This window comes from Pseudanabaena sp. FACHB-2040 (assembly GCF_014696715.1).
Lineage (GTDB): Bacteria > Cyanobacteriota > Cyanobacteriia > Phormidesmidales > Phormidesmidaceae > JACVSF01.
The window spans coordinates 56,250-113,920 of sequence record NZ_JACJQO010000022.1; the positions used below are offsets into that span (position 1 = coordinate 56,250).

49 protein-coding genes and 1 tRNA gene (2 of these 50 cut by a window edge) are annotated in these 57,671 nt (G+C 53.5%); 19 read left to right on the forward strand and 31 right to left on the reverse strand.

The genetic code is table 11. From position 1 onward, the window contains the following. Positions 1–134, reverse strand: partial view of an apolipoprotein N-acyltransferase gene (gene lnt, locus H6G13_RS23295; protein WP_190487382.1) — the 5' portion only. The gene continues 1,498 nt to the left of window position 1, outside the view; the window shows 134 of its 1,632 coding nt (coding positions 1–134); the start codon lies at positions 132–134; its stop codon lies off the left edge, out of view. Between the two features lie 143 nt (positions 135–277). On the opposite strand from lnt, the gene H6G13_RS23300 reads away from it, so the two are divergent. Both H6G13_RS23300 and ftsH read left to right on the forward strand, forming a co-directional pair. Then, on the forward strand, positions 278–568 hold the full coding sequence (locus tag H6G13_RS23300) for a YkvA family protein (protein WP_190487384.1): 291 nt from the start codon (positions 278–280) through the stop codon (positions 566–568). 194 nt (positions 569–762) lie between these two features. Next, positions 763–2,628, forward strand: a complete 1,866-nt coding sequence (gene ftsH, locus H6G13_RS23305) for an ATP-dependent zinc metalloprotease FtsH (protein WP_190487386.1) — start codon at positions 763–765, stop codon at positions 2,626–2,628. A 113-nt stretch (positions 2,629–2,741) separates the two neighbouring features. On the opposite strand, the gene H6G13_RS23310 is transcribed toward ftsH, so the two are convergent. The 11 genes from H6G13_RS23310 to bchL form a co-directional block, all read right to left on the reverse strand. Continuing rightward, positions 2,742–3,128 carry a Rid family detoxifying hydrolase gene (locus H6G13_RS23310; RefSeq protein WP_190487387.1) on the reverse strand — a complete coding sequence of 129 codons (387 nt, stop codon included), beginning with the start codon at positions 3,126–3,128 and terminating at the stop codon, positions 2,742–2,744. A 75-nt stretch (positions 3,129–3,203) separates the two neighbouring features. Then, complete coding sequence (locus tag H6G13_RS23315) at positions 3,204–5,033, reverse strand: protein kinase (protein ID WP_190487388.1); 1,830 nt, start codon at positions 5,031–5,033, stop codon at positions 3,204–3,206. An 8-nt stretch (positions 5,034–5,041) separates the two neighbouring features. After that, positions 5,042–5,704 (reverse strand): V4R domain-containing protein, encoded by a 663-nt coding sequence (locus H6G13_RS23320; protein WP_190487389.1) that lies wholly within the window; start codon positions 5,702–5,704, stop codon positions 5,042–5,044. A gap of 42 nt (positions 5,705–5,746) precedes the next feature. After that, positions 5,747–6,253: a hypothetical protein gene (locus H6G13_RS23325; protein ID WP_190487390.1), complete on the reverse strand. Its 507-nt coding sequence runs from the start codon at positions 6,251–6,253 to the stop codon at positions 5,747–5,749. Positions 6,254–6,433: 180 nt separating this feature from the next. Next, positions 6,434–6,745: a hypothetical protein gene (locus tag H6G13_RS23330; RefSeq protein ID WP_190487391.1), complete on the reverse strand. Its 312-nt coding sequence runs from the start codon at positions 6,743–6,745 to the stop codon at positions 6,434–6,436. Then, a complete protein-coding gene (locus tag H6G13_RS23335) occupies positions 6,742–7,425 on the reverse strand; it encodes a V4R domain-containing protein (RefSeq protein ID WP_190487392.1) in 684 nt (227 codons plus the stop codon). The genes H6G13_RS23330 and H6G13_RS23335 overlap by 4 nt, the downstream gene beginning before the upstream one ends. Positions 7,426–7,671: 246 nt before the next feature. Beyond that, the gene (locus H6G13_RS23340) at positions 7,672–8,028 is read right to left on the reverse strand and encodes a rhodanese-like domain-containing protein (RefSeq protein WP_190487393.1); all 357 of its coding nucleotides are present in this window, start codon (positions 8,026–8,028) and stop codon (positions 7,672–7,674) included. A 246-nt stretch (positions 8,029–8,274) separates the two neighbouring features. Then, positions 8,275–9,702 carry a ferredoxin:protochlorophyllide reductase (ATP-dependent) subunit N gene (locus H6G13_RS23345; RefSeq protein WP_190487395.1) on the reverse strand — a complete coding sequence of 476 codons (1,428 nt, stop codon included), beginning with the start codon at positions 9,700–9,702 and terminating at the stop codon, positions 8,275–8,277. 103 nt (positions 9,703–9,805) lie between these two features. Next, positions 9,806–10,255 (reverse strand): DUF5331 domain-containing protein, encoded by a 450-nt coding sequence (locus H6G13_RS23350; RefSeq protein ID WP_190487396.1) that lies wholly within the window; start codon positions 10,253–10,255, stop codon positions 9,806–9,808. 82 nt (positions 10,256–10,337) lie between these two features. Then, complete coding sequence (locus tag H6G13_RS23355) at positions 10,338–10,685, reverse strand: DUF5331 domain-containing protein (protein WP_190487397.1); 348 nt, start codon at positions 10,683–10,685, stop codon at positions 10,338–10,340. Between the two features lie 217 nt (positions 10,686–10,902). Beyond that, positions 10,903–11,769: a ferredoxin:protochlorophyllide reductase (ATP-dependent) iron-sulfur ATP-binding protein gene (bchL, locus tag H6G13_RS23360; RefSeq protein ID WP_190487398.1), complete on the reverse strand. Its 867-nt coding sequence runs from the start codon at positions 11,767–11,769 to the stop codon at positions 10,903–10,905. Positions 11,770–12,428: 659 nt separating this feature from the next. Between bchL and H6G13_RS23365 the strand changes: the two genes are divergently transcribed. After that, positions 12,429–12,716 carry a hypothetical protein gene (locus tag H6G13_RS23365; RefSeq protein WP_190487399.1) on the forward strand — a complete coding sequence of 96 codons (288 nt, stop codon included), beginning with the start codon at positions 12,429–12,431 and terminating at the stop codon, positions 12,714–12,716. 147 nt (positions 12,717–12,863) lie between these two features. On the opposite strand, the gene H6G13_RS23370 is transcribed toward H6G13_RS23365, so the two are convergent. Next, a complete protein-coding gene (locus H6G13_RS23370; protein WP_190487400.1) occupies positions 12,864–13,874 on the reverse strand; it encodes a protochlorophyllide reductase in 1,011 nt (336 codons plus the stop codon). Positions 13,875–14,534: 660 nt separating this feature from the next. Here H6G13_RS23370 and H6G13_RS23375 point away from each other — a divergent pair. After that, positions 14,535–14,756 carry a helix-turn-helix transcriptional regulator gene (locus H6G13_RS23375; protein ID WP_190487401.1) on the forward strand — a complete coding sequence of 74 codons (222 nt, stop codon included), beginning with the start codon at positions 14,535–14,537 and terminating at the stop codon, positions 14,754–14,756. Positions 14,757–14,769: 13 nt separating this feature from the next. On the opposite strand, the gene H6G13_RS23380 is transcribed toward H6G13_RS23375, so the two are convergent. Further along, positions 14,770–16,023, reverse strand: a complete 1,254-nt coding sequence (locus H6G13_RS23380) for a DUF3095 domain-containing protein (RefSeq protein WP_190487403.1) — start codon at positions 16,021–16,023, stop codon at positions 14,770–14,772. Positions 16,024–16,311: 288 nt separating this feature from the next. Here H6G13_RS23380 and H6G13_RS23385 point away from each other — a divergent pair, with 288 nt between their 5' ends. After that, the gene (locus H6G13_RS23385; RefSeq protein WP_190487423.1) at positions 16,312–16,662 is read left to right on the forward strand and encodes a DUF2500 domain-containing protein; all 351 of its coding nucleotides are present in this window, start codon (positions 16,312–16,314) and stop codon (positions 16,660–16,662) included. Positions 16,663–16,673: 11 nt separating this feature from the next. Here H6G13_RS23385 and H6G13_RS23390 read toward each other — a convergent pair whose 3' ends face one another. The 5 genes from H6G13_RS23390 to gyrA form a co-directional block, all read right to left on the reverse strand. Further along, positions 16,674–18,113, reverse strand: a complete 1,440-nt coding sequence (locus H6G13_RS23390; protein ID WP_190487426.1) for an NAD(P)/FAD-dependent oxidoreductase — start codon at positions 18,111–18,113, stop codon at positions 16,674–16,676. A 50-nt stretch (positions 18,114–18,163) separates the two neighbouring features. Beyond that, positions 18,164–19,069, reverse strand: coding sequence for a glycosyltransferase family 2 protein (locus tag H6G13_RS23395; RefSeq protein ID WP_190487428.1), 906 nt, complete (start codon positions 19,067–19,069; stop codon positions 18,164–18,166). 163 nt (positions 19,070–19,232) lie between these two features. Beyond that, complete coding sequence (locus H6G13_RS23400; protein WP_190487430.1) at positions 19,233–19,661, reverse strand: DUF86 domain-containing protein; 429 nt, start codon at positions 19,659–19,661, stop codon at positions 19,233–19,235. After that, a complete protein-coding gene (locus tag H6G13_RS23405; protein WP_190487432.1) occupies positions 19,658–20,068 on the reverse strand; it encodes a nucleotidyltransferase domain-containing protein in 411 nt (136 codons plus the stop codon). Before H6G13_RS23405 ends, H6G13_RS23400 begins: the two co-directional genes overlap by 4 nt. A 10-nt stretch (positions 20,069–20,078) precedes the next feature. Further along, entirely contained in the window at positions 20,079–22,721 is a 2,643-nt protein-coding gene (gyrA, locus tag H6G13_RS23410; RefSeq protein ID WP_190487434.1) for a DNA topoisomerase (ATP-hydrolyzing) subunit A, read from the reverse strand. Between the two features lie 603 nt (positions 22,722–23,324). Between gyrA and H6G13_RS23415 the strand changes: the two genes are divergently transcribed. The 5 genes from H6G13_RS23415 (at position 23,325) to H6G13_RS23435 (ending at position 29,953) form a co-directional block, all read left to right on the forward strand. Further along, the gene (locus tag H6G13_RS23415; RefSeq protein ID WP_190487437.1) at positions 23,325–23,540 is read left to right on the forward strand and encodes a hypothetical protein; all 216 of its coding nucleotides are present in this window, start codon (positions 23,325–23,327) and stop codon (positions 23,538–23,540) included. Positions 23,541–23,631: 91 nt separating this feature from the next. Beyond that, positions 23,632–23,838 (forward strand): hypothetical protein, encoded by a 207-nt coding sequence (locus H6G13_RS23420; RefSeq protein ID WP_190487439.1) that lies wholly within the window; start codon positions 23,632–23,634, stop codon positions 23,836–23,838. A 359-nt stretch (positions 23,839–24,197) separates the two neighbouring features. Next, on the forward strand, positions 24,198–25,127 hold the full coding sequence (locus H6G13_RS23425) for a histone deacetylase (RefSeq protein WP_190487441.1): 930 nt from the start codon (positions 24,198–24,200) through the stop codon (positions 25,125–25,127). A 174-nt stretch (positions 25,128–25,301) separates the two neighbouring features. Next, positions 25,302–25,961, forward strand: a complete 660-nt coding sequence (locus tag H6G13_RS23430; RefSeq protein WP_190487443.1) for a hypothetical protein — start codon at positions 25,302–25,304, stop codon at positions 25,959–25,961. A 185-nt stretch (positions 25,962–26,146) separates the two neighbouring features. Continuing rightward, a complete protein-coding gene (locus H6G13_RS23435) occupies positions 26,147–29,953 on the forward strand; it encodes a PAS domain S-box protein (RefSeq protein ID WP_190487445.1) in 3,807 nt (1,268 codons plus the stop codon). Positions 29,954–29,998: 45 nt separating this feature from the next. Here H6G13_RS23435 and H6G13_RS23440 read toward each other — a convergent pair whose 3' ends face one another. From H6G13_RS23440 to H6G13_RS23455, 4 genes are all read right to left on the reverse strand, one after another. Beyond that, positions 29,999–31,075, reverse strand: a complete 1,077-nt coding sequence (locus H6G13_RS23440; RefSeq protein ID WP_190487447.1) for a hypothetical protein — start codon at positions 31,073–31,075, stop codon at positions 29,999–30,001. A gap of 510 nt (positions 31,076–31,585) precedes the next feature. Next, a complete protein-coding gene (locus H6G13_RS23445) occupies positions 31,586–31,900 on the reverse strand; it encodes a hypothetical protein (protein WP_190487449.1) in 315 nt (104 codons plus the stop codon). Positions 31,901–32,408: 508 nt separating this feature from the next. After that, positions 32,409–33,008 (reverse strand): dCTP deaminase, encoded by a 600-nt coding sequence (gene dcd / locus H6G13_RS23450; RefSeq protein WP_190487451.1) that lies wholly within the window; start codon positions 33,006–33,008, stop codon positions 32,409–32,411. Between the two features lie 106 nt (positions 33,009–33,114). Then, positions 33,115–33,672, reverse strand: coding sequence for a P-loop NTPase family protein (locus H6G13_RS23455; protein WP_190487453.1), 558 nt, complete (start codon positions 33,670–33,672; stop codon positions 33,115–33,117). A gap of 203 nt (positions 33,673–33,875) precedes the next feature. Between H6G13_RS23455 and rph the strand changes: the two genes are divergently transcribed. Next, the gene (gene rph, locus H6G13_RS23460; protein ID WP_190487455.1) at positions 33,876–34,595 is read left to right on the forward strand and encodes a ribonuclease PH; all 720 of its coding nucleotides are present in this window, start codon (positions 33,876–33,878) and stop codon (positions 34,593–34,595) included. Between the two features lie 223 nt (positions 34,596–34,818). Further along, positions 34,819–36,345 (forward strand): ferredoxin:protochlorophyllide reductase (ATP-dependent) subunit B, encoded by a 1,527-nt coding sequence (gene bchB, locus H6G13_RS23465; RefSeq protein WP_190487457.1) that lies wholly within the window; start codon positions 34,819–34,821, stop codon positions 36,343–36,345. Between the two features lie 81 nt (positions 36,346–36,426). Here bchB and H6G13_RS23470 read toward each other — a convergent pair whose 3' ends face one another. Both H6G13_RS23470 and H6G13_RS23475 read right to left on the reverse strand, forming a co-directional pair. After that, complete coding sequence (locus H6G13_RS23470; RefSeq protein WP_206756542.1) at positions 36,427–37,239, reverse strand: pentapeptide repeat-containing protein; 813 nt, start codon at positions 37,237–37,239, stop codon at positions 36,427–36,429. 60 nt (positions 37,240–37,299) lie between these two features. Then, positions 37,300–38,757, reverse strand: coding sequence for a hypothetical protein (locus H6G13_RS23475; RefSeq protein ID WP_190487461.1), 1,458 nt, complete (start codon positions 38,755–38,757; stop codon positions 37,300–37,302). A gap of 603 nt (positions 38,758–39,360) precedes the next feature. Here H6G13_RS23475 and H6G13_RS23480 point away from each other — a divergent pair. Further along, positions 39,361–43,479, forward strand: coding sequence for a choice-of-anchor I family protein (locus H6G13_RS23480; protein WP_190487463.1), 4,119 nt, complete (start codon positions 39,361–39,363; stop codon positions 43,477–43,479). Between the two features lie 123 nt (positions 43,480–43,602). Here the strand turns inward: H6G13_RS23480 and H6G13_RS23485 are convergent, their stop codons facing one another. The 3 genes from H6G13_RS23485 to hetZ all read right to left on the reverse strand — a co-directional run bounded on the left by H6G13_RS23485 (position 43,603) and on the right by hetZ (position 48,144). Continuing rightward, positions 43,603–45,900, reverse strand: a complete 2,298-nt coding sequence (locus H6G13_RS23485) for a DUF3488 and DUF4129 domain-containing transglutaminase family protein (RefSeq protein ID WP_347277522.1) — start codon at positions 45,898–45,900, stop codon at positions 43,603–43,605. 66 nt (positions 45,901–45,966) lie between these two features. Next, on the reverse strand, positions 45,967–46,923 hold the full coding sequence (locus H6G13_RS23490) for a PatU (protein ID WP_190487467.1): 957 nt from the start codon (positions 46,921–46,923) through the stop codon (positions 45,967–45,969). Positions 46,924–47,031: 108 nt separating this feature from the next. Continuing rightward, positions 47,032–48,144 carry a heterocyst differentiation protein HetZ gene (gene hetZ, locus H6G13_RS23495; RefSeq protein ID WP_190487476.1) on the reverse strand — a complete coding sequence of 371 codons (1,113 nt, stop codon included), beginning with the start codon at positions 48,142–48,144 and terminating at the stop codon, positions 47,032–47,034. Between the two features lie 228 nt (positions 48,145–48,372). Between hetZ and H6G13_RS23500 the strand changes: the two genes are divergently transcribed. Both H6G13_RS23500 and H6G13_RS23505 read left to right on the forward strand, forming a co-directional pair. Continuing rightward, entirely contained in the window at positions 48,373–48,846 is a 474-nt protein-coding gene (locus tag H6G13_RS23500) for a hypothetical protein (RefSeq protein ID WP_190487478.1), read from the forward strand. An 88-nt stretch (positions 48,847–48,934) separates the two neighbouring features. After that, positions 48,935–49,006, forward strand: a tRNA-Val gene (locus tag H6G13_RS23505). Positions 49,007–49,099: 93 nt separating this feature from the next. Here the strand turns inward: H6G13_RS23505 and H6G13_RS23510 are convergent. Next, positions 49,100–49,495, reverse strand: coding sequence for a hypothetical protein (locus tag H6G13_RS23510; RefSeq protein WP_190487480.1), 396 nt, complete (start codon positions 49,493–49,495; stop codon positions 49,100–49,102). Between the two features lie 1,227 nt (positions 49,496–50,722). On the opposite strand from H6G13_RS23510, the gene H6G13_RS23515 reads away from it, so the two are divergent. Then, on the forward strand, positions 50,723–50,992 hold the full coding sequence (locus H6G13_RS23515) for a GlsB/YeaQ/YmgE family stress response membrane protein (protein WP_190487482.1): 270 nt from the start codon (positions 50,723–50,725) through the stop codon (positions 50,990–50,992). A 261-nt stretch (positions 50,993–51,253) separates the two neighbouring features. On the opposite strand, the gene H6G13_RS23520 is transcribed toward H6G13_RS23515, so the two are convergent. Then, a complete protein-coding gene (locus tag H6G13_RS23520; protein WP_190487484.1) occupies positions 51,254–54,556 on the reverse strand; it encodes a PAS domain S-box protein in 3,303 nt (1,100 codons plus the stop codon). Between the two features lie 203 nt (positions 54,557–54,759). Beyond that, positions 54,760–55,500, reverse strand: a complete 741-nt coding sequence (locus H6G13_RS23525; RefSeq protein WP_190487485.1) for a dienelactone hydrolase family protein — start codon at positions 55,498–55,500, stop codon at positions 54,760–54,762. A 163-nt stretch (positions 55,501–55,663) separates the two neighbouring features. On the opposite strand from H6G13_RS23525, the gene H6G13_RS23530 reads away from it, so the two are divergent. The 3 genes from H6G13_RS23530 to H6G13_RS23540 all read left to right on the forward strand — a co-directional run. Then, positions 55,664–56,632, forward strand: a complete 969-nt coding sequence (locus H6G13_RS23530) for an SDR family NAD(P)-dependent oxidoreductase (protein WP_190487486.1) — start codon at positions 55,664–55,666, stop codon at positions 56,630–56,632. A 277-nt stretch (positions 56,633–56,909) separates the two neighbouring features. Next, on the forward strand, positions 56,910–57,287 hold the full coding sequence (locus H6G13_RS23535; protein ID WP_190487488.1) for a hypothetical protein: 378 nt from the start codon (positions 56,910–56,912) through the stop codon (positions 57,285–57,287). Positions 57,288–57,305: 18 nt separating this feature from the next. After that, positions 57,306–57,671: the 5' portion of a hypothetical protein gene (locus tag H6G13_RS23540; RefSeq protein WP_190487490.1), read on the forward strand. It continues 363 nt past the right edge of the window; only the first 366 of its 729 coding nucleotides appear in the window; its start codon is at positions 57,306–57,308; the stop codon falls past the right edge of the window.

The following is a 57,671-nucleotide window of genomic DNA, read 5'->3' on the forward strand; positions in this document are numbered from 1 at the left end:
CCTAGAGGAGGCGTGGCCAGCGACATTAATAGACCACTGCCCATCGCCAGCAGCGCCGTTTTCCACGACAGCGAAAGGGTTAGTCCGGAGCGCCCTCGTTGCGACTTTGCTAGCAAATCGATCACGTTGCTCATTTCAAAACTGACCTACGACAGACGTCGTCAAAACCTGGGCAGGGGATAGTGTGAAAGATCCGCACCCTAGCGGACGGCTATTGCCCCTCAGCCCCACCTGAGGGCATGGCACGATGATAATCACGGGTTTAGCAGGCAGCTCCATGCAAAACTTGGCACAGTCTTTTTACAGCTGGTACAGCCAAACGATTCGCCATCCCAAATACCGCTGGTTCTTAGTTGCAGGTACACTGCTGTACCTGCTTAGTCCAATAGACATTTCACCAGATTTCATTCCTATTATCGGCTGGATCGACGATAGCGTTGTAGCCGTCCTGCTGGTTGCAGAACTGGCTGAGATCTTGCGCGATGTCCTTAATGGTCGCAGTCGTCAAGGCGATACCGCAGAAGCCCCTGAACCTGAACCTGAACCAAAAACCATTGACATTACCTAGATTAGGTCTTCAGCACCTGAGCTGAGCTACCAAACTCTAGAAAGAGAAGACAAGGTAGGCAAATCCCTTTACTGCCATGTAGTTGGCTCTAGCTGCCCCTGCCGTTGGTCCTAGTGCCCTAACACTTTTTGACCACCCATTCTTCTGAGCCTAGTCTCACTAAAGTACAACCGAACCAAACTCGTAAGCGCAATATGGCTATTAAAAAAGACCCCCAACCGCCTCGCTCTAGGCTCATTCTCAATATTGTCTTTCTGGTTGCCAGCGGACTTTTGCTGCTGAATATTCTCCTGCCTGGGTTCTTGGGGCCATCTATGGCTCGTGAACCCTACAGCATGTTTATTCATCGGGTGCAGGAGCACGAGGTGATGCGAGCATCGGTCGGTCAGGAGGAAATTCGCTACCAGCTCAAAAATGAGAACGGCGAGCCAGGAGAGGTCTATGCCACCACTCCCATCTTTGACCTGAACTTGCCGCACCTGCTAGAAGATAACGGCGTTGAGTTTGCAGCGGTCTCGCCTCCCAAAAATCAGTGGCTTGGCAGCCTTTTGAGCTGGGTGATTCCGCCTCTAATCTTTGTCGCGATCTGGCGCTTCTTCATTGCCCGCAGCGCGGGCGGGGGACCGGCAGGGGCTTTGTCGATTGGCAAGAGCCGGGCCAAGGTCTACGTTGAAGGCGAGTCAGCCAAGATCACCTTTAACGATGTGGCTGGAGTAGAAGAAGCCAAAACTGAGCTAGTTGAAATCGTAGACTTTTTGAAAACGCCCAAGCGCTTTACTGAGCTAGGGGCCAAAATTCCCAAAGGGGTCTTGCTCGTTGGCCCGCCGGGAACAGGTAAAACCTTGCTGGCCAAAGCCGTTGCAGGAGAAGCCGGAGTCGCCTTCTTCAGCATTTCTGGTTCTGAGTTTGTCGAGCTGTTTGTTGGAGTCGGCTCCTCCCGTGTCCGCGACCTCTTTGAGCAGGCTAAAAAGCAGGCTCCCTGTATTATCTTTATCGACGAGCTAGATGCTATTGGTAAGTCCCGTTCGTCGGGCGGCTTCTATGGCGGTAATGATGAGCGGGAGCAAACCCTAAACCAGCTCTTGACCGAGATGGATGGCTTTGATGCAGGTGATACGACCGTCATCGTGCTAGCAGCCACCAACCGCCCCGAATCGCTTGATGCAGCGCTGCTGCGCCCAGGCCGTTTTGATCGGCAGGTGCTGGTAGATCGCCCCGATCTGATCGGGCGAGAAGCCATTCTCAAGATTCACGCTAAGGATGTCAAGCTGGCTGATAGTGTCAATTTGAAAGCGATCGCGACTCGTACCCCCGGTTTTGCTGGAGCCGACCTAGCCAACCTAGTCAACGAAGCTGCCCTGCTAGCGGCCCGTAACAACCGCCAGGAAGTGATCCAGGAAGACTTCGCTGAAGCAATTGAGCGCGTGGTTGCTGGACTAGAGAAAAAGAGTCGAGTACTCAACGAGCGTGAGAAGAAAATCGTGGCCTACCACGAAGTTGGTCACGCGCTGGTCGGTGCACTAATGCCCGGAAGCGACCAAGTCGAAAAGATCTCCATCGTGCCGCGCGGCATGGCCGCCCTGGGCTATACCCTGCAGCTACCCACCGAAGATCGCTTCCTGCGAGACGAGGCCGAACTCAAAGGCCAAATTGCCACCCTGCTAGGGGGCCGCTCAGCGGAAGAGCTAATCTTTGGCAGCATCACCACAGGCGCTGCTAACGACTTGCAGCGGGCTACTGACCTAGCCGAACAGATGGTCACAACCTACGGCATGAGCCAGGTACTAGGGCCACTCGCTTACGACCGGGGTCAGCGCAACGCCTTCCTCGACAACGGTATGCCCAATTCTCGCCGTCCGATGAGTGAACAGACTGCCAAGGCCATCGATGAAGAGGTCAAAGGACTGGTCGAAGAGGGGCATCAGCGGGCTCTAGCCATTCTTGGGAGCAATCGGGACTTGCTGGAGACACTAGCTCAACAGCTGCTAGAGGCCGAAGTCATTGAAGGGGAATCTCTGCGGGATACCCTGAAGCAGGTGAATATGCCGGAATCAGCGTAGCTCAATGGCCTTCAGGAATTGGCTTCGGTATAACAGCTCCAGTTTCTGATCCTTCAGCCTAATTACTCTTAGTAGAGACGCGATTAATCGCGTCTCTACTGGTTTAAAGGGAATCAATCGCCGCAGTAAGCGATCAGATCAATTTCCACGTCACCATAATCAGCCAGCGCCGTCACTCCCACCGTAGTGCGGCTAGGCATTCGCCCCGGGATGAAGTAGGACTGATAGGTTTGATTCACCACTTCGTAATAGCGAAAGTCAGTCACAAAAATGCGGGCCATCACCACCTTCTCCAGGCTGCTGCCTGCATGGCTTAGGACCAGCTTAAGATTTTCCATCACCTGCCGGGTCTGCTCCTCAAGGCTGCCCTTAATAACTTTTCCCGTTTCTGGGTCCTCAGCCAATTGCCCGGTAACAAACAAAAAATCTCCAGCTCGCACTGCATGAGAATAGGGAGCGACCGGAGGCAGTTGACCAGGAAGCGTAATAAATTCAATCACGAGAAGACTACAGAGAAACAATCTCGTGATTAGAGCACATTTAATTGCGGGTATCCAGGTATAAGAGATACCGGATTAGAAAATAATGTCTAGGCCCAGGGTCTTAAGGTCCACGGTGTAAATTCGGCTGTAAGCTCCCTCTGAAACGGCCCACAGTAGCTGGGTTGCAGAGAGAGGCAACACATCTGCCGGCCGAGGCAATCTATCAATTTGCCCGATCACCTGCCCCTCTTCGCTAATCAGCCGCAGCTTGCCGTCTAGGCTGATAGCAGCATAACCAGCCCCAGTGTCGATCAGCCAGTGAGGCTGAATATCCAAGCGGTAGCGGCTGACTCGGAAGGGTTTAAAGTCAATCACTAGAACAACGTTGGGAAAATGCTGCTCTAAAGCTAGAAAACGGTAGGGTTTGGCAGCCGGTACTAAAGCTTGTAAAGCTGTATACAGAGATAAGGTGCCAACGGCGGTGCCCCGTCGGGTAAAACACTGAAAAGTGGTAGTTGCAGCTTGCGCGATCGCAACCAAAAAATGACGCGTATCCAACGCGCTCAAAGCCACAACCTGCCCTTCAGCCACCGGCATCGATACCCGCGTCAGGGGTAAGCTTTCAAGGCGGTGATCAGGCCCGGTTAGTCGTCGCAGCAGAAGCTGGCGCTCTGAGGGTGGGCTCTCTACATTGCAGGCGGCAAACCAGCGGCCATCTGGAGTGAGTGCGGCTTTGACTGGGTGGTCGAAACGTGCGATCGCAACGACTCCCTGCTTCATCGACAGCATATGGATTGAGTAATCCGTAAACAGACAGCCCCCGTAGGGCACTGCCTGAAACTGCCGAATCGGCCAGGGCAGCGTCAAGCCTTGGGGCTGGCCGATTCGCTCCTGTCCCTGCCCCGTCCAGTGGTAAACCCAAACCCGGCGCTGGCAGCCTGTCACCAGCAGCGTTCCCTGAGTAACCTCCTGTCCTTGAACAGTCTGATGGGTTCTGGTCAGGGGAACGTTTACCCAGCCCACGACTTCAACCGGGTAAGGCAACGTGACAAAGGTTAGAGCAGGCGCAGACATCGGAGGCTCTAACGGCTGCCGCACCGAACTCGCTAACTGCTCCTGCGGCAGCTGATGCGCTACTGTTTCAACCGCTGCCAACATTTCAGCCGCCGTCTTATAGCGTTTAGCCAGGAGCTTTTGCAGGGCCTTACGCAGAATCTCATTCAGCGGTACCGGCAGGTGCTCGGGCAGAATCGCCCGCTGATTTAGGTGAGCCACCATCAACTCTGTCGGTGTTCCCGAGAAAGGCCGCTGTCCCGTCAGCAGCTCATAGAGAATAACGCCCACAGCATAGAGGTCCGAAGCTGCCGGGTGCTGATTGTAAAACCTTTCTGGAGCCATGTAGGCTGGCGATCCGGTGTTTCCCAGTTCTGCCTCACTGGCCTCTAGGCTAAGGCGGGCAATGCCAAAGTCCGAAATTTTGACCTGCCAGCCTCCCGGCACAATCGACAGCAGAATGTTCTCAGGCTTGATATCGCAGTGCACAATGCCCTGGCGGTGGGCCTGATCAAGCGCCCGTAGAATATCGCTGACAAATCCCAGCACTTCTGCCAGGCTCAAGGGCACCTCATGCTCAATCAGAGCGCGCAAGGTGCCGCCCTCGCAGTAGTCCAGCACCAGTTGCCGCCCGGTTGCAGAGTGCTCTAGGGCCTGACAAGTGGCAATATTAGGGTGCTCCAGACTCAGGAGAAACCGCAGCTCTCGAAGAAACTTGTGAGTTGAAAAGCGATCGCGGTTGAGATCCTTAAGCGCTACCAAATCCCCCGTTTGGCGATGGATCGCACAGTAGACCCGACCAAACTGCCCATGCCCTACTAGCCCAAGCAATCGATAGTGAGACCGCCGCAACCTCCGGGAAATAGCCACAAGTCATGTCATTCCTGCTGCAGGAGCGCTTGCATAATAGTCTGATGGGGCTGGCTACCAGCTACCATGGCTTCAGCCTTTTCTAACCGCTTCGCTAGGCCTACAACAAAGCGGTTGCAGTCATCGCCTTTAGAATCGCAGCTGGTTTGCAGACACTTCAGCTCTCGGCCGGTCAATTGGCTCAGAAAAACCTCTACAATTCCCTGCTCCAAGGAGCCGGAGGGTTGCTGTCCTTTAGGGGCGTAGGCCGTAAAGGGGGAGTGCCAGATTTCTACCGTCAAAAAGCCCTGCTCTCGGTGAACCGTATCGAGATGAATTTGGCCCCAACCGTGGGTTCGCCAACATTGCTGGAGAGACTGCAGAAATTCGACCATTGACAGGTCAGCCAGTGGCTTGCCGTAGTAGTCGCTCAGCTCTTCACAAAACCGGGCATAGAAGTTTTTGCCCCACCAGCGGCCACAGTTATACAGCACCAGTTTGGAAGCATGCCCCGTTTCTTTTTCAAGCCCAGCGTAAATTGCTTTGAGCAGCGGTTCAGGAATTGCCAGCAGACGATCGCCCCGGCGGTTTTCCAGCAGGCCCAGTTCGAGCGAACCACGAACGTAAAGATCGCTGGCAAAGTAGTTACCGGGCAAGCGGCTGTCAATCAGTAAATCAGCAACGGAAACCATGTTCTGACCACCTGTAGGGGGTTATGAAGGGCAAGGGAAATTTTAGAAACCGCTAGAGAAGCCAGCAGGAACACTTTCAACGGTTTCCCGCACATTCTTTAGCAGGGTCTGAGCTTTTTCGAGGCAGGGCTTGAGCAGGCTCATCTGCTGAGGCGGCAGAGTTTGGCTCAAGCGCTGGGCTAATACTTCAAATAGCTTTTGGTCAACCGCCTCTGTGTTGTAGGCCTTGACTATCTCTGGCAGCCAACCCCGCAGCCGCTCTTCTACAAACACCTCGTCATCCATCAGCATGGCCATAGCGGCATAGCGCAAAACCAGTAGGCCGCTGCGAACGCTAAATTCTAAAGTGGCTTCGGGCACGTCCGGCATTTGCTGCTGCAGACTATCGGCTACTGGCTGCATCAGCGCCACTTCCTGATCTCGCAGCAGACGATAGGCTTTCATGCGCTCTGGAATAGAGCTAACATACTGACTCAAAACACTCAGTTCGTCGGCATTGAGATAGCGTTTTTCGGGCTCATCAAACAGGGCATCCAATTTAGGGTTCATATTGGGTCCTCAGGGGTTAGGAGTTAGCAGTAGAAGTTAGGAGTATTGGTTGGGTGTTCAATCGGGCGATGGGAATTGAACGTCAGTGAGTTTAGACGATGCCCTTGCCTTAAAACGACCTGCTTGAAGGAAGTTACTCTGGTCTTTAAGAGACCTCGTAATAACCGTTAATAGCCTGACTCAGAACAAGTCAGAGAAGAGATCGAGGGTGAGAGAATCACCGGCAGCTGCTGGCGCATCAGAAAGCATTTCAATCGGCGCAACTGGAGCTGCAATTACAGGCTGGCCTTCCCAGGGAAGGGTGCCAAAGAAGGTGCTTACCCGCATTGTCATGAGCGACTCACCCGATGGATCGTCGGTAGGCTCATGGCTGGCAACTTGGGGAGGCCGCCCATCCCAGGCCATCAATTCGAAGAAGGTGCGAACGGAGTCTTGCAGCCAGGGCTGAGACGCTGTCCCCGCTCCATTGGCTTTGGCGGTCAGATTAATCATGCGCCGCTCTCCCCAGATCGCAGCCGCTTCTCGATATCGCGGGCAGTAGCCCCTTCGTTCATCCAGAAGGCGGCTGCATCAATCCGCTCTTTGCCGCCTAGGAGAAACTTGCAGTAGGTTTCCCCCATTGAGTAGCACTGAATTTCAATGCAGCTCAGCTGCTTGCGCACCATTTCTGTAAAGAAGCCCGCAAAGAGCCCAGCATAGAGGTGACAGACAGGCTTGCCGACATCCCCTAAGGTGCGAGCTACGGCGGAGTCGAAGAGGTTGATGAACATAAAGCCCTGCTTGCGATCGCTCATGTCCACCTCCCACCGGCCCCAGCCCTGGGCAATGTACGGCCACCACCAAGTCTCTAGCAGAAACATCAGGTTGGCGCTGCGAGAACTCATGCCAAACTCTTTTTCAAACCAAGTTTGGAAAACAAGGGAATCGTATTTGCCCCACTCTATGCCGATGGAGTACATGATGGCGGCGGAAGATTCGCCAACCTCTTCTTCCAAACCTTCTAACAAACCAATGATAAAGTCTTCGCTGGTAAAGACATTGCGGCACTCATTCCAGTCAGTAATAATGCCCTGTTCAGGGTTGAACTGGAAGAAGTCCCGTAGCGCATAATGGTTATGCTTTTTGGGGTGCTTGTGGTGGAGACGGTGGGCTGTCTCGGTGGTCGTAACCATAGGTGTTTTGAGCCCTGAAAGACTGTACTCACTGCTAGGTGTAATGTGCCCAGCCTGCAGCGGAAGTAACGGCAACAGAGATCTTGTTGAAAAACTTTAAGCTTTTTCAATACCTATTGATTTGATCAGTTATGAGCCCTCTGACTGACTTACAAGTAGAGGAAATGGGAACAATTTAAGAATCAGGAAAAAGCTTCTGCCTTCCACCTTCTGCCCCTGCCTTCCACCTTTTGCCCTCTGCCCCACCTAATACCGAGGCACCGAACGATCAACCACAGCACTATAAGCATCAATACCACCAGCCAGGTTCTTCACGTTGGTAAAGCCCTGCTGCGATAGCCACTGGCACATCTGGGCGGAGCGCATGCCGTGGTGGCACATCACAATGGTTTCTTTTTCGTTGTCAAAACGGTTGTGAATGCTCTCTGACCAGTCGGCAAATTCGCTTAGAGGCAGGCGTTCAAAGCCTTCAAGGGAAGCTAGCTCAAGCTCTGTCGGTTCTCGTACGTCGATTAGCTGCAGCTTATCTCGCTCAGTCTGGAAGCGTTGGGCAAAGGTTTCGACGTCGATTTGCTCAAAGGGGACAGCAGGATTAGGAGACATAATAATTTAGCCTAATCAATGAGTATAGTAAACTCGATTTATTTTAAGCAATTACAAAGTGATGACACAAGGCTGTCACATTGCGATCGCACCAAAGACACGCCAATTATTTACATTTAAACCTAAGTAGAGAGTTCTACTCCTCACAACACCCATCGCCAAGGGGCTTTCCCCTTGGCATTTCTTTTGGGTACCCCGGCTGAACGAAGAAACCGGATTTCTTTGGAGAAACCCGGTTTCTGAAGGTTAGACCTTAGATTCTTCTCTAACTAGCTTGTCCCAGCCCAGGTCTTTGAGGCTGTTGTTTCGCCGCAGGGGACGGGTCACCAGTTCTAAAATGTCGCGGGCATTGCTGAAGCCGTGGATCTGGGCGAAGGTAAATTCGACCGACCACTTGGTGTTGATGCCCCGCGCTTCTAGAGGATTGGCGTGGGCCATGCCCGTAATTACCAAATCCGGCTGGGTTGCGTTGATGCGCTGCAGCTGGTTGTAGTTGTCGGGCTTTTCGATGATCTTGGGCAGGGGCGCGCCCATGTCGTGGCAGGTTTTCTCCAACAGGGCCAGTTCGCCTGCCTGGTAGCGCTTATCCATATAGGGAATGCCGATTTCGGGAACGGTCATGCCGCAGCGGATAAGGAAGCGGGCCAGGGAGATTTCCAGCAGGTTGTCGCCCATGAAGTAGACTGACTTGCCGCGAATCAGGGCCAGGTAATCTTCCAGCGATTCCCAAATCTTGGCTTCCCGCTCATCTAGCCCCTGAGGTTCAATACCAAACACGGAGCAGATTTTCTCGATCCAGGCGCGGGTGCCGTCTGGGCCGATGGGGAAGGGCGCGCCGATCAGCTTGCACTTGCGGCGGCGCATCAGGGCGGTAGCTGTGCGAGAGAGGAAGGGGTTGATGCCAGCGACATAGTAGCCTTCGTCGATCACGGGCAGTTCGGTATAGCGCTTGGCGGGCAGCCAGCCAGATACTTTAATGCCCTGCTTCTTCAGCTCCAGGGTCATTTGGGTGACGATGGGATCGGGCACCGAGCCAAACAGAACCAGGGGCGGGTGATCTTTGTACTCAGGTTCTGCGGTAGTGGGAGTGTCTTCTTTTTTACGGCCAAAGCTCAGCAGTTTTTGAATGCCGCCGCGCTCTTCTTTTTCGGCTTCGGTGGTGACGGTGGCGCTAGTGGGGCAGCGGTGCACCATCGCAGCTAGCACCGTGTCTTCGCCCTGGGTGAAGGCGTAGTCTAGGCCATTGGCCCGAGCGACGACGATGGGAATACCGATTTCAGCTTCGAGCTTAGGGGCGATGCCTTCGAGATCCATTTTGATGATCTCGGTGGTGCAGGTGCCGATCCAGACGATGACGGAGGGGTTGCGATCGCGTTTGATCTGATCGCACAACCGCTTTAGTTCCTCATAGTCATTAAGTTGGGCCGAAATGTCGCCCTCCTCCAGCTCTGCCATCGCGTAACGCGGCTCAGCAAAAATCATCACGCCCATGGCGTTTTGCAGAAAGTAGCCGCAGGTTTTAGTGCCGATGACTAGGAAGAAGCTGTCTTCGATTTTTTGGTAAAGCCAAGCAACACAGCTAATGGGGCAAAAAGTGTGGTAATTGCCGGTGTCGCACTCAAACTCAAGGGAAGGGGCGGGGCTAGAAGAGGCGGGGCTATTGGCAAGGGTCATGGTGGTGGTCTCTTACTCGAAATGTTTAGGGCAGCTAACGTTGCGCGGGGCACCAAAAGCCTAAAACCCAACCCTCAAGACCTTAGAAAATTCGACTAGAAGACTATGACTTCGTGCGAGGCCGATCATCTTCTCTGCCCCCCACCCCACGACACTCTTCGTCTTTGTCGGGAGCAGGTTTGGCCGGGATCTGTTCTACGTTGAGGGTAACGGGAAGGGCGACGGGAGCCTCCATATTTACTTCGGCTTGGCTGCTGCTGGGCAGCATACGCTGGGCATCAGCCAAAGCTTTGAGCTCTTTGTCGGGGCTAATATTGAGCCCTAGAGCGGCAACGATACGGTCAGGGTTGCTGCTGAGATCCACCACCAGAGGAAGAAGTTGGGTCAGATTGGGCTCTAGCGTTGAGAGCACTCCCAGAATGAATCCAGAGGCCGGGCGGCGCTGCCCATCCACAGTGACCCAGAGACCTAGACGGTCGATCCACTCACGATTGTCCCGGTAATAGGTCAGCCACTTAACTTTGAGAGACTGACGCAGTTGCTTGCTGTTCACAGATGTTTTGAGGGTGCGGACATTCAACCCCTTCTCCAGAGATTGATTAAATCAGAAAATCGCACACCCGCAGCGCTAACTGCTATAGACCTGGAACATCCGGAAGGAGAGGAGTATCGTCGCTTGCATCAATTGTCTGGGGAGCGCCGCCGTTATCGAGAGCCATCTCTGGATCGAAATTGAGCCCTAACACTTCTACAAGCGCATCCTCATCAGAGTTGAGTTGGTAGAAGGGAACCATCAGGTTCGAGAGCTTGGGCTCTAGCGCGTTGATCACACCCAAAACTAAGAAAGACGAAGGACGACGCCCGCCATCTGGGGTGCGTACCGAGGTCTGCTGCATCTGCAGGGTTAACCAGCCCCGGTTGGACTGCACATAATCCAGCCATTTCTGGCGAATAACCGCTGTGAAGTTCTCAAAGAAGGCCATTGTCTAGACTCTTAAATCGTTTGCTGAGTACTGTCTTGTCAGGAATCGACAACGCAGTACAGAGATAATAATGCAGCAATCGATCTGTGGAACTTCGCTCGGTGGGAATCTTTCAGCTTTGTTTCAGGGAATTGGAGGAGCTTCAAACGCGAGGTTAATCCTCCGGATAGGCTTCGCGTTTTATGTCGCTCCGCGAAAGGCGTCTTTACAGTTAGGGCTACACCATCATCAGATCTAGCTCATCGGCAACCTGCTTGGGCGCTTCAGGTGGCGGATTGAGGTAGAAGTCTGACAGTAGAGTAAACAGGTCGCGGTCCAGCGTTTCGTTAGGCACCACGCCTTCTGGGTTAGCCAGAACCTGATCAGCAATGTTCAGGTAGTACTGGCAAATCGGCTCCAGCGAAGGATCGGACTCGGCCATTTCAAAAATGGTTTTGCCCTTCACTCGGGAGACCCGAATATCTTCGATCAGCGGCAAAATCTCTAGCACCGGGATGGGTACATGCTCGATGTATTTATCGATTAGATCGCGCTTGGAGGTACGGTTGCCGATCAACCCAGCTAGCCGTAGGGGGTGGGTACGAGCCTTTTCCCGAACGGAGGCGGCAATGCGATTAGCGGCAAACAGGGCGTCAAAGCCGTTGTCGGTGACGATCATGCAGTAGTCGGAGTAGTTTAGCGGTGCCGCAAAGCCTCCACACACAACGTCGCCCAGCACGTCGAATAGAATCACGTCGTACTCATCGAAGGCATTGAGTTCCTTGAGGAGCTTGACTGTTTCGCCAACAACATAGCCGCCGCAGCCAGCGCCAGCTGGAGGCCCACCGGCTTCTACACAGTCAACCCCTGCATAGCCGTGATAAATCACGTCTTCAGGCCAGATGTCTTCGTAGTGAAAATCTTTTTCCTGCAGGGTATCGATGATGGTTGGGATAAGAAAGCCAGTCAGGGTAAAGGTGCTGTCATGCTTGGGGTCGCACCCGATCTGAAGAACTTTCTTGCCTCGCTTAGCCAGCGCTACAGAGATGTTGCAGCTGGTGGTGGATTTTCCGATACCGCCTTTGCCGTAAACAGAGAGTTTCACGAAGGGTCTCCTATGAGAGGTCTCTTAACTGGAGTAGTCAGAGGGAGGTTTTCATCGGCAGGTCTAAATGCTGGTCAGGTGTTTCGGCTTATTGATCTGCATTATTGACAATGACGGCAGGTTTGGGAAGGGGGGAAGAATTTGGCTTTGAGCCTATGCGAGAGCTAAGAAGCTTCGGAAATAGTTTATGAAACCGGAACACGACAGGCTGTCTCTCAGGCAAATTAAGAGGGCAATTTTAAAATTTCACTATTTTGATTTAGTAAATAAGAACAATAAGCAAAAAACGATGCCTCAGGACTGGGGTTAAGCATGACTGCTGATTGGAGGAAGGGCTAAGAGATGCGATCGCACCCTCTGTCTCCCCCGCTGCCTCAGGCTGAACCGCTTGCAAAGCTTCAGTAAGCCAATCAATTAGCTGAATTTTCGAGACGTTTCGCCCGTGGAAAAGCCTGATCTAGAGAGGCCAAAACTTTTTTATGAATAAGCGTAAATTTTTACAGCCGAGCCACCGCTACGACGTGCCTAAATAGAGTTCATAGATTCCATCGGAAGTACATAGAAGCTTTAACTGTTTTCCCAAAAAAGCCTGATAGGTTTGATCTAGGGGACAGCAGTTTAGAGGTATAGGAAGCACAAACTTTAAACGCGAGCGATTTATGACTGTTTTGCTAGTTATTGGACTGATTTTTCTGCTGTGCCTGTTCCTGGTTTTTGCTGCGCTCATCAAAATGATCGCGCATATCTGGCAGATGTCTGAAATGGACGATAGCCCGTGGGGTACGCCTGAACCAGACACTTCAAATATGGCGGATGCTCCTCGGGAATCTGTCTTCAACCGATTTGACCTGGTTTTTGAATCCAGCTTGGAGCTATCCCCACCTCTGTTGGAGCTATCTTCGTCTCTGGTCGAAATCCCAGAGATGAGTGTGCAAGAGATGGCTTGAAATCAACCAGCCGCTAGGGTGCGTCGTTGGGATATCTAACTGATCTTTCGTTAAAAAAAGGAAGAGCAGGAGTGCGATCGCACTCCTGCTCTTCCTTTTTAGGTTCTAAACTAACTGCCGTTTGCCAAGGCTAGAAACAAAACCCTATCAAACAGATCCGGCGTAGGCCGTCACACCCGGCTCTGTTTCACCCTGCAGGCCCACCAGCTTAGCGCTCAGATCCCACAGCTTACGAGCCTTGGCATCGTCTTGGGCCTCGTTAGAAACCTCTTGCGCAAAGAAACGGCGGCCCGGCTTTTGCCGGTTGCCCCAGCTCCAGTAAACGCCAGATTCCTGAAAATCTGGATCGGCCACTACTTGGGCAACCCGCTCACCTGACAGTTGCTGGGTGACATAACCACCCGTAACGTTTTTTTGGAACCAGGGGAAGATAGTCCGAAACGCTGAGTAGTGGTTGCGGAATAGTGGCGTGTCGGCCACACAGCCTGGATAGAGAGAGCTAAAGGTAATGCCGGTGGCATCGTGGTAGCGACGGTGCAGTTCGCGCATGGTCAGCACGTTGCAGAGCTTGCTATCTTTGTAGGCTTTGCCCGGCTTGAACTTCTTGCCATTAATCATCGAGATGGGCGCTTTAAAGCCAGCTTCAAAGCCTTCCAGGTTGCCCAGATCTGGTGGTGCAGGGATAGGAATTTTGCCGCCTAGTTCCTTCGGGTTAGCCGTCACTGTGCCCAAAATGATCAGCCGCTTGTCGGCAGCGGGAGAATTTTTTAGATCCTCCAGCATGAGGTTGCACAGAAGGAAATGGCCCAAGTGGTTGGTGGCAACGCTCAGCTCGTAGCCCTCTGCGCTGCGCATTGGCTCCTTGAGCAGAGGCAGATAGACGGCAGCGTTGCACACTAGCGATTCTAATGATCTGCCGGTAGCTCTAAAATCTTCTACAAACTTACGGACACTGGCTAGAGATGCCAGATCGAGGTGCAGGAGCGTGTAGCTACCTGCAGACATGCCAAGTTCGTTAGCGGCGCTTTGCGCTTTCTCTAGGTTGCGGCAGGCCATCACGACATGCCAGCCCTTGTCAGCCATTGCCTTGGCAGCGTTTAGGCCAACTCCTGAAGAGGCCCCAGTGATGATGACCGTTGATGTTTGCTGTTCTACCATTGCTATCTGAATACCGTTTGACCGCGACTGATCCTATAGTTTTAAGGATTGCCTGCCCCTTGTGAGCAACTCTTAACGTTTTTTGAGGTGTCGTTACAAGAGATTAGCAATGCGCAATCATCCACAGATTGCCGAAGGGACTTTTGCTGACGAGCCTTTACCAAACTCTCGTAGGCTGGGCTGAGGATCAGCGGAACCCAACAGTTTCAGGAATTTGTTGGGTTCCGCAAGCTCGACACCAACCTCCAAAAAGGGACTAGACATGCCACTACTTTTGAGGTTGCTTGCCAAACTGACGCTAAAGGATAAGTATCAACCTCCCAGGTCAAAGAGAACTATAAAAGCAGCCTTTGGAATGAGTTGACGCAACACCTGCAGGTGCCCATCAGCATCAGAGCGGCTTCGAAACCGCCCTACTACAATGCGCTGACAGCGTGGCAGCAAGCGCACTATTGTCCAAGGATTGAGCCGATCTCGATACGGCATAATAAGTAGACCTCCATTGCAAGGTGGAGCCATAGCCAGTGCGAAAAGGTGGCCGCCCGGACGCGCTGGCTTTTGGCGATTGTCATTGTTCTGTATACAGAACAATGACAATCGTAGCATCAGATCTGTATTCAGATCATTTACGGAGTTATAGGCCTTTGACAAAATCGAGTCATGGGCAAGGCAGGTATAGCACTTCGACAGGTTTTAGAGAAATACGAGATTCCCCAAAACAAACTTGCTGTCATGATGGGTGTCTCTCGCTCCAACATTCACCGCTGGATTTATGAAGTTGGCGATCCCTCTGGTGACAACATCCTCGCTATTCGCGATGCGCTCCAAAAAGCCAATCCCGAGGCCGCTAGCGCCTTCATTGAACTTTATTTAAATTCCTAACTCCCATTACTTTTTAGGAATTAGGGGTTGAGCTTTGCTTTTGTTCAGAGAGCTTTCGGCGAACCTCTAGCAGGCGATTGTAAGCTTGCCAGTTGATAGCTTTGAGCTTGAGTTTTTCCTTGAGGGCTTTAGCAGCCAAGGTATAGCCGCCATCGGCTCCGTCAATGAAGTGAACCTGACGGCCATTGCGCTCAAATACTAGACAGGTCATCAGCGCTCGATTGGAGACATGCAGGCCGTAGATAAGATTGCCTGCTTGATATTGGGCATCGAGATACTGGGTTAGGCTTTCTCGCTGCTTGGGCGTGCCTGCGATAATCATGCGGAGCATGTCATCGAATTTTTTGTAGTCACTGGCAGCCTGAACGATGCTTTTATACTGGCCCCAATCCACATCGCCGACTTTGAGCTTGAACTTCATCAGGATCACGCCCAGAGTGGTTTCGGCCTGAATTCGTAATAAGTAGAGCCATCGGTTCAGCCATTTTTTGGCGTGCGATCGCACCTTAGTCTCCGGTATGAGCCGCTTAGTTCGCAGAGAGAGCTTAAGGTTGTTCAGGGCAATGGGATGAAAGTCATCCTCTGTGCCATAGGCTTTGTAAATTTGCTGAATGACGTCTCGATAGATAGCAGTATTGCCTGCTGCATCGTGGGCCAGCGCCAGCACTATGAGCGAGATAGTTTCTCCATGCTGGCTTAAAATGTCTTGCCAGCGGCATTCTAGCCCTGCTAGATTGGGCTGCACCAGTTCTGCTGTCTTAAGCTGATACAGATGAGCCGTATCAGGAGACTTGACCAGTTCTGTTGCAAAGTTGAGCCCGCCCCCTGTAAAAACGGCCTGTTCATAATTCTCTGAAATCCGCAGTTTGGTCAGTCTGACCTCGTAACCAGCCTGGTTAACAACCGCAATGGGGACAATTCCCACTCTTAGGTCTAGGCCAAACTCTGCCTGGGCCATTTGCCTCACTGCTAGCAGTTGTGGCTTGATCTTTTCTAGCAGCGACGGTGGCACTAAAAAAGAGGCTCCGTCTCCTCCAAATACGTAGGGGATTTCAAGGTGATCAACTGCGTTAAGAACAGTCGCGATAGAACAGGCCCCTAATAAGTTGACCTCTTTATAAAGGCCTGATTCGATTGCTTGGGTTGAGCCTATGATATCGGTAACAATAATGTACCAATCAGCAGGAGCCGCAACAAAATTGTCAGCATCAATAGCGTTGAGAAAACTATCTATTGCGGGTAGTTTGGCATAGAAATCTTTCGACATAGCTAGGCCATGCTGTAGTGCGAATGTCGAACTGAACACCCCGAAGCCGCGCTCTAACCGTCTTTCAGGAAAGCCCTGCCTTGAACGGTGACAGTAACGGTATCTCTAACTCTCAAACTACAGTCTGAGGTTCACAGGCCATCGAAGCCTGGCAGAATTAACCTCTAAAAATTCCTTACGGTTAGGCATTCGAAGGACGCATAAAAATTCCGGAGAGATTTCAGTGCATCCTTTTGAGCAGGGGAGAAGTTTGTTAAGATCCCGACTGCCCACCTCGTTTCTCCAGCTATGGATTTATCCATAATTGTTCCCCTATTCATTGTAGTTATTTTCATTGTTGTCGTTGTTGGGCTGCTGGTGGCTATCTTTAAAGCGATCGCACAGTGGCGTCACAACAACCTGCAGCCAATCTCTTCCGAAAGGGCTCAGGTCGTTGCTAAACGAACTCGAGTCAGCGGGCACAACTCATCCCACTACAACAGCCGAACCACCACCTTTTACTACTGCACCTTTGAAGATGAGCGAGGAACGCGCCACGAATTTCAAGTTTCGGGGCCGGAATATGGGCTGCTAGTTGAGGGCGATTTAGGCAGGCTAAGCTACCAAGGCACTCGCTATAAAGGGTTTCAGCGACAGTAGCGTTAACTTGCTTACCGATAACTACTGCGCCGCCAGTTAAACCAGTTTTCTGCCCAATCGCGCCGCCAGCGCCCCTCTTGCCAGCGGCCTTGCTGCCACTGCTGAGCGGTTTGCACCAGCACCTCTGTAAGTGTGTGAGGGATAGCCGGAAAGGTGGCGATTTCGCTCACATTTCCCTGATGGGCCATCAGCAGTGCAAGACTCTGCACTAGATCGCTGGCCTGAGGGCCGACTAGGCTGGCTCCTAAAATTTCCCCGTTGCGCCGGACAATAAGCTTACAAAAGCCAGCGGTTTCTTCTAACAGGTGGGCTTTTAGACTAGCGCTGACTGGATTTATCAGCACTTCGGCATCGCTGTAGCGTTGACGGGCTTGGGCTTCGGTCAGGCCCACTCGGCCTAACTCAGGCGTTGTACCGAGGCTATAGGACAAACTGTGCAAATTGATCGAGCGTGTGGGCAAGTAGAGGGCGTTGTGCAGCGCAATTTGGGCCTCGTGGCGGGCAATGGCTCCGTGGCGAAGGCTGCCCAGCACTGATCCGGCAGCAAAGATACGGGGGTGACTGGTTCGCAGCCGCTCATCTACCCACAGACCGTAGCGATCTTGCCGCACCCCTACCCGGTCGAGGTTGAGCCCGGCGACGGCAGGCAGGGGCTGAGTTGCTATCAGCATCTGATCAGCAATCACAGGTTCGGCTCTGGCTAGCTGCACCAAGACTTTTTCCCCTTTCTCCTGCACGCCTTCCACTTGGGCATTGAGCCTTAGACCTATCCCTTCTGCCGTCAATACAGTTTCTAGAAATTGCGATACCTCCGGGTCTTCTGCAGGCAGCAGCCGGTCGCCCCGCGTGATGAGCGTGACCTGGGTACCGAGGGTAGCGAAGGTTTGGGCTAGTGCGATCGCAACCCCCGCCCGGCCCAAAATCACTAGTTTTTCTGGCTGGGTCGCCAGCGACAGCAGCGTTTCAAGGGTGAGATAGGGCACCTGATCTAGGCCAGAGATAGCAGGCAGGGCCGTCTGGCTGCCGCAGGCAAGCAGGTAAGCCCTGGCGATAAGAGTTCGCTGCTCGGTGGTGAAGGCTAATCGGGGTTTGGGGCTGAAGTAGCCCGCATCGGTGACGACATCTACTCCCTGCACCGCCAGAGCCTCTGGGGTGAGGTGAGGGTGGGCGATCGCACCGGCCATTTCGATGGCCTGCTGGAGCAGGGGCCAACTCCAGTCGGGCTGAAGATCGGCTAGGGAATGACCCAGGCCCAAGCCCTGTAAAGGTTGACTGGCCTTGCTGCCCCAGTGGGTTAAAACCTGGCTCAGCAGATCTACCTGAAGCTGAGTCTGCAGGCGTTCGGCAGAGAGGACGAGGGCAACGCGGGCCCCTTCGCGGGTTGCGATCGCAGCTGCCTCTCTGGCCTCTAACGTTTCTCCAACAATTACCAGGTCGTAATCGACCGCCATACCGCCCTCTGCCAATACCCCCTGAGTGTATCGTTTCCCGCAGCTGACGCTTAACCCTGCAGCGGGTTTTCCATCGCCTTCTGGGGTAGATCAGGATTAGGAACGGCACTGAGTAGGGGCTGCGGAGAAACCCCATTTAGCCACTCTGGATGCTCCAGTTCGCGGGCCTTGAGCACAATCAGGTACTCATAAAATGCCTGTAGCGTACACCAGGCCAATCCAGCCCGCCCATCCATCCAGCCGCCCAGCACAAACACCATGTACAGCCAGCGCACCAAGGGGCGAAAGGGCATTCGCAAGGACAAATCTTTCAAGGCTCGCCGCCGCTCCACTTCAGACTCGCCAAAGAACAACTCCCGCCAGGCCACAGTGCCCACCTGAAGCTGCTGAACTGTCTCGCGGGCCTCGTCTGTGGAGTAGCGATTGTGCTTTTCAATCCAGCGGCTTAGCCCTTTGCTGCAGGTGTAGTGGGGATAAGTGGCTTTGAGAAACCCAGTTGGGCCATCAACCACTTCGCGCTCGGTGTGGCCATAGTCGTCGAACCAGACTTTGCCCCGCTGCAAAAGCCGCAGCTGATAGCGGGGAAACTGGGTGCTGCGGCGAATCCAGGTGCCCATAAACATGACCCGCTCTGCCGCATAGTAGGCCACGTTCTGCGAAGGCTGGATCGCCTCAAGGCACTCCTGAAATAAAGCCGCAGTCATGCGCTCATCGGCTTCGAGAATATAGGCCCACTCATGCTGATAAGCTACGTTTTCTAGCATCCAGGTGCGCTGTTTGCCGTGGCTCTCAAAGGCGTGCTGCACCACGCGAACAGGGTACTGTGAAGCGATTTCCACGGTGCGATCGCTGCTGCAAGAGTCTACGACAATCACATCGTCTGAAAGTAAAGCAGACTCAATGCAGGCAGCAATGTCAATCTCTTCGTTGTAGGTCAGGATAAAGATTGAAAACATGGGCAGTGCGGGCTAAGTGTCTAGAACGGACACAGGTAGAGGCTATCTTATTCAACCCAAAAGGGTACTCCCGTGTGAACCCACTAGCCTATTTCAGGTTAAACCTTAGCCAGGAGTGTTACCGAGTAAAGGGACTATGAAATCACAGAAGCTAGCTCAGAGCCTACTTCTGAGCCAAGTGAGCCTGAATGGCCTCAACGTATTGGGGATATTGGGCTAAGGCGAACTTAATCGCCTGGTAGACCAGCACGAGATTAAGGTCATCGTACTCATGCACCAGACGATTTCGCAGGCCCGCTGAAGGAGCCAGCCGCTGCGCCAGTTCAGCCGGGAGAATGCCCAGCCGACCGACCTGAATAAAGCTGTTGAAGTAGGTATCGGAGGGGGGCTGGCTGTTGCTGACCAGCAGATGATTATTGATATCAATTGCTGCCTCAATAATCAGGTGAAGCAGCCTCTCTACAATTAGCTGCTGCTCAACATTCTCTAGAAATTCCTGTTCGCTAGCACGGCTATGGCGCTGCAACAGTCCCAGGTTACGCAGCATCACCTGAAGCTTCCGAAGAATGATTTCTCGGTCTAGGTGAGTCATTGCTTGAGCTGCTTCAGCATTCGGGCTATATACTGCTCTTGGGCCTGCCGCAGTTTGGCGGTGTCGGCATAGACCTTAGCAGCTTTGACCTGAAAACAGTGAAACAGTCCCGGAATCTCTTCGTATAGGGGCATGCCTTCGGTCGCCATCGCAAATCCTAGCAGCGGCGAGCAACGATCTAGATTCACCAAATCGATTTGCTCAGACTGTATGCCCAGCACTTCAGCCAGCGGCACGGCTAAAGCCAAAAGGCTCCAGCCATCTAGATCGGGATCGCTCAAGCCCACGCCCAGGTCCCAGTCGCTGCCCTCGGTGGCGGTACCTTTGGCGCGAGAGCCAAAGAGCACCAGCAGGCGCACCTGGGGCAGCCGACTAGACAAATCGACCAAGGGCAGAGAGGAGGTCACGCAGGCCAGCCTACTCTTCTTCGGAACTGGTGACTTCGGCAATGAGTTCGGTGGTCGCTTCAGAGAGGGCTTCTTCGCTGATGCCGACCGATCCCTCAACGTCAATCGTGAGATCTTCCGTTTCGCCCTCCTGCAGAGATTGGGGTACGAGCGCCACAGCTGCGATCGCATCTTCCCCATCTAACTTCTGCAGACGTACGCCGGTAGCCTGCCGCGACTGCACCGAGATATCGTTCACCCGCTGGCGAATAATAATGCCGCGATTGGTTACAATCATCAGCTCGTCGCCGTCGTGGGTAACCAGCAGCGCCACCAGAGCATCATCCCGCTTGCGGAACTTGATTGCCTGCAGACCCATCCCAGCCCGATTTTGCAGCCGGAATTTAGAAACCGGCACCCGCTTACCCAAACCGGCAGCAGTGATTACCAGCACCCAGGGGCCTTCGCCATTGGTAGGCTCAGAATCTTCCGACTCATCCTCGCTTTCAGCAGCAGCCTGCACCGCCTCCACTACCTGGCTGGGCAAAATGTCCATGCTGATCAGGTCGTCTCCTTTGCGCAGGTTCATCGCCTTTACCCCACGGGTAGGGCGGCCTAGGGGGCGCAGCTGATCGTTGTCAGCCTTGAAGTGGATGGTCATGCCGCCGTGGGAGCCGATCAGAATGCTGTCGGTTGTGCGGGCCAGCCGCACCCAGCGCAGGCAGTCTCCATCCTCCAAAGAAATGGCGATTAGACCATTGGCCCGAATGTTGCTAAAGGCAGATAGAGCCGTTTTCTTGACATAGCCGCCCTTGGTTAGCATTACCAGGTACTCGTCATCGGTGAACTCCCGCACCCCTAGCACTGAGGTGATGCCTTCCTCAATGGGGATTGGCAGCATCTGCACAATCGGGGCTCCTCGCGCCACGCGCGACCCTTCCGGGATCTGATAGGCCCGCAAAGAGTAGGCCACACCGCGATCGCTAAAGAACAGCACATGGTCGTGGGTGTAGCAGGTGATGAAGTGCAGCACGCCGTCGTCTTCCTTCATCTTGGTGCCCGCCTTGCCTCGGGTAGCGCGGCTCTGGGCCTCGAAGGTGGCAACCGGCATGCGCTTGATGTAGCCTTGCTCAGTAACCAGGATGACCACCTGCTCGTTGGCAATCAGCGAGATGTCGGTAAGTTCGCCGTCGTCGAGCTCAATGATGGTACGGCGCTGATCGGCGTGCTTCTCGCGAATCTGCACCAGCTCGGCCACAATGATCTCGAGAATGCGCTCTCGGCGGGCGAGAATGTCGTTTAGATCGGCGATCTTAGCCTGCAGATCGTTGTGCTCCTGATCGATCTTCTCAGCCTCTAGAGCTGTGAGGCGGCGCAGCTGCATTTGCAAAATGGCATCGGCCTGGGTCTCAGAAAGACCGTAGGTATCCATCAGCTCCTGCTTGGCAGTGGGCGTGTCGGCAGCCCTACGAATTAGAGCAATGACCGCATCTAGGTTGAGCAGGGCAATCAGATAGCCCTGCAGAATATGGTCGCGCTCTTCAGCCTTGCGCAACTCGTACTGGGTTCGACGGGTGATCGTCTCTACCCGGAAATCGACGAAGACCTCCAGCATTTGCTTAATGCCGAGGGTCTGGGGCTCGCCGTTAACCAAGGCCAGCATGTTAACCCCAAAGTTGTTTTGCAGTGGGGTCTGCTTGTAGAGGTTGTTGAGCACCACGCGGGGGTAGGCATCGCGCTTGAGCTCAATGACGATACGCATACCGTCGCGATCGCTCTCGTCACGGATATCGGAAATGCCCTCTAAGCGCCGCTCGTTCACCATCTCGGCAATGCGCTCGATCATAGCCGCCTTGTTGGTCTGGTAAGGCAGCTCGGTGATGATGATCGCCTCGCGGTCAGGTCGGCCCCGCTGCTCAAGCGTTTCAATGGAGGCGACGCCGCGCATGGTAACAGAACCACGCCCAGTAAAATAGGCTTCGCGAATGCCGCTGCGGCCCAAGATTTGCCCGCCCGTAGGAAAATCAGGGCCAGGGATAATCTCTATCAGCTCACTAATAGAGATGTCGGGGTTACTGATCAGGGCAATGGTGCCGTCAATCAGCTCACCTAGGTTGTGGGGTGGGATATTGGTGGCCATGCCCACAGCAATGCCGGAGGAGCCGTTGAGCAAAAGCTGGGGAATGCGTGACGGCAGTACCGTTGGCTCTTGCTGGGAACCATCGAAGTTGTCAACAAAATCGACGGTCTCAGACTCAATATCTTGGAGCAGGGCGTCGCTGGAGAGCGATCGCAACCGACACTCCGTATAACGCATTGCGGCAGGTGGGTCGTTGTCGATGGAGCCAAAGTTGCCGTGACCATTGATCAGCGGCGTTCTCATAGAGAAGTCCTGGGCCATCCGCACCAGGGCATCGTACACTGCGCTATCGCCGTGGGGGTGAAACTTACCCAGCACTTCCCCAACCACACGGGCACATTTACGGAAGGGCCGATCAGCCGACAACCCCAGTTCGTGCATGGCATAGAGGATGCGGCGGTGCACCGGCTTGAGGCCGTCCCTGGCATCTGGCAGCGCCCGACCTACAATTACGCTCATAGCGTATTCCAGGTAGGAGCGGGACATCTCGTTACGCAGATCCGTAGGGATAATGCGCTCTTCGGGGGTAGCCATACGCGAAAAAACTCCGAAATTGAGAATAACAAAGCGCTAAATCAACATCTGCACTGAAATTGCGTCAGAAAATGTCGATTAGCGCCAAATTGTTTGCAAATTCTCCAGTCATACGTATAATATTCTACCACATTTTCCCTGGTTGGGCGGGGCTGAGCTGGGCGTAGTGGACACTGATCTAGCAAGGCTTATCCGCTCAAAGTCAGACTCAGCAAAACCAGATCTTGGGCTCGCCCCAGATCGAGCTTGAAGAAGGTTTGCTAGCAGTGGTTTTGGGTTAGCCCAGGCCATTTATTAGTTAAAGCTCGACTTGGCTTTGAATGGCTATGTTCAAGAACGATTCAAGCGAAGAAATACATCAAGGCGCACAAACTCAAAACACAGGGATAAAACCGAACGAACTCTGCCCTTTTAATATCAAAAAACCACTGCGACAAAAGTGTTTAATAGACCTTTTGTTGCTAATAATTGTGAAGTAAAGATTTAAATTTATTGAGGAAAATAACACCGCTTTGCAAAGCCTTGATTTAAGCTTATAGCAGCCCAAAAGATGGGCATCCAAGAGTCTCGTTTAACAAAAAAGTTCTCTCAAACCCTAAAAAAATGACTTCTTCAAACAACAATCTTTATAACCTGAAGGTTCTTCCCGGAACCCGAGACCATCATGGCTTCTTTATTCAAGAAACAACCTATAAAATGGCAGGCATGACTGCTTCAGGCTGGGCTCATATCTGTTTAGATAGTGCTGCCTGCTACTACGTCAGCCCAGATAGCTTCCTAGAGGTATCTGTGGGAGGAGAAGATTTTATTGGAGAATAACGCTTGCTCAAGGCCGGAGGGTTAAGGGAATCCCTTAACCCTGAAACTTTGACAGCTTGGAGTTTTTATGGAGATAGGACTCCTAAAAGTTATGACCAATCAAAATGCCAGCTACTCAGTTTATCTATCGAACTTCGCGGTCGAACTTCGCCGTGAGAAAAGCGATTTCAGCGGAGCACAACTGGTTTGTAGTCAAAATAGTTATGCCAAGGTTCTTCAATTTGCTGAAGCTCTAGCTCACAGCAAAGAAATGCCCTTACAAAATTACACCCAATTTGAACGCCGGTATGAGTACTGAAAGGGTGAACTAATGCAGGCTCTTTTGAGCAGGCTAAAAATATTGATAGTTACTTTGGCAAGCTCCTCTATTCATTGCGCATGAATAGAGGAGCTTCATTTTGTGAATCCAGCTATTTAGGGCTAAAAAAAGAGCTAATCACCTGTCCAGAAGAAAGATTTTAGCGTATGTTATGAATACTGCCCTATGGGCTCGTGAGCAGCCCAAAATAGGCACTAGCATGAGAACGGCAACTCAACTCTCTCAAAAGCCGAAGTCATGTTTATTTGTGGCTGCCTGCTTAGCCTCCATTAGGCAATTAAGTGCCTGCTGTTCTGACTGATTGTTAATGTCTAGTATTGCCTGTGCATCCTCACTTCATGGTCACCGAGTTAGCAATTCTCTATTCACCTCAGTTTTTAGAGCACGACACGGGGCAGTACCATCCTGAGAATGCAGGACGGCTCAAAGCCGTAGTGTCGGCCATCAAGGCAGCAAGCTGGGCAGATCATCTGGACTGGCGAGAGCCAACTCCGCCTTCCCAGCGGGATATTTTGCCCCTGGTTTTACAGTTGCACAACCCCAAGTATGTTGAAGCCCTGCAGCACTTGGCTGCTAAAGGCGGGGGCCACATTGATGGCGATACGCCTGTGTCGGCCCGCAGCTATGACATAGCGCTGCTGGCGGTGAGTGCCTGGCTAGACGGGGTAGATTACGTACTGAAAACGAGCAACTCAGCCTTTGTGCTGGCCCGCCCTCCTGGACACCATGCTGAACGAGATTATGGCATGGGGTTTTGCCTGTTGAGCAATTGTGCGATCGCAGCTCACTATGCCCTAAGTCAGCCAGGCATTCGGCGAGTTGCTATTCTCGACTGGGATGTTCATCACGGTAATGGCACTCAGCACCTGGTGCAAAGCAACCCTAATATTGCCTTTTGCTCGCTGCACCAGTCGCCCTGCTACCCTGGCACTGGAGCGGCGAGCGAGCGGGGCATGCACAACAACGTGCTGAACGTACCCATGCCATCGGGCAGCATCGGGGCAGACTACCTGGCCCAGTTTGAGGCAGAGGTCATGCCCTTTTTGCAGCAGTTTCAGCCAGACCTGCTGATTGTCAGCGCTGGGTATGATGCTAATCATGCTGATCCCCTGGCCAATATTTCCCTCCAGCCCCAGGACTATGGGCTGTTTACTCAGCATTGCCTGACGCTGACGCCCAAGATTTTGTTTGGCTTGGAAGGGGGCTACGACTACACAGCTCTGAGCCAGTCGGTGCTGGCAACCCTAGAGGCTCGGTTGATGGCTTAAAGGCTAGTTTCGGAGCATTGGCTTCATGAGGTGTTGGTCGCGCTGCGCCTGACGCCAACCTACGGAGCTTTACTAGTGAATCCGGTGCATAGCTTAAGAATTCTGCTTTTTGTGACATTTTCCTGAACTGACCGTCAGAATTGAGCCAATAATGCTCTTTCTGAGGCGGTTCCAATGGTCGATAACACTGCGGTTCAGGTCCTGCAAGGGATTCTACATGCCTACGTGCAGCGGTTTGCACCTGGGTTAAGCGGGGACGATCTGCTCAGCACGATTGAGGCCATCATTCCCCTGGTATTCGATGGCAGCGTGACCAAAGCTGAGGCGCTGATACTGGTGCAGCAGGTGGCCTCGGTGTTTAACCTCAGGCTAGCCCTCACTCAGAGCATTCAGCCAGAGTACCTGAAGCTGGCCCAAGAACTGGCGCTGTGTATGGCGCAAAAGCCGATGGAGGAAGCTGTCAAAGAAACCGTTGTAGCCTATATCAAAAAGTACGAACAGACCTTGGAATCAGTGGGCGAGAACCTGATTGAATCGGCTATTGCCGCTATTGTGAAGGGCGAGGTTGAGTTTGACTGGCAAACTGAGCTGAACCTGGAGGATAAAAAGCTGCTGATTAAGCAGGTTTCCTTTAAGCTCAACATCATGCAGGCCGACCCGATCCCCTGTAAAGCCGCTCAGGAAATTGCCGCCCAGATTTATGGGGAAGTTGAGCGATTCCGCACAGAGCGGCAGGCCGCTCTCGGCTCGACGGATATTAGCAAGGGGCTTTTAGAACCAGATAGTTTAGAGATTTCTAGTATTTGGATGGGTACTCCGCCGGAGGAAGGCTGAGCCACGGGGAAGAAGTTGAGCAAGGTAAGACAGCCTTTAACCATTGGCTGCGGAGCTTTGTGAATCTTTATGCTGCTTGGGGAACTTTTCCTGGTTTTGGCGCTTGTTTTAGCTAAATCTTTGTAAACCGGTCGCTTAGCTTCCCTTCTCTGTGAATACTACAGGGCGGAATCGGAGGTGATGCTATGTCCGAAGAAAAAGTGCCTATGACAGGGGTCGATCTGGGGCAGATACTAGAACCTCTAACACAGCTAGCGCTGCAAATAAACCGTTCTAGGAGCCTGAGCGCGGCCTTAGACGCTGCCGTGAGTACAGCCAGGGAGATGTTGGGGTGCGATCGCACTTTGGTTTACCAGTTTCTGGTAGACAGTGAAGGGGTGGTCTTATCAGAATCAGTAGAGCCAGCATTTAAGTCTATTCACGGTCAGATACTTTACGATTCCCATTTGCGATCGCAGTGGCACAGGCCCTACCAGCAGGGATATACCAGCCAGATTGAGGATACGGCAGCTAGTAACTTGGCTTCCTGCTACCTTGAGCTGCTGGCTCACCTGCAGGTTCGGGCTAACTTGGTCGTGCCGATTTTGGCCTGGCCTGATGAGCCAGGCCAGGATGTAGCTGCCGAAACCAGGCCTTCTACACCCGCATTGTGGGGGTTACTAGTCGCCCATCAGTGCCGAGGGCCGCGCCAGTGGCAGCCTCTGGAGGTGGAAACACTCAAGCACATTGCTGCCCAGTTAGGCGGAGTCGCCGCCCGCTTCAAAACGCAGTCTCAACCTGCCCGGCCAAGCTCACTGCCCTCGGTTCAGAGTCTGCCGCTCCAGGAAGAGTGGGCACCAGTGGCAAGAAAGCGCGCCCATCAAGAAACACTGCTCCAGGTGATGGCCGATGCCTCTCACCTAGGCTTTTTCATTGTGGATAACCGCACGGACGAGATCCTGTACTTCAACCATCGTTTTTGTGAAATTTGGCATCTGGAGTCGCTAGAAGCCGACATGCTCCAGGGCAAGCTCAAAAACAACGATCTAATTCCGGCCTGCCTGCCGCTAATTGCTGATGTTCCGGCCTTTGCCGAATCTTGCCAGCCGTTGCAGAGCGAGCACAACTGCTGCACGATAGAAGACGAAATTGTCTTTACTGATGGCCGCACCATTCGCCGCTTTTCTAGCCAGATTCGCGATCGCAACAATGCCTATTTTGGGCGGCTCTATATTTTTGAGGACATTAGCGATCGCAAGCGCCTAGAGCAGGCGCTACAGGCCTCTCAGGCTCGATTTTCTGGCATTTTGGAAATTGCCAATGATGCGATTATCTCAGTGGATGCCGAGCAGCGGATCACCCTGTTTAACCAGGGGGCCGAGAAGATCTTTGGCTACTGCTCTGCCGAAGTTTTGGGAAAGCCCTTGAGCCTACTCCTGCCAAAGCGCTTTGCGGCCTGCCACCATCGGCATGTTGATAAGTTTACGACAGCTCCCAAACGAGCCAGGAAAATGGGCGAGCGGGGTGAAGTTTGGGGCCGACGTAAGAATGGGGCTGAGTTTCCGGCAGAAGCTTCTATTTCAAAACTAGAAATCGGGGGAGAAACCGTTTTCACGGCGATTCTGCGAGACATTAGCGATAGGAAACAGGCCGAGACAGAGTTGGCGGCTCAGCAGGCTTTTTTGAGACAAATTATTGATACGGTGCCCAGCTGCATCTTTGCCAAAGACCGCAAGGGTCGACTGCTGGTGGTAAACCAAGCCAGTGCTGACATCCACAGCTGCAAAGTTGAGGACATGCTAGGCAAACGAGAGCCTGAATTTAACTCCAACTTTGAGCCCAACCAGCTAGGTCGGTTTTTGACCATCAATCAAGAGGTCATGGCCACTCGGCAGCCCCATCAGCAGATCCAAAAAATCGTCGACTCAGCTGGGGCACTGCGCTGGTATCAAACGGTGATAAGGCCCCTGCTAGATGATCAAGATCAGGTCCAAGGCATTGTGGGCAACGCTATTGACATTACCGAGCTAAAGCAGGCAGAAGCAGCTCTAGAAGACAAGTCCCAGCGGTTAGCAGCAGTGATTGCAATTCAGCAGGAGATTGCTACCCGTAACGCTGACCTAGATAAGGTTATGGCGCTGATTGTAAAACGCGCCCAGGCTCTGACTGCAGCCGATGGGGCTGCTATTGCAACGATTGAAGCCGAGGAGCTAGTCTACCGAGCGGCGAGCGGCGTTGGGACAGCCTTGGTAGGGTCACGGCTGAAGTTGGCGGATAGCGTGTCTGAGGCCTGCCTTGAAACGGGCCAAATTTTGAACTGCGATGATGTGGACGCTACCTCCCAAATAAATCTGGAAGTCTGCCGGCAGATGGGGCTGCGCTCAATGGTGGTAGTGCCTTTGCTGCACCAGGGTGAGCGCATCGGGATCTTACAAGTGTGCTCCTCAAAAGTAGCAGCGTTTACACCTCAAGACATTCAGACTCTGCACCTGACGGCTGGATTTTTGGCAGCTACCCTGCGGTTGGCCTCGGAATTTGAAGCCAAGAACCACCTGCTGGCCGCGCTGCAGGACAGCGAGACTCGCTACCGCTCGGTGGTGGATGCGTTGGCTGAGGGCATTGTCTTGCAGCAGGCAGATGGCCAGATTATGGCGTGTAACGCTAGCGCAGAGGAGATTTTGGGCCTAACTACTAGCCAGATGATAGGGCGAACTTCAGTCGATCCTCACTGGCAAACTATTCGTGAAGATGGCTCCCCGTTTCCGGGCGAGGAGCATCCGGCAATGGTCACCCTCCGCACAGGAAAACCTCAGTTTGGGGTCGTCATGGGGGTACACAAGCCAGACGGTCTCACCTGGATCTCGATTAATTCTCAGCCCCTATTTCACGCTGATCAGCCTCTACCCTATGCGGTGGTCACCTCTTTTGCCGATATCACGGCACTCAAGCGCAATGAGCAAATCCTGCGCCAGCAGACAGAGCGGGAGCAGATGAGCCATGCGATCGCACAAAGTATCCGCCAGTCCCTCGATCTTGATCAGGTGCTCAGCACGACCGTTGAAGAGGTGCGCCGCTTCCTTAAAACTGACCGAGTGATTATCTACCGCTTTAATCCAGACTGGAGCGGGGTGGTCGTGACCGAGTCGGTGGCGGCGGGATGGCTGCCAATTCTCAACACGTCTATTACAGACACTCACCTTGTTGAAAGACAGGAGCAACTTTACGCGGCTCAGCAGGTTCAAACGGCAGCAGATATATACACCGCCGGGTTGACCCCTTGCTATTTGGAACTGCTAGAGCGGTTTCAAGTACGAGCCAAGCTGGTGGTGCCGATTTGGCAAGACTCTAAATTATGGGGGCTGCTCATTGCCCATCACTGTCAGGGGCCACGCCAATGGCAATCTCTAGAAACTGATCTGTTGGTGCAGCTAACCACTCAGGTTGCGATCGCAATTCAGCAGTCAGAACTGTACCAGCGGCTGCAGGCTGCCAACCGCGAACTCGATCAGCTCTCGACTACCGACGCCCTGACCCAAATTGCCAACCGTCGCCGCTTTGATGCCTATCTTGGACAGGAATGCCAGCGGCTGCAGTCAGACACGACGCTAACCCTAATTTTGTGCGACGTTGACTATTTCAAACCCTATAACGACACCTACGGCCATTTGGCAGGAGATCATTGTCTAGCTGAAGTAGCACAGGTAATTCAGGCCGCTGTCGGACGACCGAGCGATCTGGCCGCTCGCTATGGAGGCGAAGAATTTGCGATTGTCTTACCCAACACCCGTCGCGCTGGCGCAGTCCATATTGTTAACCAAATTCGCCATATGCTCGAAAGCCTGCAGCTGCCCCATGCCGGATCTCAAGTCAGCGATCATGTGACCTTGAGCTTTGGGGTTGCGATCGCAGCGCTTCCCACCACGCCTCAAGCCTTAATTGACTGTGCCGATCAGGCTCTTTATCAGGCTAAGGCTCAGGGCCGCGATCGCTACTGCATTGTGAACAACGCTTAGAGCTAAACGCTCTAGCTCTCCGCAGCTTCAGATCTACGCGCTCGCTCACACCGGTTGGACACGGGCCTGCTTGTTCTGGAAAGCCTGGATCATGCCATCGGTATAGGGTTTGATTAACGCCTTTTGAGAGGGCTCTAGACAGTTCAAAACCTCATCCATTAAAAGTTCATTTGCCTGTGCCGTCATCTCCCAAGGAACCCCCACGCTTTCGAGCACCATGATGCATAAAGCAACCAGTTCTTGCTCAACAGCTTTCAAACTTCCCTGCAGCACACACAGCCATAGGTAGGCTTGAAACATACTAAAGTCTCGCAGGCAGGAATGCTTGATCTCTAGGTCGCTTAGTTTACCTCTGCGGCTGTAGTGGCTTGGAAAAGATTTGCACAGTCGCTTGTAAACTGCGATTGAAATCCTTGGTACCATTGGCAGCATAAATTCAACCAAAGTGAAGGTTGGAGAATCTGGAGCATGTTTTGCTGCTGCCGCACAAATTCGCTGCCAGGGCAACGCCACCTGCTCTTCGACAAACCTGAAGTACGGCTGGATTAAAACCTGTTCTGCAGGGGTTAATTGTTCAAGCAATAAAGCATTGCTGAAGTTTATCTGCGTTGTAATAAAGCCTAGTGTCCGCCAATCCTTGGATATCATGTGCTGTTCCTGGAACTCCAATATTAAGGGTTCTAGGGTATCAGCCAATTTATCAATTTTAGGAATTCCCCAAGCCGCAAGAGAAGAGTCTCCAAAGGTTGCTAACAGCTCTGCCTTTGATGACACTGCAACTGAAGGCGAATCTTGATAAACCTCAAGCAGCTTGAGATAAATGCGGCTAGCAAATTGCGATAAGCGTACCGCCTCCATGAAATCTAAGATTTCAGGAAGCTGCTCGTAAAGGTTTTTGGTTCTAACAGATGCAAGCTTGCAGTTTTGCTCAATCAAATGTTTGTTTAATTTTCTAGCTGTCTGAGCCCGGCCGTTTTGCGAAGAGGCTTCGCGCAATTCACTGCGCATTGAAGGATCATTACCCAACGACAAAATAGAGAGATTAGGCAGGTAGCGATCAGCCCAAATATTAACTAAACGCTCAACAGTTGGAACTTGGGATAGCTGAGAACTTACTAGCATAATTAGGTCTTTCCCTATTTAGTTAAATTTAATGAGCTCTAAAATCAATTAGAGATAACAGCAATTCTTATTCACATCGACTACGTACAGCAATTGCCGCAAGCTTTGCGGCAATTTTGTTAGCTAGTCTGCTCAAACTTCAGGTTGAGTAGAGCGTGCTGTCCTAAGTTTTTAGTTGAAGCTATATTCCCCAATACGCAGTCTACGCATAGGAACCGGAAGGAACGGGAACTTTTTGATCAGTTGAGTTTGTAAAGAAATTGGGTGAGCTGGCGATTGAACTGGGTGCAGAGGATTGCGATCGCATCTATGCCATTTTCCTGAAGAATTAATGACAGGTGGATTGACTTTTCAATAGATATACAAGAAGTAGATCTATAGCTGCAACTGTGAAGACAATGTATTGCAAGAAATGCAGTGCCGTCTTGATATTAACCGCTAAATTTAATGATGAGTACGCTTTGCTTTGCCTATCCCACGTAGGGGACTTATAACCCCCGGGCAAGTGCTCTAGTCACGTAACGGTATCTCGACTAACTCTCCGCTGGGTTTCAGCAGCTTTGCATAGGTAATTGGAGCATAGCCAGGGAAACCCAGATAGATCTGATGCTCATACTCAACCTGATAAACGTAGATGAGCAGGCCGCTACCCGTAATCTCGTCCGGAGGGCCAAAGACCTGCTCTGCTCCACTAGGCGTTAGGCTGCGGGTGAGCTCTGGCAGCATAGCCTCTACGGTAGGCAATTCAGGCTCTAGGTGTGGGACAGGTTCGCTGGCACCCAGTAGAACTAAGGCAGCAGCCAGGGATAGGGGGAGGCGATGCATAAAATCTTTTAAAGAGAATTTAGGTTAAACCTGGGTTGCAAGGCTTCTAATGTCTTAAGTTCTACAAAACTGCATTTGAGCTCGCTGTTCGGCTTAGACGAGACACTACCAAAAAGAAGCAAGCCAGTTCAACCTTAGTTGTAAAAGCGTAATGCGATCGCAACAGCACAGAGGAAAAGGGCACCGCCCATTACCGAAAGTTAATTAGCGTGGGTTGCGATCGCAACTCACAGACAACCCCATTTAGGCGAAAGCGCCAGCAGCAGTTTAGGCTTCGGCTAACAAATTGAGCTAGGCACAAAAAACTCCGCCTCGAGTGCGGAGTGTGGTCGCTTATCTAGCAATAATAGTGCGTTTAGGCTGGAATTTTGTGTTTTTGTAGGTTGGGTTAAGCGGAGCGAAACCCAACAGTTTAGTCCTTTGTTGGGTCTCGCAAGCTCGACACCAACCCACAAAAGGGGCCTAGACAGACCAGTACGCTTTGATTTGCCCGTCTACACTAAGAGTTTTATACTCGCGCTAGCGTCACCTGCTCAGGCTGGTCTTGGTACTTGCCGCGACGGGCTTCGTAGCTGACCTGGCACTGCTCGCCTTCAAAGAAAATGAGCTGCACCACGCCTTCGTTGGCATACATGCGGCAGTCGGCGCTAGAGGAGTTGGAAAACTCCAGGGTCAGGTGACCACGCCAACCAGCTTCTGCGGGCGTGAGGTTGGCGACAATGCCACAGCGGGCATAAGTACTTTTACCAATGCAAATAACGCTGATGTTGTCGGGCACCGAGATTCTTTCTAGCGCAACTCCCAAGCCGTAACTATGGGCTGGAAGGATAAAGTAGCTGCCGTTTTCATCGGTGCGGAGGGCGGTAGGTTCTAGGTTGTCGGGGTTGAAGTTTTTGGGATCAACCACAGTCCCAGGAATGTGGCGGAAGATGCGAAATTCAGAGGGCGACAGGCGAATGTCGTAGCCGTAGGAAGAGAGGCCGTAGCTAATCACTGGGCGCTTTACACCCAGAGTATCTAGGTCAATGTGGCGCACTAGCTTTGGCTCAAACGGCTCAATCATGCCCTCTTGGGCCATTTGATTAATCCAGGCATCGTTTTTGATCATGGTTTTCCCTGGCTTAGTGTGATTTGTGGGTTTAGGTTGCTTGGGTCAATCTAACCTGTTTGATTGGCCTATTAATCGCGCTGTGCTTGCCAACCTGCGGAGATTATTAAGGGAGGAAGTTGCGCCGAAATTGGGTGACCTGATCAGCGACCTCTAGGATCGAATCGGGCATTGCTGGCCCTGTCAAGACCACATCTACCTGAGGCGGGCGCTGCTTGAGAAAATGCAGGACTTCGGCTTCGGCAATGAGGCCGTAGGTCATAGCCAGGCTCAGCTCGTCTAGCACGACCAAGGCATAGCGTCCCTGCTGGACAACTCGCTGGGTGTGCTGCCACAGGTCTTGAATGGCTATCCGGTCTTCGTCGGTAACGTCGGAGGTATGAACGCAGTGAGCCATGTCGCTGCGAACCCAATCAAGGTTTTGCCCCAACTGCATAGGTTGGTCTGCCCCTTGACCAATGCCTCCCTTGAGAAACTGCACGACCAGCACCGGAGTTCCCTGTCCGGCGGTGCGGAGCGCCTGCACCATAACATTGGTGAAGAAACTGCGGTGGGCTGAAGTAAAAACTTGAACGGTGCCTTCGACGGTCTGCAGCAAGGGATGCCGAACGATAGAAGGCTTGGGAATGGCCGTGAGGTTGCTGGTTGTGAGTTGGGAAACCATATCAAGGGGAACGGGCTCTTGCCTGGCTAAATATAGCGTACTTATAGCAGAGTTTTTGAGGGAGCACGCCACATCTGCTAAAACAGTCAACCCATACTCACCTCCGGAACCTGTTCACATTGGTTTAGCCAATTAGCGCCTACGACGCTGCGGTATGGCCTTGGGCCTGCTGTATTCTAAGGAGGGTTTCTGAGGCAATTCCTATGGCTTGGCAGCGTCCAGATGGGCGGCGACCTGATCAGCTGCGTCCTGTGAGCTTTGAACGGCAGTTTACCCGGTTTTCGGCGGGGTCGGTGTTGGCTAGATGTGGCGATACTCAGGTGCTGTGTACGGTGTCGGTGCAGCGTGGAGTGCCCCGGTTTTTAGAGGGGACAGGCAAGGGCTGGCTGACAGCAGAGTATCGAATGCTGCCTGGAGCCACCCCCCAACGGCAGCAGCGGGAGCTTTTGAAGCTGTCGGGCCGCACTCAGGAGATTCAGCGATTGATTGGCCGCAGTCTGCGTTCAACCCTCGATTTTGAGGCATTGGGCGAACGGACATTGACGGTAGATACTGATGTGCTCCAGGCCGATGCGGGCACGAGAACCACGGCCATTACCGGAGGGTATGTGGCGCTGAGAGATGCGATCGCATCTCTCCTCCAATCAGGTGAACTAGAAACTTCCCCGCTGATTCATCAGGTCGCTGCCGTCTCAGTCGGTCTGCTCGAAGGTGAGGCATTCCTCGATCTCAAGTACGAGGAAGATGTCGCTGCCGCCGTTGACTTCAATGCGGTATTAGACGAAAACCTCGACATTATCGAGCTGCAGGGCACTGCGGAAGAGGGCAGCTTTAGCCGCAAGCAAATGGATCAAATCTTGGATTTGGCTGAAAGCGGCATCAAAGATCTGCTGGAGGCGCAGAGACAAGTGTTTGAGGGGTAGTAGCTGGGTGGAGGGGTGGATGAGTAGATGGGTAGGTGGGTGGGGGCTAGTTAACAAATATTTCAGCGATCGCACCTGCGGTGGAATTCATCTAAGGTGGAACTTGTGAGTGGCAACCCCACTCGCTGAAGCAACTGCTTCATTGAGGGAAAAATCTCTGTCGGCTAATTCGGTTCAGGTGTTTCGGCAAATTCACACTGAACGGAACGCGGGAGACTAACCCATGAAACTGGCCTACTGGATGTATGCAGGCCCGGCGCATATTGGCACTCTACGGATTGCTACGTCCTTCAAGAACGTGCACGCAATTATGCATGCGCCGTTGGGGGATGACTATTTTAATGTGATGCGTTCCATGCTGGAGCGGGAGCGGGACTTTACACCTGTGACCACTAGCGTTGTCGATCGCAACGTTTTGGCGCGAGGTTCGCAGGAAAAGGTCGTTGACAATATTGTTCGAAAGGATAAGGAAGAGTCGCCTGATCTGATTGTGCTGACGCCGACCTGTACTTCTAGCATTCTGCAGGAAGACCTGGAAAACTTTGTCGAGCGGGCTCAAATCGATTCGCGCGGCGATGTGCTGCTGGCGGATGTCAACCACTACCGTGTCAATGAGCTGCAGGCAGCCGATCGAACGCTACAGCAGATTGTTCAGTATTATCTGGCCAAAGCCGAGAAAAAGGGCGATAGGCCCCAGGGCAAAACTGAAAAGCCCTCGGTCAACATTATCGGTCTGACTACACTGGGCTTTCACAACAATCACGACGGCACTGAGCTGAAGCGGCTCATGGCGGATCTGGGGATTGAAATCAACGAAGTGATTCCCGATCATGCCTCAGTGCACAATCTTAAGAACCTGACCCGCGCTTGGTTTAACCTGGTGCCGTACCGGGAAGTCGGCATGATGACTGCCGAGTATCTGCAGGAGGCGTATGGCATGCCTTATGTGGATATTGTGCCGATGGGCATTGTAGAGACGGCGCGCTGCATTCGCAAGATTCAGGCTGTCCTCAATGAGCAGGGAGCAGGCGTTGACTACGACGGCTTTATCGATGAGCAGACTCGCTTTGTCTCGCAGGCGGCCTGGTTTTCTCGCTCGATTGACTGCCAAAACCTGACGGGCAAAAAAGCGGTCGTGTTTGGCGACAACACCCATGCTGCCGCCATGACCAAGATTCTGGCGCGGGAAATGGGCATTCATGTAGTGCTGGCAGGCACCTACTGCAAGTACGATGCTGACTGGTTCCAGGAGCAGGTGGGCGAGTACTGCGATGAGGTGCTGGTGAGCGATGACAACGGGGCGATTGGCGATGCGATCGCACGTCTCGAACCTGCTGCCATCTTCGGCACCCAGATGGAGCGTCACGTTGGCAAGCGCCTGAACATCCCCTGCGGCGTCATTGCTGCACCGATTCACATTCAAAACTTCCCGGTGGGCTATCGGCCTTTCCTGGGTTATGAAGGAGCCAACCAGATCGTCGATCTGGTCTACAACTCTTTCACCCTAGGCATGGAAGATCACCTATTAGAGTTCTTTGGCGGCCACGACACCAAGGAAGTGATTACCAAGACCGTCTCTGCCGGATCTGACATGGGCTGGACTCGCGACGGCCTAGCCGAACTCAACAAGATCCCTGGCTTTGTACGCGGCAAGGTGAAGCGTAATACGGAGAAGTTTGCGCGCGATCGCAACATCTCCGAGATCAACGCTGAAGTGCTCTATGCGGCGAAGGAAGCCGTCGGGGCATAAGCAGAGAGCGTTAAATTAGCAGTCTGATGGAGCCAGGGAATTAAATTCCCTGGCTCTCTGCTTTGCGCCGCTGCGTCCCCCTTATGCCTGTGTGCTCCAAAACTCAACATCCTGCTGCTCAACACTGCCATCTGGTAGCGTCGTGTGGCTAAGCTTGGCCCCATGCAGCTCATGGCCCTGAAGCTCGGCCCACTTGAGGTCGGCCTCGGCCAGATTAGCTCCAAAAAACTGAGACTTCCACAGTTCTGCCCCCCGCAAGGTTGCGCCTTTGAGGTCAGCTCCGCGCAGATCGGCTCCGGTTAGATCCGCGTGGGTGAGGTTGGCTTGGCGCAGATCGGCTCCCTGCAAATCGGCTCCCTTGAGGTTGGCCTTTTCTAGGTTCGCCCCTCGCAAGATCGCTTGAGTTAGCTGGGCGCGGTGGAGACAGGCGGCTCGCAGGTCGGCCTTGGCTAGATTGGCCTCCATCAGCTGGGCCTCGGGCAGATGGATTTGGGTGAGATTTGCGCCGGGGGCTTCTAGCGATCGCAACGGCACCCCATCCTGGTGTAAATCCTGCAAGGCCTGGAAGCGGGCATAGCTGGTCGAGACTTTGCCAGCCGCCGCATTGTCAATAATGCGCCAGGCTTCATAGTGCTTTTGGGCCTTGCGATCAGGTGCGCCCTTGAAGTACAAGATCACCGCTGCCACGATCGCAAAAGATTCGGCATTCTCAAAAAAGATTTTCAGCGCATCTCGCTGAAACAGATCCAGCGGTGAGCGAATTACGACATCTTCCTGCACCCAGAGGGCAACTGCAGCCAAACACACCACCGACACCAGCACCGCCAACCAGGTTGGGACACACCGGGCCACCCACTCCAGCTGTTTAACAAACCTCAAAGAGCTCCATCGCATTGGCGGTTTCCCTCACCAGATAGAAGGATTTTCGCACGACCGGGCAGAGAGGAGCATGATCTAATGTTTCAGGCTCAAAAAGCTGCAAAAGGCAGGGTGAATGCAGAAGTGCTCAACATTTTCTAAATTGATTGTGGGCAGCTCATAGTGGCCCAGGTAGGCAGCTTTTGCTGCTGTCGATTGCCCCATTTGCTTCGGCATCTTGGCCTTGAGAAAACCGATGTGCCACAGCAGCTTTTTCAGATCCAGATAGTCCATCTCCAGCACCCAGTCTGCAGCTCTGTCTACATCCAACTCGCCGCAGACAGCCGACAGCAGCAAATACTCCAGCTCGTCTTTCGCAAAGTGGGCTTTGCGGCCCCGAAACACTTCAAAGAGATCTAGAAGGTGGGGATATTTGAACCGATATTCTGAAGCTAAATCCTTGATCTTTTGCTCAGAATAGATTTCTTCTGCAGCGAGGATAGTGTCTTCTGTGATGCGTTTACCCTCGCGGTAATACTCTATACACAGCTTGCAAAACTGCAGCAGTTCTCTAGGGCGAAGCTGTGTGCGATCAAGAATATAGTCTGCCGACTCTTCGTTATGATCCGGCAGGTGGGAGACAAAAATCGAGTTCCAGCGCCGCAGCCCCGGAGCCTCCTGCAGATCAGCAAAGCAGTGAGCAATCCGCAGACCAATCAGCTCTAACAGTTCCGGCTTTCTCCAACGAATCACCTCCACATCTTCCCGAATTTTTTGAGCATCTTCATAAATCTGAGGAATGTTGTCAAACAGTTCCTGGCGAATGGAAATGTAGATTTTCAGATTTGGGCTAATCAGGTTGAGCTTTTGGGCGGCTTGAAAAAGCCCGGCCAGGAAATATTTGGCATCTTCAGAGTTATCCCAGCCTTTATCAAGCTCATCAATAAATACTTTGATTCGCAGCTTTTCTAAGACTCTTTTGAGGCTCGGCAACAGGCCTTTGATTTCCTCCAGGCTGTATAAAGCCTGCAGCTCACGCGTTTTGCTTAAACTTTCAAAGCTGCTCAGCTTAATACTTTCTAAGCGCTTGAGATAGGAAAAAAGAATGCCCACTGAGTTAAGGTTCTGGTTCTGCAGGTTGTTCTGCACATAGGCGTAGATATCTTTGAGAGGCCCTAATAGGAGCCCTCGTTTTTCCTCAACCACTTTCTTAAAGATGAGGTTGTACAGTAGGTACTGCCAGGCAACTGAGTAGGAACTTTGCTTGCCCCAAGATCCCTCCTGCTCGCTGCGAAGAAACTGCGACAGCAGCTCATAGGAATATTCTTCGGGAGAAAGTTCAATCACGAGGTGGCTTTTGCGAGCCTCTGCCGCTGCCATGTACTTAAAGATGGCGCTCTTACCCGCTCCTCGGTTGCCGACCAAAATGGTCTTGCTGCTGTTGAAAAACTTTTGGTAGGTGGAGTTGCGGTAGAAGTATTCGGCTAGGCCAACGGCAATATCTCGCTCTGCAGAATCAGATCCAAGGTTGAGAAGACGAATATCACGCGGCATAGGCAGGCAATGGCAGGGAAGGGAAAACCAAGCAAGTCACCACCCCATAGTCTACGTCCCCATTGGAGCCTAAAAACAGTACACAGACGGGGCATATTACCTGGCAGATGTTGCGATCGCAGCCTCATCCCACAACTGTGCGGCCTTTCTCTAACAAGCAACTTTTTCCTTATTTAAACGATTCTTATCCTTTTTTGTAGGCTTTTTTTAATGTTGACTAGGCACGATTTAACACTGGTTGTTCAGTGTATTAACGGTCGAGGCTTGACATCATTGTTTCAGTATTCGCGCTCTTGTTCAGTAGCGAGAGAAGCAAAACCCCTGTTCATCTGAGCAGCACCAATTGCCCGCTGCGGTTGGTATAGAGGTTTATCTGGCCCAGCCCAGGCCGTGTGGTTCTAGAAAGGTTATTTTTGTTCGCCCAGTAGCGACACCTCAGCAACCTCCGGGTGTCGCTAACCTGGCTGAACCGTCACTGATGTAGCAGCAAATAGGCACCGCGCTCAAAAGTTCGGCCAATTGGCAAACTTCATGAGCACAGATCCTTGCGTCCGTTTGGCTAGCCCCCCTTTGGTTGTTGGACTAAATTTAGGAATCAGGTTGATGGAAAACTTTACCCTGCAGTTGTTCCACGTTGCTGACCAGGAAGCTGGAATTCCTGCGATTGAAGATGCGCCTCGATTTTCTGCGGTGCTAGAAGCGCTCAGACTTCAAGATCTAGATGAGGACGGCGCACCTGGGTTTGCCAATACGCTGACTCTGTCCTCAGGAGATGCCTACATTCCAGGAGCCTTCTTCAGCGCCAGCCTGGCGGCCTTTGGCGGCGCGGGTCGGGGCGATATCTTAATCCAAAATGAGCTGGGCATCCAAGCGATCGCATTTGGCAACCACGAATTTGACCTGGGCACCGGCCAGATCGGCGAACTGCTGCGGCCTAGTACCAGTGCTTCAGGCTCCCCGTATCCTGGGGCGCTGTTTCCCTACCTGAGCGGCAACCTAAACTTTGCTCCTAACGGCGACCTGGCTTCTCTGGTAACTGCAGACGGCCAGGAAGCTAGCACCATTCCTGGCCGCATCGCCGCTAGCACAATCATTACAGTCAATGGCGAGAAGGTAGGCGTTGTCGGGGCCACCACGCCTACCCTGCGGGCAATCTCTAACCCAGGTACCGTTGAGGTTACCCCCTCCCCCTTTAGCGGCAACCCCTCGCCTGCTGAGCTTGATGCCTTAGCTGCAGTCATCCAGGCAGATGTCGATGCGCTGCTGGTCGCTAACCCAGACCTAGATAAAGTGGTTTTGCTGGCGCATATGCAGCAGATCGCCATTGAACAAGCGCTGGCGACTCGGCTTCGCAACGTGGACATTATTGTGGCGGGTGGTTCCAACACTCGGCTAACGGACGAAAACGACCGTCTGCGGACTGGGGACACTAAGCAAGGGGACTATCCCATTTTCACAACCGATGCTGGTGGCAACCCCATAGCCATTGTCAACACCGACGGCAATTACAAGTACGTCGGTCGCTTGGTGATTCAATTTGATGCCAATGGCAACATCATTCCCGATAGCTATAACCCCAACATCAGTGGTGCCTACGCTACTGATGAGCAGGGCGTAGCTGATTTAGGTGCAGCGGAGCTGGTTAACCCTCGCATTCAAGAAATTGCGGATGCCATTGGGACGGTCATTGCCGAGTTGGATGGAACTATCTTTGGCAAAACTACTGTTTTCCTCAACGGTACCCGCCAGGATGTACGCACCCAGGAAACCAACCTGGGCAACCTGACGGCCGATGCTAACCTGGCCTATGCCAAGACTGTCGATGCTAGCACTGTTATCTCCATCAGGAATGGGGGCGGCATCCGCAACGACATTGGCATTATCAGCGCGCCACCTGGCTCCACCGAGGTGAGCGAGGTGGAAAAGTTACCCCCAGCAGCCAATCCCCTGGCAGGCAAGGAAGAAGGCGACATTTCCCAACTCGATCTCTCCGACAGCTTGCGCTTCAACAATGATCTTGCGCTGGTAACGGTGACGGCTCAGGAACTGTTAGCCCTGGTGGAGCATGGCGTTTCGGGTGTCAGGCCTGGGGCAACGCCCGGTGCGTTTCCCCAAGTGAGCGGCATCAACTTTAGTTTTGACCCTACCGCTCCAGCCAACGACCGGGTTCAGAGCTTGGTCGTGATTGATGAACAGGGAGCGGTGCAAGATACTGTGGTCCGTAACGGGGAAGTTGTGGGCAACCCTGATCGCACCTTCCGAGTGGTGACGCTCGGTTTTTTGGCAACGGGTGGTGATGGCTACCCCTTCCCCGACCGAGAGCGAGTCAACCTGCAAATCCCTCAGCTATCCGGGCGTACAGGAGAGGCCACTTTTGCCAACGATGGCACCGAGCAAGATGCTCTGGCCGAGTACCTGCTGGCCAATTTCTCTGCTGAGACTCCTTTCAGCCAGGCCGATACAGTCCCGCTGCTAGATACCCGCATCCAAAACCTGTCTGAGCGGTTTGATGCGCTCAGTGAGGCTAGCTTGTTTTCTTTTACTGGCCGTATTCAAACTGCTGGTGCGGAAATCTCAACTTATGACGCTCAATCGCAGCGGCTCTTTGTCACAACGGGCTCCGGCATTGAAATTGTCAATATCGCTGACCCCAGCAACCCAGTGAGCCTTGGGCTAATCAATATCTCTGAGCTGGGGGCTACGGTCAACAGTGTGGCTGCCAGAAACGGCATTATCGCCGCTGCCATCGACGCCAGCCCGATTACCGATGCCGGGGTCGTGGCATTTTTCAATGCCCAGGGCGTCCTGCTGAAGTCTGTCACCGTCGGATCGCTGCCCGACATGCTCACCTTTACCCCCGACGGCACCAAGGTGTTGGTTGCCAACGAAGGGGAGCCTCTTGAAGGTGTGAACCCCAATGGATCGATCAGCATTATCGATATTTCCAATGGGGTGGAAGCCGCTACGGTAACTGAAGTAGGCTTTACCCAGTTCAACGGCCAAGAGAACGCGCTGCGATCGCAAGGTATCCGTATCTTCCCCGGTGTAGCTGCCGCTGCCGATTTCGAGCCGGAGTACATCGCGATTTCTCCCGACGGCACCCAGGCGTTTGTCACCCTGCAGGAGAATAACGCCCTAGCTGTTGTCGATATTGCCTCGGCCTCAGTGGTTGAGTTAGTGCCCCTAGGTGTGAAAGACCACAGCCAGCCAGGTAATGGCCTCGATGCCAGCGATCGCGATGGCGGCATCAACCTACGCAATTTGCCTGTGTTTGGTCTGTATATGCCAGATGCGATCGCATCGATCGAAGTGGGCGGCCAGACCTACTACCTGACAGCCAACGAGGGCGATGCCCGCGACGAGGATGCTCGCGTAAGCTCCTTGACGCTAAATCCCACCGCCTTCCCCAACGCCGAAGTTCTACAGCGAGAGGAAAACCTGGGCCGCCTCAATGTCTCCAGGATTGACGGCCGCGGCCCAACTGATACCTACAGCCAGCTCTTTGCCTACGGCGCGCGCTCCTTCTCGGTCTGGAACAGCGCAGGCGAACTGGTTTACGACAGTGGCGACGAGATCGAGCGGATCGTAGCCTCGCTCACCCCCGATCTGTTCAATGCCAATAACGGCGACCCAGCTCTGGTAGATACCCGCTCCGACGACAAAGGCCCCGAACCCGAAGCCGTGACCACCGGCTTTATTGGCGACACGCCCTTTGCCTTTGTTGGGCTAGAGCGAGCAGGCGGCGGCGTGCTGGCCTACGACATCAGCAACCCACTGGCCCCCGTTTTCGTCCAGTATCTACGCAGCCCCGAAGACATCAGTACCGAAGGTGTACTGTACATTCCCGCCGCTGAAAGCCCCAACGGACAAAACCTGCTGGTGCTCTCCCATGAGGTCAGCAAGACGGTCTCTATTTACCAGACCACCCTCACCGATCCTGGCCCTCTTCCAGTGCCTGTGCTAGACGCCAACCAGCCGTTCTTTGTCGGCTTCGAGCAGTTTGTTCGGGGCTTGGCTACGATTGGCGAAGAGCTGAACTATACCCCAGTAGAAACTGGAGCACTCAGTCTAGGCGCTCTGTTCGACGAAACCTACTACCTGGGCCAAAACCAAGATGTAGCCGTCGCCGTTCTAACGGGCAGCCTCGAAAGCGGCTTTGAGCACTTTGTCGAATTCGGCCAGTTTGAGGGCCGCGACCCGAGCCGCTTCTTTGACAGTGCCACCTACGAGAGCGAAAACCCCGATGTGGCTGCTGCCGTAGCAGCGGGTGCCTTTAGCAGCTTCCAGCACTTTGCGCTATTCGGCCATATCGAAGGCCGCAGCGGCAGCCCCCTCTTTAACCAGGCCAATTACCTAGCTAGTAACCCCGATGTGGCTGCCGCCGTACAGGCTGGTGCCCTCGCTAGCGGCTTCGAGCACTACGTCGAGTTTGGCATCCGCGAAGGCCGAGTCCCCGGCATTGCCCTGTATGACGAAGCCTTCTACCTAAGCCAAAACCCCGACGTCGCTACCGCCGTACAGGGAGGTAGCTTCTCCGATGGCCTAGAGCACTTTGTCTCCTTCGGCACCAGCGAAGGCCGCAACCCCAGCAGCCTGTTCACCGAAAGCGCTTACCTAGCAGGCAACCCCGACGTCGCCGCCGCTGTTGAAGCAGGCGGGTTGCCCTCGGGCTTCGCTCATTATGTGTACTTTGGGCGACCGGAGGGACGTGCGATCGCATAGGTAGGGGAGATGGGGGAGGTAGGGGAGATGGGGGAGGTAGGGGGATGGCTCACTTCCCCACCTTCCTCACCCCCCTCACCCCCCTCACCTTCCCCACCCTCTTTCCCCCTCCCTGCGTCTCCCCTACCCCTGAATCACTCGCCGCTTCTTAGACCCAAACTTGAGCGATCGCAACTGCCGCTGCAGATGGCTCAGGTTCGGGTCTTCATTGCCATAGCGCCAGCGGACGTAGGCGTGGGAGATTTCGTTGACGATTTGGGCGGGTTGGGCCTGAGCCTGCTGATAGAGGCGCTGGCCAAACTCTAGGGGAGTTTCGCTGGCACGTTTGGTAAAGCCTTGGTGGGCTAGACGGTCTAGCATTTGTTGGTAGAGGCGTTCCATGGCGGGGAGGCGGCTGAGTCGCCAGCGTCGCCAGCCGCTTTGCCAGCCCTGCCAGCCGAGCCAGCCCAAAAAGGCCAGTGCCGTAGCACCAGCAAAGCCCAAGATAATAGCGGCCCAGTCTTGGCCAAACAGGCGGGCGATGACCACAAAGAGCTGAGTCAGCAGTCTGGTAAACAGCTGAATTAGGCCGTCTAGAACAGCAGTAACGGGGGAGGGCAGCCAGCCCGCAATCCAGTTCCAAAACTGGCGCACCAGGCTAAAGGTTTCAGACTGGCGCAGGGAGGGAGGCAGCACCTCATGACCGGGGATGGGGTCAAAGCCAAACCAGCCATACTCTGGAAAATAGACTTCCGGTAGGGCGTAGGCGTCGGTGTTGCGAACGATGTAAAAGCCGGTGAAGGGGTTAAACTCGCCCTGACCAAAGCCGACCACTAAGCGGGTGGGAATGCCGATCGAGCGCAGCATGATAGTCATCACAGTGGAAAAGTGGTCAGGGTAGCCGCCCTGGTAGTCAAACAAAAAAGATTCAACCAGATCCTCGTTCTGATTAAAAAAGGGCAGTTCTGGCTCAATCGTGTAGCGCTGCTTTAAGGTCTGGGCCAGGTATAAAGAGATCTCATAGGGATCTTCCAGCGGATTAGGGGCTGTGGCCAGTAGTTCTTCGGTCTGCTGTCGCACCCGCTCGCGAATGCCCTCGGGAACGTCCAGATAGTACCTGCGGATGGGGTCGGGGTAGTCGGTTCCGGCCTCGCGTAGCTGGGTGCGATCGCGATAGGGCACTTGCGATACCACGGTGTAGGTCATGCCCTTTTCCAGGCTAACCGGCGCTCGCAGGCCGCCTTCGGGGTCAATCGCTACTTCCTGAGTCGGAAAATACAGTTCGCGGGCCTGGTGCAGCGTTGGAATCAGGTTAGGAAAGTCTTCCACCAGCGTATAGGTCTGGATCACCTCCCGACCGCCACCCTTCTGCCCCTGCCACGGCAAAAACATCTGATAGGAAAAGCTGGAGCGCTTTAGGGTGATCACCGTCTCGTTGCGAGACATATCCCAGCCCTGGCCCGTGTAGCGGTCAAAGGCCAGCACTCGCCAAAAACCAGGGGCTTGCGATCGCACCCGCATCACCACCTGAGGCGTCATGGTGCCGCGCAGGTTTTGGTTCATCTGCTGGTTAAAGCCGTAATAGGAAGTCGTATCGACTACCCCCGGCCCAGTCAGTTTGCCAGTCTGCTGAATCGCTCCAGTAGAGCCTTCTCCCGTCTGACTGCCGCCCTCTGCGCCCTGAGTCACATAGCCAGGGTTGATGATGTTCTGACCGTTGAAGTTGCCCTGGTAGTCAACCGTGGAGCTAACCGGGAAGTTGCGAATCTGATAGCCCGGCAGCCGGGGCAGACACAAAAAAATCACCAGCCCCAGAGCCAGCGTCATCAGCAGTACAGCCCCTAATCGGCGGGGAGCTAACTGCAGCCCAACCTGATCCCACGACTGCGACAGCAGCCCTAGCCGGGAGCGGTAGTCTAGCACCAGCACCGGCAGCGCTACCCCCAAGAAAAGCAGCAGCAGCGGCCCAAAGGCGAGAGTTTGGCTGATTGTAGCGGCTACTCCCAGCAAAATCAGGCCGATGATCGTGGAATAGCCCAGATCTTTGCGGCGCGGCAAGTCAAAGCTGTGCAGCACCTGCAGCTGAATCAGCAGTACAGCCAGCAAAATCCGGGTGTCTCCCGGTTCGTTGAGCAGGCGCGAAATCAGCCCCGCTAGCGCCATCAGCATACCGATGGCAATGAAAAACTTAATAGCAATGTTGCGCTGTCGCCGTCTGTGCCAGCTAAAGTAGGCACCCAGGGCACTCAGAGGAATCGCCAGCAAAATCCACAGCGACGTTTGAGTAACGCCAGAAGCAGCAATGGAGACAGAGGCAATTCCCAGAGTGACCAGCAGCTGCACCAGCACCCTTAGGAGAATAGAGTCCTCAATTTCAGAAGACTCGGTTCTAAACGCGCTCCGGAATGAGGAGGCGTCTGAACGACTCAGATTTGCAGTCACACGCACTCAGGATAAGAAAGGTGCTCCTATCCTAGCCCACAGATTTTGGGCCTACGAATTCTGGGACTAGGGCTCTGAGCCACCTAGCCAGATCAGCGTAAACTGCAGCGGCGACTGAGACTCTAACAGCCCCACAGTCACCGAGTAGGTTTGCTCAGCCTGGGGCGCTTCTAGCATAGCTACCAGTTCACCGGGCTGGTCTTTCTCAGCCCGCACGCCTTCTAGATGCAGGTAGCCCGCCTGCGGCAGCACAGCCTGAACCTGAATGCGGCTTCCTTCAACCTGGTAAGTAGCCGTCAGCGTCAGCAGGCCCACTGGGGTAACCCACTGCCGCTGTACGCTCGGTTCAAGGGCCGACAGGGTTAGCGTCAGAGATTGAAAAATCTCCTGGGCAGCCAGCATAGCCAAGGCAACCTGCTGCTGGGTGTTGGCGCTTTCGTAGTCGAGGGTGAGCGGTTCGGGGGTGCGACCAGATCGGTAGGCCGGGGTCAACACCATGCGGGCCATATTTTCTAAGGTCTGGGGCTGCCCCGGAAACAAAGCCTCTACGGCTTTAACCAGCCGCACGCCCGACTTTAGCGGCTGCCGGGCTAAATCCTGGCAGTGCTGCAGCAGGGTGACTAGCACCTCGTCGGGCAGCAGGGTGGGCAGCTTGAGTTGGCGCAGCTGCTCTATCCAGACAGGAGCTGCAGGGGCCTCTCCCATCAACCACTCTGGATAGTCTTGAATGCCCTGCTCCCAGGGGAAGCGGGGCGGACGGCGCTCAATTTCTAGGCGCAGTCGGCGTTTAATAAGAGCTTGAAAACGGTCTTGCACAGCGGGTATTTCTCCCAAAGAAACAGGATGGGGTAAAGCGTCTGGGCGTATTAGCCCAGGGTTTAAGTCAGCTACGGCAAAGGCTTCTGATTCAAAGGGATCCCAGGAATCATCTACCCCGTCGACACGACCTTCCCTAAAAAGGGCTTCCCCAGAGGGCGCTGCCCCAGAGGGGGCTGCCTCAGAGAGGGACACATTCAGGGGCATACCTGACAAGGTCGAGCTAGTCGGCTTAGGATCGCTAAGGAGCCAAAGCAAGATATCCCTGATGATTTCTGTGTCTCTCTTCATCGCTATTTCACATACATCCGGAAATTATAGATTACGAATTTCCCACGCCTGCTCTAATAAGGCTGACCAATTTTTCTGAAACTGCGTTGGAGTTAGTCCTAGGACTTTGGCAATCTCAGAATCGGGTTCGCCCTGCTGCTTAAGCATCAGCAGTTTAGCCTGTTTTTGGGTGAGGGTGTCTTGCAGAGCCTGCCACTGCTGGGGGGTCAGCCCCAGATTGCGCTCTAGGTCGGCCTCTAGCCACTCGTGTACCAGCTCCCAGTGGTGGGACAGGGAAAAGCGGATTAGATGGTACTTAAAGCGCTGCTGCAGGTAGTCTCGCTGGCGGGGCGAAAGGCCCAGCATGGATTCGATCTCAGGGGTGGGCAGATCTAGTAGCCGCAGCGCGAAGTAGTCGGCGCAGTCTTCCTGATCGCGCTCTTTGAGGTAGGCTAGCAGCTCCTCAACGATGCGATCGCGCAGCGAATCTTCGGGCAGTTCGTCGCTCTGAGCGATCATTTCCTCCCGCAGCCGCTGCTGAGAGGTGATCGGCCGAGGCTCGTCACTGTCGCCAGAGCCGCCGTGGTCGGTGGCCTGCTCGATGTCAATCGCTACTTCGGGTGGCTGCTGCTTGGAGAAGGTCTGGGCCCGCAAAATGATCAGCTGCTGGCTGCGCCGCCCCGGCAGCGGAATTCGCCGCTTGGCATAGCGCTCGGTAAAAGCCATGTATTCCGCCAGCTCCAGCAGCGTTCGCGGCTGGTAGGTGGCTGGCATCTGGCTTTCCCGCCGAAAGGCGTTGAGGGCTTCGACATAAAAGCCCTGGAGAAAGTCTTCGATCAGGTTGAGACGAGCCTGGTAGCTGGTCTGAACCTGCGGCGGCGTGATGTAACGGTAAATGATCGCACTGAGCGTGCTGTGTAGCTCTATTCGGCCTTGGTGGGAGCCCAAGCTATAGTATTTCAGGCACTGTTTGAGCCGATGTTTGCCCAGGGTCATGGCCCAGGTATCGGTCTCGCCTGAATCTTGAATCCGCTCGCTCTCGGTACAAATGCGTTGGACTTCGTAGTCAAGGCGCTTAGCGACGGCTTCGCAGGCAGATGCGGAGGCGTTGGTGGCGTCTCTTAGCTCACTGAATAGGGTGTTGTACAGTGCGTCCACGCTCGAGCGATAGGTTAACCCCGATGGATATTGTTTAGCCAAACCTAGCACAAAGTAATTCAGGAGGTTTTGTAATCCCTCCCTGGGTAGGTGAATTGTGGTAGACGCTCCTTACTATAGTTAACCCTTTTACCTGCCAAAATGGCTAGGGGGCCTGACCAGTTGCTCACTAGATTAAGGTTTAGACATACCTTGCAATGAAGTGACACAAAGGATTGAAGAAATTTTATGGATCTAGATGCGCAAGTTCAATCGCTGATCGAGACAGCGCCCAGCGATGGGGTCACAGGGGATGCGGTAGTTGCGATCGCACCCACGCTAAAAGCAATCGCCAGCCAGCTAAAGTACGACCAGTACTATATTCTGCAGAATCTAGAGCAGGGTTGGGTCATGACGACGCTAAGCAGCCGCACTGAGCCGGAGGCCCGCAAAAACATTGTCTATGCTTTCCCATCGCTGAAGGATGTGGCCGCTGGCCCTCACTCAATTAAAGACCCTCAGGTGATGGCGCTGCCGGTGCCCGTCATCCACATTATTTTTCAAATGCTGGCGCTCAAGCCGATCGATAGCATTATCTTTTTTGAAACTCCCGGAAACTTGAACCAGGGCGTTGAAGTGCGCCGCCAGGATGTGCAAAATCTGGTGCAGACCCAGCTTCAGCAGACTCAGGGCGCTGCTCCTATTCCACCGGATCTGGCCTGATCCTAGGAAAAAGTCGGTTTTTTGAGCGCAACTTCAGCGGCTCTACCCACCCAGTCTCTTTAAGCTGTGGTAGGATGAAAAACCGCAAGGGCGATTAGCACAGTGGTAGCGCACTTCCTTCACACGGAAGGGGTCACTGGTTCGAATCCAGTATCGCCCATTTTATTAAAAATATTGTCCCTAGCTACCACGAGCCGTTTGTGAGGCCTGGTACGAGGTTTGCGATCGCACAACCAGCCAAGGCACGTTGCGGCTAGCTAGCTACCGCTAGCTCTGTTTCAACCAGGCTCAAGTCGGCTGTCTTTTGTAGCCGCTGGCCCGCGCCATTGGATTTGGGCACCAGTTCGTGAACCAACTCTACAGGCTCTACAGTCTGATTTACTAGCTGCCAGCCACAACTCTCTAAAACGTCTTTTCCGCTACTACTAAAGACGAGATCCAGTACGGGCAACAGAGCGTCTGCGACTTCCACTAGAGCACAGAAGGCAGAAAATTGCCGACGATCGATTGGGTGGGCGCTGACTGTATGAGCCCCATTATTGTTGAGGACGATCACCGGATGCCCATTATTAGGTAGACAGAGCGAGAGTGTTTTGAAGGCATGGCTGACGGTCAGCCCATAACGCTTCTCGTTGGTGTAGTGGTGCATAACTAGTTTCAGCTTGCTAACTCTCTAAGCGACCGTATTCCTGTGTTTATCTGCACCCTGAAGCCCGGTTGCCGCCATGATGGTTTTACTGCGGCTATAAAACAGTTGCGTTCGTCGGTTGCCTTAGCTCTATCAACACTGACTGGCGCTTGTTACTTCTATTACTTATGTTGTAAATGCTTTCTCGGTCTTTTCACTCAGACTTTTTGGGCATAATGCGTAGCCTGAAGGCTGAGGTTCGGGATGTTTAAGGGGTTGGGTAAAGTCGGTTGGTTTAGTCCGACTGGTAGATGGGTGGATGGGTATATAAGTGAATAAGTGGATGGGTTTGATCGCATAGCAAGCTGATGTGTTGCGATACGGTATTAACTCACCCTGCTAGCCCGATAAAGCCAAAGCCTGTAACACGCCAGTTCATTGCGTGGTTTGTTTCTCGCAAAGTGCGAAGCGAAGCAATCTCTGTATGTCAGCGCCAAGACTTGTAATACGTTGCTGTCATTGCGGGCAAAGCAGTGGCAAAGTCATGCCCGCAGTTCGCTTTCCACAGGGCAGGGTCTATAGCAACCTCTGTATGAGGATCTGTTATGAGGAGAGTAGGGAGAAGCCGCGCTGCGATCGCAGTGACAGAAATCCTTTGAGAATTATGTATGTGAGTACTGAGGGGCAATGATTGTTTTGTGGAGTACCGGAGGTGGAATGAGGGAAGCTGTATCTTGTAAAAAGCTATCCTCGGCAAAGAGTTCTCACTAGGATATAGGTCGGACAATGAGGCCACAACGAAAGGACAAGATCGCACAATCAATTGTGAATATCATTGCTTTGTTCATGGTGCTGGGGGGACTGTATCTAATATTTTCACAACAAGATTTGCTAATTGGTGGTGCTAATGCGGTGTTGGGTGCCTCTCTTTTTTCCGCCGAAAGATGGCGAAGAAGCGAGTAGTTAAGTGAGGCAGGCTGCGCTCCTCCTTTAGTTAGGGCTGCAATCAAGCCATCTCAGCCTACAGGCATGGCGCATCTTCATACTTGAGCTCAGCTCGCTTTCTCCCTCTAGATAGTCAAAAGTTCTGTCTATTACCTATACGCTAGAAAACATAGGAAAGCAGTTTCGCCTGCTTCTCAAACAACAAATAAATAGCGACATAAAACAACAGGGGCTTCTAGCCTGCTTAAGGTAATCGATAAAATTTTCCGGCTGATTCTAAAGCATTTTACTTAGAGGGAACCCATGAATATTCTGGCTTGGATTGTATTAGGTTTGATTGCGGGTGCGATCGCAAAGGCTATCTACCCTGGCTACCAAAGTGGCGGCATTCTGGGAACGCTGCTGCTCGGCATCGTAGGGGCCTTTATTGGGGGTAGCCTGTATAGCCTGCTCACCACAGGAACTCTAGCTTTGACCGCTGCTGGACTGAGCCTTGGGGGAGTTGTTCTCTCAGTTGTTGGCGCTGTTATCGCGCTCTGGCTCTACTATGCTTTTGCCCGCAGAGCTTACTAAAAACCCAGGGCTGTAGTTCGCCATAGCGTACAGACGGCACTCGTGTAATTACCTGCTTTCTAGGCAGCTTTCAAGCGTCAAATGTGAAGACTCTCCATCTCTTACTCTTAACCCACTGCCTTGCTTCAAGGGCAGTGGGTTTTTCACGGCTAGCAATAGCAGGGCTAATACCAATTCCAGGAAAAAGTGCTCAGATAGGGGGGTGGGGAAGTAGATGGATGGGTGGATGAGTAGCGGCTATTTAGAGAATTGGTATCAGCCTTATTTGGGCTGGCGGTGCCGGGTTAGCGCGTCAATCGTTCGTAACAGGACTTCGGGCTCTACTGGTTTGGAGACGTGCCGTTGAAAGCCTGCCTGGAGTGCCTGCTGTTGATCGGACTCTCCAGCATAGGCGGTAAGTGCGATCGCAGGTATTTGCCCCCCCTGCTCTGACGACAAAGCTCTGATCTGCCGGATCAGCATGTAGCCATCGGTGCCGGGCATGCCAATATCGCTAACCAGGACATCGGGGTGATATTGGGTTAGCGCGGCGACTGCTTCTGCTGCAGAGGTTGATGTGATCACCTTGGCTCCGGCCTGTTCCAATAGAAAAGCCGTAAAGTCTCGGGTATCGGTATCGTCGTCTACCACTAAAACTCGGATACCGCTCAAATCAAGGGTAGGTTCTGACAGCTGAAAATCCTGGCTGACCGCTGGTTGAGTCGGCATGAGCGGCATCCTCACCGTAAAGGTGGCCCCCAGGCCCTCACCGGGACTATCGGCTCGAATAGTACCCCCGTGCAGTTCGACCAGGTGCCGCACGATCGCAAGCCCTAAGCCCAGCCCGCCAAAACTACGGGTGGTAGCGCTGTCGGCCTGGCGAAAGTAGTCAAACACGTGGGGCAGAAAGTCAGGCGCAATGCCCTTTCCAGTATCGCTAACAGTGATTTGGGCAAATCTGTCATGCGCCCCTGATTCTAGGACGTGGGGTTCAGAACCTGGGGCCAATGCCTGCTCACCCGTAACTAGGGACAGCCTCACCTCAACCTGCCCCCCAGCTGGCGTAAATTTCACGGCATTGGAGAGCAGGTTCCACACCACCTGCTGTAGACGAGTGGGGTCGCCTAATACCATAGGAGGCGAAGAGATGGGCGGAAGGAGAGAGGCATTTACTCGCGCTGGGCTCCTATCTCCTATCTCCTCACTCCTCACCTCAATAGATTTGGCTTCTGCAGCAAGTCGCACGGTTTCAATTGCGGCTTTGACAATAGACGTCAGGTTCACTGGGCTAACGGTGAGGCTGAGTTTGCCCTGCAGGATGCGAGACACATCGAGCAAATCTTCAATCAGTTCGGCCTGTAGCTGAGCGTTGCGCTCAATGGTGGTGAGTGCCTGCTGTGTCCTAATTGGGTCTAGTCGGTTGGCTTGTAGCAGCCTAGACCAGCCCAGAATCGGGTTGAGGGGCGATCGCAACTCGTGGGAGACAACTGCCAAAAACTCATCTTTGATGCGGTTTGCGGTTTCGGCGGCTTCTCGAGCGGCCTGTTCTCTGGCTAAGAGCTGTTCTCGTTCTGCTTCGATCTGTTTGCGATCGTCAATATCGGTGGCGGTGCCGTACCAATAAAGGATTTGGCCCTGATCGTCTTTCAGCGGCACCACCCGGGCCAGATGCCAGCGGTAGGTTTGATCAACCCGCTTGAGGCGGCATTCTACCTCGTAGGCTTCACCTGCTTGGATGGCTTTTGCTCTTTTTTCTGAGGTGGGCTGAAGATCATCGGGGTGAAGGATATCTGCCCACAGCCCCACGTTTAGCTCTAAATCATCAACTCCCGTGTAGGCCTGCCACTGCTGGTTATAAAACTGAACCTTACCCTGGGCATTATTCACCCACATCAGCTGGGCCACTGCGTTGGCTAGGGTGCGGTAGCGATTTTCGCTCAGACGAAGGTTTTCTTCGGCCCGCTTGCGATCGCTCATATTTACCAGCGAAACCAGCACTCGGTCATAGGCGGCTGCAGGTGGAAAGGTGATGGCAAACCAGACATAGAGGCGATCGCCCTGTAGGGTTTGTAGGACGGTTTCGGCAGCGAAGTAAGTTTCTTCTGCTGCGATAGAGAGCAGTTCAGCGATAAAGGCGTCCTGGGTTTCGGGCGTAAAAATCTGGTGAAGAGAGGTTAACAGCTCTGCTTTGCTTTGAGCCCCAAACAGCTGTAGAGCTGCCTGATTAACGTCTCTTAGGTGCACCATGCCAACTGCCTGCTGCACAAAGTCCGGATGCTCATTGAAGTACTGGCGAAAATCTTGAATCCCTGCTGCTTTGAGCTGGTCAATGGCAGCTTTTACCTCAGTGAAGTCTTCTTCCCAAATGGGAACGTTGACGGCCTCAAAAATGTATCGATAGCGCTGCTCTTGAGCCGCCAACGCCATTTCTGCCTGCTTGCGATCGGTAATGTCGAGGGCAGTTCCAAAGAAACCAACTGGTTGCTGCGATGCCCCTTTATCAGCAAACTGCGCCTGCCCGTTAGCAGAGACCCACCGCTCACTCCCGTCATTCCAAATGATGCGGTAGTCGGCCTCATAGATGCCAGCTGTGCCCGGGGCTAGGGCGGCGTTAATTGCGATCGCAACCCGTTCGCGATCGTCCGGGTGAATCCGTGCAATCACCTGGGGCAGCGGCAAAGCTTCTACCGCCGCAGGTTCACCCCAGATCTCCCGCATCCGCTCGTCTAGTACCACCCAGTGGGTAGTGAGGCTGTAGCGCCAAGTCCCCAGCCGCCCCACTTTGATAGCCAGCCGCGCCTGCTCCTCGCTCTGGCGCACAGCGTTCTCAGTCCGTTTCCTTTCGTCTTCAACGCGCTTGCGCTCGGTAATGTCAGCGGCAAAAACCGTCAGACCATCGGGTGCAGGATAAACCCGATGCTCGTACCAGCGATTCCAGGCAGTGTAAAGATACTCAAACTGAATCGACGTTTGCTCGCTAAGTGCCCGCTGAAATTGCCTGTAGAAGTCAGTATCCACAATATCGGGAAACAAGTCCCACAGGCTTTCATTGAGAACGTCTTCACGCTCCATGCCAGTGATTTGGCAAAAACGATCGTTGACATAGGTGAAGCGCCAGCTGCGATCGAGCCTGTAGAACCCATCATTAATGCTGGCCAATACCGTTTCTAACCGTTCCTTGGCAGCATGGGCCTCGCCTTGGGCAGCTTCGCTGTCAGCCCGCAGGCGCTGCTCCCGACGCATAGCATTTCGGCACGACTCATTTAGCCCGCTAATCAGCAGGGCCGCCATCACAAAAACCCCCAAGCGAATGATGCTGCCTACTTCCGGCGTGTTGAGGGAGTGGTAGGGAGCAATAAAGCCGTAGTGAATTGCCAGCGTAGACAAAACCGTCGCCACCAGGCCCGGCCCCAAGCCACCCCACCAAGCACTCACCATGACCGCCACAAAAAACAGTGAAGTCGGGGTTGGTCTTATCAGAGGCCCCAACGACAGACTGATCCCCACAGCTAGGGCAACGGAGAACACAGCTACGGCATAGGAAAGCAGTCGGGTCTTCCGGGTGACTTTTTTCCCAACTCTCAACGCGATCCTCCTATCAGGTATCTCCTAGAGGCTTCAATACCAAAGCTGCTGTAAACGCTTCAGCAGGAAAAAAGCTCACCTATTTTGGTCATTATGATGCTTGCTACCATTGATGATCTACCTACCAGCAGAAACAAGAATCTGCCTCAAGGGGGAGTAACTTTGAAACGGCTGACTAAGTCTTCATTACCGCCCCGTCTTCCTCAACGACCAAATGCCTGCGCTAGAAACGTCACAATCTCTACCCAGGCCGCATCAGTAGCAACCGGATCATAGCGGTAGCCGTCATCTCGCATGAAGGTATGGTTGGCTTCATAAAGCAGCGTTTGGTGCTGAACCTGGGCGGTTTCTAGAGCCTGCAAAATTTTCTCTCTACCCTTAGGGGGCACATGGGGATCGAGCATGCCAAAGAGGGTCAAGACCTGCCCCTTGATTTCACTCACCCGCTCAATTGTATCGGCGACGCCCCGCCCCAGTTTGCCGCTATGAATTCCGGTGGGATAACAGCACACCGCCGCTTTTACCTCACTTCGAAAAGCCGCGCGAAACGCTAGATGCCCGCCAATGCAAAAGCCCAAGCTGCCGATTTGATCGGCGGCAACCTGACCATCGGCCTGCAGCCAGGTCAGCAGAGCCAAGGCATCAGCATCGTATTGGGCAATTTCAGTGCGTCGGGCTGCGTCATTGCCGCGCAGTCGTCCTAGGTCATCGGGTTCGATGACGGTGCCGACGGGCTCTAGGCGATGGAAAATTTCGGGCGCTGCTACCACAAAGCCATAGCCCGCTAAACGATCCGCCAGCAGCGTCATGGGCCGGCCCAGCTGATAGATATCGGAATAGAACAAAATGCCGGGATATTGGCCAGCGGGTTCAGGAGAGGCGACATACACCCGCATCAGGCTGTCATCGACCGTTAATCCAATGTTTTGCTGCTTAACCTGCACAGGCTCATTCCCCAGAGGCGTCTCCCCGGATTATAGAGGGCCTGCATCGAGACGGCTGTTGACCAATCTCGAAGAGTGAGGCTCTATCGCTCCAACAGCAGGGGTTTTAAAGGTGCCAACACCGTAAACTGCTAAATTACGGACCGTAGCAAGGGCACTGATCATGAAGCGGCTTGAGGGTAAAATTGCGCTGGTGACCGGGGCCACTCGGGGCCTTGGCAAAGGCATTGCCATTGGCCTAGGCGAGGCTGGGGCAACGGTCTACATTACAGGCCGCACGCTAACGCCCACCGATTCGATAGAGGGTTCTCTAGAAGCGACTGGCTCTGCCGTTGAGCAGGCTGGGGGCGTTTGTATCCCGGTGCAGGTAGATCACAGTGATGATGGGCAGGTGCGATCGCTATTTGATCGGATCGAGTCGGAGCAGTCGGGACGGCTGGATCTGCTGGTAAACAATGCCTATGCTGGGGTGTCTGCCCTCAAAGCTGCCTACGGCAAACCCTTTTGGGAATCTGAGCCTAGCTTTTGGGACGCCAGCAACAACGTAGGTCTGCGTAGCCACTATGTCGCTAGTGTCTATGCTGCCCGCCTGATGGTGCCGCGTCAGCAGGGGTTGATCTGCACGCTCTCTTCCTGGGGTGGTCTGTCCTACATTTTTGGGGTGCCCTATGGCGCGGGGAAGGCGGGTTGCGATCGCATGGCAGCGGATATGGCCGTTGAACTAAAGCCGCACAAAGTTGCCTCGCTCTCCCTTTGGCCCGGTATCGTTGGCACCGAGCTAATGACCCAGTTTGCCGCTGAGCTAGAAGCTGTCTCTGCCGACCCTCAAGCCGCCTCTATCCGAGAAGGCTACAACTGGGAAACCCCGCTTTTAACCGGAAGAATCATTGCCGCTCTGGCTAGCGACCCTAATATCTTGCGCCGCACTGGGCAGGTGCAAATTGTCGCGGAACTGGCCCGAGAATTTGGCATCGTCGATGAGAACGGCAACCGCCCTGCTTCCCTGCGTTCTCTGCGGTTTGTGCTGCCCTTTGCCGTACCTGCCCTGAGGCAGCATCCGGAGTGGGTACCCGATTTAGAAGTGCCGTGGCCGCTGCTGCTGATGGGGGCTTTGGGATCGCCTAAGGCTTAGCAGATATGGCTGGTGTATCCCTTTAGGCTTGCCGCCCCCTTATACCAATTCCAGAAGGAAGTGCGGCAGATAGGGGGTGGGAAAGTGGATGGGTTGATGAGTAACGGCTATCTAGAAAATTGGTAATAGGACACTTAAGCTAGCTGACCATACAGCAACCCTAAGCCTCTATCGCGGGTTTAGGCTCATCTCAAGGGGAATCTCTAATTCAATTAGAGAGGACGGTGGGAGCACTGTGGGCTGCGATTTAACCTAATTGCTATTTAGACGGGTACTTATGCCTTTCCTCAGAGGGCTGGTCTTTAGGAAAATCTGGTGCAGCAGTGCAGTGCTGGGAATGGCAATTGGCCTGGTTCAACTGCCTGCTTTACCGCAGCAAGACAGCCCAAACACCCCGCCTCCAGACAATATCTACCACGAAGCCGAAAACTTGCCAGACGATGCCGATACCTTTCCCCGCATGGGAAAAATTGAGGGCGCTGAGTGGGAGCAAACCAACTGCCGGGTTGCCCCTTGGGGTAGCGTTGTCACCCGTTTTCCCGGCAGCTCTTTTATCGAGATTAGTCGCCGCCAAGTTGATAGCAGTGGGGAGTCTTGGTTCTACAACGGCGATCTCAGCTGCTGGATCCACGATAGCCGGATTGATTTGTTATAGACGCCGAGAGCGATCCAGATGAACGTTCCTTTGAAAACTCACTTCAGAAAAGCGCGATTGCTCTCCTCTCTTGTTGCGGGCTGCCTGCTGTTTAGCAGTGCGATCGCTGGCTGTACCAGCCCCAACTCTCAGCAACACACTGACACGGCGGCCTCTACTGCGACAGATGTAGCCGCGCCGAGTGTGGCAGGCATACAGCAGTGGGCCGTCATTTTGAAGGGCGAGACTGTACACGGGCTGACCTTTACCGATGATGGACAGCTGCTGTATCAGGAGAAACCGCTGCTGAATGAGATTCCTGTGAGCTATGTCAGCGATGGCACTGACACCTATGCTCAACAGCTAATTGTGTCGGATCCGTCGCCATCAGGCCGCTTCAATATT

Coding starts and splice junctions, on each gene's coding strand:
- H6G13_RS23300 (WP_190487384.1), top strand. CDS start 278: ATGCAAAACTTGGCACAGTCTTTTTACAGCTGGTACAGCCAAACGATT.
- ftsH (WP_190487386.1), top strand. CDS start 763: ATGGCTATTAAAAAAGACCCCCAACCGCCTCGCTCTAGGCTCATTCTC.
- H6G13_RS23320 (WP_190487389.1), bottom strand. CDS start 5,704: ATGGTTTCCGTTGCTGATTTACTGATTGACAGCCGCTTGCCCGGTAAC.
- H6G13_RS23325 (WP_190487390.1), bottom strand. CDS start 6,253: ATGAACCCTAAATTGGATGCCCTGTTTGATGAGCCCGAAAAACGCTAT.
- H6G13_RS23330 (WP_190487391.1), bottom strand. CDS start 6,745: ATGATTAATCTGACCGCCAAAGCCAATGGAGCGGGGACAGCGTCTCAG.
- H6G13_RS23335 (WP_190487392.1), bottom strand. CDS start 7,425: ATGGTTACGACCACCGAGACAGCCCACCGTCTCCACCACAAGCACCCC.
- H6G13_RS23340 (WP_190487393.1), bottom strand. CDS start 8,028: ATGTCTCCTAATCCTGCTGTCCCCTTTGAGCAAATCGACGTCGAAACC.
- H6G13_RS23345 (WP_190487395.1), bottom strand. CDS start 9,702: ATGACCCTTGCCAATAGCCCCGCCTCTTCTAGCCCCGCCCCTTCCCTT.
- H6G13_RS23355 (WP_190487397.1), bottom strand. CDS start 10,685: ATGGCCTTCTTTGAGAACTTCACAGCGGTTATTCGCCAGAAATGGCTG.
- H6G13_RS23365 (WP_190487399.1), top strand. CDS start 12,429: ATGACTGTTTTGCTAGTTATTGGACTGATTTTTCTGCTGTGCCTGTTC.
- H6G13_RS23370 (WP_190487400.1), bottom strand. CDS start 13,874: ATGGTAGAACAGCAAACATCAACGGTCATCATCACTGGGGCCTCTTCA.
- H6G13_RS23375 (WP_190487401.1), top strand. CDS start 14,535: ATGGGCAAGGCAGGTATAGCACTTCGACAGGTTTTAGAGAAATACGAG.
- H6G13_RS23380 (WP_190487403.1), bottom strand. CDS start 16,023: ATGTCGAAAGATTTCTATGCCAAACTACCCGCAATAGATAGTTTTCTC.
- H6G13_RS23385 (WP_190487423.1), top strand. CDS start 16,312: ATGGATTTATCCATAATTGTTCCCCTATTCATTGTAGTTATTTTCATT.
- H6G13_RS23390 (WP_190487426.1), bottom strand. CDS start 18,113: ATGGCGGTCGATTACGACCTGGTAATTGTTGGAGAAACGTTAGAGGCC.
- H6G13_RS23395 (WP_190487428.1), bottom strand. CDS start 19,069: ATGTTTTCAATCTTTATCCTGACCTACAACGAAGAGATTGACATTGCT.
- H6G13_RS23400 (WP_190487430.1), bottom strand. CDS start 19,661: ATGACTCACCTAGACCGAGAAATCATTCTTCGGAAGCTTCAGGTGATG.
- gyrA (WP_190487434.1), bottom strand. CDS start 22,721: ATGGCTACCCCCGAAGAGCGCATTATCCCTACGGATCTGCGTAACGAG.
- H6G13_RS23415 (WP_190487437.1), top strand. CDS start 23,325: ATGACTTCTTCAAACAACAATCTTTATAACCTGAAGGTTCTTCCCGGA.
- H6G13_RS23420 (WP_190487439.1), top strand. CDS start 23,632: ATGACCAATCAAAATGCCAGCTACTCAGTTTATCTATCGAACTTCGCG.
- H6G13_RS23425 (WP_190487441.1), top strand. CDS start 24,198: ATGGTCACCGAGTTAGCAATTCTCTATTCACCTCAGTTTTTAGAGCAC.
- H6G13_RS23430 (WP_190487443.1), top strand. CDS start 25,302: ATGGTCGATAACACTGCGGTTCAGGTCCTGCAAGGGATTCTACATGCC.
- H6G13_RS23435 (WP_190487445.1), top strand. CDS start 26,147: ATGTCCGAAGAAAAAGTGCCTATGACAGGGGTCGATCTGGGGCAGATA.
- H6G13_RS23440 (WP_190487447.1), bottom strand. CDS start 31,075: ATGCTAGTAAGTTCTCAGCTATCCCAAGTTCCAACTGTTGAGCGTTTA.
- H6G13_RS23445 (WP_190487449.1), bottom strand. CDS start 31,900: ATGCATCGCCTCCCCCTATCCCTGGCTGCTGCCTTAGTTCTACTGGGT.
- dcd (WP_190487451.1), bottom strand. CDS start 33,008: ATGATCAAAAACGATGCCTGGATTAATCAAATGGCCCAAGAGGGCATG.
- H6G13_RS23455 (WP_190487453.1), bottom strand. CDS start 33,672: ATGGTTTCCCAACTCACAACCAGCAACCTCACGGCCATTCCCAAGCCT.
- rph (WP_190487455.1), top strand. CDS start 33,876: ATGGCTTGGCAGCGTCCAGATGGGCGGCGACCTGATCAGCTGCGTCCT.
- bchB (WP_190487457.1), top strand. CDS start 34,819: ATGAAACTGGCCTACTGGATGTATGCAGGCCCGGCGCATATTGGCACT.
- H6G13_RS23470 (WP_206756542.1), bottom strand. CDS start 37,239: ATGCGATGGAGCTCTTTGAGGTTTGTTAAACAGCTGGAGTGGGTGGCC.
- H6G13_RS23475 (WP_190487461.1), bottom strand. CDS start 38,757: ATGCCGCGTGATATTCGTCTTCTCAACCTTGGATCTGATTCTGCAGAG.
- H6G13_RS23480 (WP_190487463.1), top strand. CDS start 39,361: ATGGAAAACTTTACCCTGCAGTTGTTCCACGTTGCTGACCAGGAAGCT.
- H6G13_RS23490 (WP_190487467.1), bottom strand. CDS start 46,923: ATGCCCCTGAATGTGTCCCTCTCTGAGGCAGCCCCCTCTGGGGCAGCG.
- H6G13_RS23500 (WP_190487478.1), top strand. CDS start 48,373: ATGGATCTAGATGCGCAAGTTCAATCGCTGATCGAGACAGCGCCCAGC.
- H6G13_RS23510 (WP_190487480.1), bottom strand. CDS start 49,495: ATGCACCACTACACCAACGAGAAGCGTTATGGGCTGACCGTCAGCCAT.
- H6G13_RS23515 (WP_190487482.1), top strand. CDS start 50,723: ATGAATATTCTGGCTTGGATTGTATTAGGTTTGATTGCGGGTGCGATC.
- H6G13_RS23530 (WP_190487486.1), top strand. CDS start 55,664: ATGAAGCGGCTTGAGGGTAAAATTGCGCTGGTGACCGGGGCCACTCGG.
- H6G13_RS23535 (WP_190487488.1), top strand. CDS start 56,910: ATGCCTTTCCTCAGAGGGCTGGTCTTTAGGAAAATCTGGTGCAGCAGT.